Genomic DNA, 55039 nt, shown 5'->3' with positions numbered 1-55039 from the left:
GGCTGGGCCGGGGGGGGGGGGGGGGGGGGGGGGGGGGGGGGGGGGGGGGCGGGGGGGGGGGGGGGGGGGCGGCCCCCCCCCGGCCGCCCCCCCCCCCCCCCCCCCCCCCCCCCCCCCCCCCCCCCCCCCGCCCCGGCCTCGACAGGTTCATGTGACGGAGCGGATGGCAAAGGCAAGAGCGGTTTCTGATGTCGGAGAAAAATGTAGAGCCGAGCCCGTGCTCGGCTGGGTCTATCGCGAACAGCAGCCGAGCGTGGGCTCGGCTCTACAAAGAGCGCCCTGCCAAGCAGCTTTTGCTCTTCTTTTTTTCTTTCCGTGGGTGGACGCACACGGAAATTGTCAGAGGCCGGGCGGGGGGGGGGGGGGGGGGGGTGCGCGGGGGGGGGGGCGCGGCCCCCCCCCCCCCCGCGGGGGGGGGGGGGGGCCCCCCCCCCCCCCCCCACTCCCCCCCCCCCCCCCCCCCCCCCCCCCCCCCGGCCAAGCCCGGCTTTTGCTTTACGCGACCAACCGCCCACCCACGAGGGGCTGCGCCGTTCGCCGGAACCTACGCCGAAGGCGCCGGCTTCTGCCGAAGCAGGCTGACCGCCAGGCCGCCAACAACCAACACACCCAGCCCCAGCAGCGCCCACAGCAACCACGCCTTCCAATCGTGCTGCGGCTTCAGCGCCGCATCGCCGGCCAGCGGTTCCGGACTGCCTTCCAGACGCGCCAGCGTCGGCTGCCACGACGGATCATTGCGCTGCCGCAGCTCCTCGATCAGCACACCGATCGGCGCCTCCATCCGGCGCGCAGTCGAGCTGCCCACCGCCAGCGCATACGGCGCCGCGCCCTGGCTCAGGAACACCAGCACTTCCGGCTGATAACCCAGACGCAGGGTTGGAGCCGTCGCCGTTTCAGCCGGATTCGCTACCAGCTTCCAGTAACGATCCCGATGCACGCCGCCCAGCGGCTGCGCGGCCGATTGCTGACGCTGGCCCTGCGCGCCCTGCTGCAGCTGATAGGCAATCCACGGTGCACTACGACGCTGCCATTCCGCGCTCTCGTCATCGCGGCTGAACAATGTCCACTGCACCAGGCTGTTGTCGGTGCTGGCCACGTCAGCACGCGCCGCCGGGAAGCGGCCATCCATCTCGAAGGTGTATTCGCCCTTGCGCTTCGAGGTCGGTTCCAGCGACAGCCACTCCCACGGCAGTGTGGCCGGTGCCGGCGGCAACTCGGCCAGTACGCTGCGCAGCGTTGGCAGACGGGCATCGCCCTGCGCCAGCACACGCAGATAGCGCGCTTCACCATCCACCTGCAGACGGCGCTGCAGCAGGCGCTTGCCGGCGCGCTGCAGATCCACCAGCGGAATGTCGCGGCCAATCGCACGCCAGTGCTGCAGGTCGTCGCTGACGTCCAGCTGCACCTGTGCCTGCAACGGCTGGCCACTGTCCGCCCAATCCAGCACCAGTGCCGCCAATGGTTGCTGGCCGATCACGCTGGCATCGATCAGCCAACCGCCCTGCCCGTTCGCTACCGCACCACCACCCACACGCGCCTCGACCCGGCGTACGCGACCATCGGTATCGCGCTCGGTCAGCAACTGCAGGTCGTTGCGCTGCGCTTCGGCCAGCGGCGGCAACGCGAACCACGGCAGCTCACGCTGCACCGGCGGCTGTGCCAGCGGCTGGTCCGGCGCCAGCAATGCCGACGGCAACGATTGGCCGGCGGCATTGAACACCTGCACATCGCCCAGGTCCGCACTACCGGCGCGACGGTAGATCGCCGGTTCCAGCACGACACGGTAGGCACCCGATTGTGCGCTGGACAACGTAAGCGGCCACTGCTCGGCATACTGGGTACGGTAATCGGCGGCCTGTGCGGTGACGGCGGCCAGCATGCCGAACATCGCCGGCAGCAGCGCCCTGCTCCACGTCTTCATTGTTTTTCCTCCACGGTCGGCGCCGCGCTCGGCGGTGCCGGTGCCAGATAACCCACGACTGTGCACAGCAGGCCGTAGGCGATGAACGATGCGATGCCCAGCAGGTTGCCCAGGTGCTGGCGATCGACGATGACCAGCTTGGCCAGCACCACGCCCATCAGCACCGCACCCACCATCCACAACACGCGCTGGCCACGGCGCGAGCCCCACACCCAGGCAATCACGCCGAGCACGCTCCACAGCACGGTCAGGCTGGTCTGCGCCAGGCTGAAGCGCATCATCGACGCGTTCCAGGACAGGCCGCCCCACTGATGCACGCCATGCAGCACAACGCTGGTCAGCGCGACGAAGGTTGCCAGTGACAGCAGCGGCATGCGGATACCCAGCAGCGCCTGCGGCGCCTGATCGCTGTACAGCCAACGCGCCAGCAGCAGCAGGCTCAGCCACTGCCCGATCTCCGCCGGATTCAGCACCGGCAGCCACAGCAGTGGCGCAGCATCACCCGGCAGCAGCTGGCCGGACAGCCAGCCGATCGACAACAGGCCGAACAGCACACACTGCAGCGGCTGGCGCACGCGGTCGAACGCTGCACCCAGCGGCCAGCGCAGCGCATTCCAGCGCCACAGCGACAGCGCCGCCATCAGCAGCCACGGCAGCGTCACCAGCAACGTGGTCCAGCCCTGTGCCAGCCCGGCTTCACCACCGCCCCACAGGGCCAGCAGCGAAAGCAGCGACGGCCAAAGCAGCCACCACAGGAACTGCGCGATGCGTGCCACGGTATTGCCGCCCTGGCGCAGGCACAGCAGCGTGCGCACGCCCAGCACCGCGAACACCGCCCAGGCCAGCGCGCCGTAGCCGGCGAACGGCTGATGGTGCGCGTCGCTCTGTATCAGCGCCAGTGGGAAGCCCAGCGCCAGCATCGCGAGTGCGGTCATCCCCAGCGCACGCGCCGGCTGGCGCCGCTGTACTTCGGCGGCCAGCCATGCGGTAACGGCAGCCAGCACCAGCAATGCATCCACTTCGGTGCGGTACGGGAAGAACCGGGTGATCTCGTGAACCACGCCACCCAGCCACCACAGCAGGCCCCACAGGTAGTAGACCAGGGCAATCTCGTGGCGCTGCCTGCGCTGGTAGCTCCAGGCCGACGCGAAGCCGGCAACGGCCAGCAGCAGTGCACCGATCGCGGTCGGGTTGAGCAGGAAGCGCAGGTCCTCATGCCAGTGATCGCCACCGGCCACGAAAGCGAACGCCGCGCCCATCTGCAACAACGCACCGGACACCTGCGGCAGCCAGCGTTTCTGGCGCAGGCCCAGCCAGGCCAGGCCTGCACCTTCCAGCGCGAACACCGCGCCGGTGGCACGCGCCGACAAGGCCAGCGGCACCGCCAGCGTGGCGAAGCCCACCGCCAGCACCGCATGCGACTGCGCCAGCACGGTGTACGACGCGCGCGCAATCAGTGCCCGCGCCAGTACGGCGTAGATCGCCGCCAGGCCCAGTGCGCACAGCGCCAGCGTCATCGGCTGCTCGTGCAGCATGCCGGCCTGCAGCGAGAAGGCGACCAAGGGCGTACCGAACACCAGGCTGCCGTCGACCAGGTCACGCCGCCCGGCGGGCTGCCGGCGTGCGTACAGCAGCGGGATCAGCAGGTAGAAGGCGAAGAACAGCAGCAGGAACGGCTCGGTGCTGCTGAACTTGTCCGGCGCGTACTGCAGCACGCCCCAGAACGTACCGATGCCGAAGGTGAAGGCGAAGCCCAGCAGGTTCAGCGCGCGCCACGGCCGGAACCAGGCAATGGCGAAGATGCCGGCGTTGAGCACCGCGTAGTAGCTGAACAACCCCACGTGGTTGCCGCTGCCGGTGGACAGCCACAGCGGTGCCATGAAGCCTGCGAGGATGCCCAGCACCGCCAGCGTGCGCGAGTTCTGCACCACCGCCAGCACGCACAGCCCGGCCACCAGCGCGATCGAACTGGCGAAGGCAAACCCGGGGTTGAGCAGCTCGAACCGCTTGAACGCGGCGAAGATGGTCAGCAGCAGCACGCCGATGGCACCGCCCTGCAGCGCCAGTGCGAACAAGCGCCGGCGCTCGCGCTGATGCCAACCGAACGCCAGCAGGCCCAGCGCACCCACGGTGACACTGGCCAGGCGCAGCTCGATCGGCAGCACCAGCCAGCCCTGGTCACTGACGTACTTCAACAGCGCGGCAACACCGGCCAGCAGCACCAGCATGCCGATCTTGACCGGCACGTTGCCCTCGGTGAACCAGCGCTTGACCGCTCCGATGCCGCGCTCGATGAAGTTCGGCAGCGTCGGTTCGGAAGGCAACGGCGGCTGCACTGGCACGGGTGGCACCGGCGGTGGTGCGACCGGGCGCGGCGCCTCCACTGCCGCAGGCACCGGTTCGTGCACCGGCGGCGGCGTTGGCTGGGGGGGAGGCGGCGCGGCAGCCACCACCGGCCGCAGGAACGGCGGATCGGCGCCAGCCGCAGGCATGGGCGCAGCCCGTTCCGGCGCAGGCTCGGCTGCAGCCGGGCGGGCGGCCGGCGCGGCGGCCAAGGCACCTTCCAGCGCGGCCACTCGGCGGCGCAGGCCGGCAATCATCACCAGCGCCACCACCAGCAGCAGCGGGATGGCCAGCAGAACCAGTACCACCAGGGCTATCAATGCTTCCATTGCATGCTTCCATTGCAATCCCGCGCCCCAGCGGCAGCGGTCGACCGCCCCATGCTACGACAGGGCTGGCCCCATAAACGACGAACCCCGGCCAGGCCGGGGTCCGTGCGCGATCTTCGCCAGCCTTACTTGGCGGCGACGACCTTGGCCATTTCCAGGCACTTGTTCGAGTAGCCCCACTCGTTGTCGTACCAGGTGACCAGCTTGACGAAGGTGCCGTCCAGGGCGATACCGGCTTCGGCGTCGAACACCGAGGTGCAGGTCTCGCCGCGGAAATCGGTGGCCACGACCTTGTCTTCGGTGTAGCCCAGGATGCCCTTCAGCGGGCCTTCGCTCTGTGCCTTCACTTCCGCGCAGATCTCGGCGTAGGTGGCTTCCTTTTCCAGCTCGACGGTCAGATCGACCACCGACACGTCCGAGGTCGGGACACGGAAGCTCATGCCGGTCAGCTTCTTGTTCAGTTCCGGGATGACCACGCCGACGGCCTTGGCCGCACCGGTGGACGACGGAATGATGTTCTCCAGGATGCCGCGGCCACCACGCCAGTCCTTGTTGGACGGGCCATCGACGGTCTTCTGGGTAGCGGTAGCCGCATGCACGGTGGTCATCAGGCCGCGCTTGATGCCCCACTTGTCGTTGATGACCTTGGCCAGCGGGGCCAGGCAGTTGGTGGTGCACGACGCGTTGGAGACGATCGCCTGGCCGGCGTAGGTCTTGTCGTTCACGCCGTAGACGAACATCGGCGTGTCGTCCTTCGACGGGGCCGACATGATGACCTTCTTGGCGCCGGCATCGATGTGCTTCTGCGCGGTTTCCTTGGTCAGGAACAGGCCGGTGGATTCAATCACCACGTCCACGTCCACTTCGTTCCACTTGAGGTTGGCCGGGTCGCGTTCCTGGGTCAGGCGGATCTTCTTGCCGTTGACCAGCAGGTCGTTGCCCTGCACCGCCACGTCAGCCTTGAAACGGCCGTGCACGGAGTCGTACTTGAGCATGTACGCCAGATAGTCCGGCTCCAGCAGATCGTTGATGGCCACGATTTCGATGTCGTCGCCGAAGTTCAGCACCGCCGAGCGCAGGACGTTACGCCCGATGCGACCGAAACCGTTGATACCAACCTTGATTGCCATGTTCTCAAGCTCCTGCGGCCGCGACGGGTGCGGCGGGATGGATAGGGCCCACAAGTCTAGCAAACCGGGGCTGGCCACCGCCGGCCAGCCCCGGCAGGCAGCAGGCCGGCGGACAGGATTTGATCCGGATCAAAGCGTTAGCGCGATGTGAGGCCGAGACTGGCCGCATCCACCCAGCAACGAGATCACCCCCATGCGCAAGACCTCCCCCCTGATCGTGGCCAGCCTGGCCGCCGCCCTGTCCCTCGCCGCCGCCCCGGTCATGGCCCAGTCCAAGGGCGACTGGACCCTCTCCGCCGGCGTGCACCAGGTGGCCCCGAAGTCGAACAACGGCTGGCTGGCCAACCACACCCTGAAGGTCGACGTCGACAACGACGTCAAGCCGACCATCACCGGTGAGTACTTCATTGCCGACAACCTGGGCATCGAAGTGCTGGCCGCGCTGCCGTTCAAGCACGACATCAACATCAACGGCCTGGGCCGCGTGGGCAGCACCAAGCAGCTGCCGCCGGTGGTGACCGTGCAGTACCACTTCAACAGCAAGGGCAAGGTGTCGCCGTTCATCGGTGCGGGCGTGAACTACACGACCTTCTTCAGCGAAGACACCACCGGTGCGCTGAAGGACAGCCGCCTGAAGCTGCAGGATTCGTGGGGCCTGGCCGCGCATGCGGGCGTGGACTTCGCGATCGGCGAGAAGGGCGCACTGCGCGTGGACATGCGCTGGATCGACATCGACAGCAAGGTGAAGTTGAACGGCGAGAAGATCGGCACGGTCAACATCGATCCGCTGGTCTACGGCGCTTCGTACGTCTTCAAGTTCTAAGCGGTGTGTTGAGTGCGGGGGCTTCGGCCCCGATCCCCCCGCTACATGCAAAACCCTCGCAGCATGTTGCCCCGGTGATTGCCGGGGCTTTTTTGTTCTGAATTTCCCTACCCCGACCATGCCATGCTAAGAAACCACTAGCGCAGATACGACTAGAATCTTCAGGCCTCCACCGACAAGAGAAGGAGCTCAACCATGAAGTTGGCTTGGCTAACAATCGCGTTCCTTCTAGGAGCTCCGACGGCGCATGCCACTGACGTTGCAGATGGAACGTTCGCAATGATGTCTGGAGGATCCTGCGATGACTTTGCCCAGGACTGCTATCTGGACAATCCCGCCATCGCGGAGAAAGTAGTCGATCAACTTGCGGCAATCGGCGTCACGCGTTTTCTCGTACCATCGGCAACGTTGAGTCAGCTGCGTACCATTGCGACCCCGATCAGCACGCGAGGGCTTGAGTTCTTTACGTATGAACGTTGGACGTTCGAATCTGCAACCCAAGCCGGGAAGTTCAACTGCCAGACTTACACTCAGGAACGGATTGATCCAGTTCTAGTCAAACTCCGTGCCGAGTTTGGCAAGAGCTTTGCTGGTCTTCATTTCAAGGATGAACCACCAGAAAAAGACATTTCTCCACTCGCAGAGATGAACCGATGCGTCAAAGGCGACCACCGTCTCGCAGGCATGAAGGTGTTCATCAACCTGTTCCCATTGCATGCCAACGCGGGCTCCTATGCGGGCACTGAACATGCCGGCGCCATGTCACCCACTGACTATGGTGTGGATTGCATGGAGGCGAGTATTTCGCAACCTGAAAGAACCGCACAGATGGTGGCACGCTACTCGACGTTTGCGCGCCGGGTATCTGACGAGGTGCGCCCTGACTACCTCGCCTTCGACATTTATCCATTTACCCCGTCATTCAGGAAGTGTCCAACGGCGAAGGACCTTCTGATGTCCGAGAACATGTCGATCATTTCGAATCTCGCCAGATCCAGGGGGCAAACTGCCGTCGCTTACCTCCAGAATGTGCAATCCGCACATCCCTCGCTGGCCCAGGACCCTTTCGAGTACGCCAACTTCCATGATCTGCGTTGGTTCGCCGGATGGTCTTTTGCATTCGGCATCAACGGCTTCGCGAACTTCATTACCCACGATGTCAGCAATGCCGCCAGTGTTCCGAATGGGAATGACATGCTCGGACTGCTCGACAAACGCAACAACCTTCGCAATCTGGCTTCGGATCAGCAAAGCACTTTCGGTGTAACGAGACAGGTCCAGTCCGCACTGGCAAACGTCAACTATCTGGGTTTTGCCGACAACAATCTCGGCGTTCCATCGGCCCAGGTCTCAGGCTGGCTGTCGAATTCATCATTCCTTGTGGGCGAGTACGGCAGCGACGATCGTTCCCTGGTCTATCTCGTCGTTACTGCTCGTGCCCCCCGGCAATCGGCATCCGGGATCATTGGCCTCAACAAGTGGTGGCGGGAGGTGGAGAAACTGAACTTTGACACCGGCAAATGGCAGCGCGTTGGCAACGTGACCAACAAAGTCGACGTCGAAATAACCACAATACCTCTCGAGCTCTATCGACTAACGCACTGATCCCTCAACGTCGCCTTCCGCATGGTCAACTTTGCCATGTGGGAGCGCTCTCCCGGCTTACAGAGTGATGACCGTGCCAGTCTCAAATTCGACCAGACAGGCCACTGAGGACGTGACTGTCTCTCCATGGGTCGTCATGCCAGCCCCCTCCTCTTCGCGCCCCGCTAGAATGTGCGCATGAAAGCCCTGCACTCCCTGCTCCTCGCCGCCGCCCTGGCACCGGCCCTGTTGTCCGTCTCCGCCCCCGCCCATGCCTGGGGCGCGCAAGGCCACCGTCTGGTCGCCGAAGTCGCCGACGCCCGCCTCAACCCCACCGCCCGCGCCGAAGTGGACCGCCTGCTGGCCACCGAACCGGATGCCACCCTGGCCAGCATCGCGCCGTGGGCCGACCAGCTGCGCGCCAAAGACCCGGGCCTGGGCCGTCGCTCGGCCGGCTGGCACTACGTCAACATCTCCGAAGACAACTGCCACTACGAAGCACCGAAGCACTGCAAGAACGGCAACTGCATCGTCGAGGCCCTGAAGGCACAAAGCGCCATCCTCGGCGACCGCAGCCTGACCGACGGCGAGCGCCTGCAGGCGCTGAAGTTCGTCGTGCACCTGGTCGGCGATATCCACCAGCCGATGCACGCCGGTTACGCCCACGACAAGGGCGGCAACGACTTCCAGCTGCAGTTCGGCAACCGCGGTACCAACCTGCACTCGCTGTGGGACAGCGGCATGCTCAACACCCGCAAGCTGGACGACGCCGGCTATCTCCCGCTGCTGCAGAGCCAGCGCGCGCCGAAGCTGGCGCGCCAGTCCAACCCGCAGCGCGACCCGCAGACGTGGGCCGAAGCCAGCTGCCGCATTTCCATGCAAGCTGGCGTTTATCCGGCCACGCGTAAAATCGGTGACGAATACACCGAGCGCTACCGGCCGCTGGCCGAAGCGCAGCTGCGACTGGCCGGTGAGAACCTGGCGCAGTTGCTGAACCGCGTGCTCGGCACGCGCTGAGGAGAGTTCCGATGCCGGTCCAGGTGCAGTCGTTCTTCCACCGTGACAGCAACACCTTCAGCTATCTGGTCAGCGACCCGGCCAGCGGCGAGGCAGCGCTGATCGACCCGGTCCTGGACTACGACCCGGATACCGACGCCAGCAGTGAAGCGCCGCTGCATGCCGCGTTGCAGGCCATCGAACAACAGGGCCTGCAGCTGCGCTGGCTGCTGGAAACCCATGCCCACGCCGACCATGTGTCGGCTGGGCGCCGCCTGAAGGAGCGCTTCCCGCAGGCCACGCTGGCCATCGGCGAAGGCATCCGCGCGGTGCAGGCCACCTTCGCACCGCGCTACGGCCTGCAGCTTCCTGCGGCCGATGACATCTTCGATCACCTGTTCAGCGATGGCGAAACCTTTGCTCTGGGCGAACTGCGCTGTCAGGTGATCGCCGTGCCCGGCCATACCAGCGACAGCATCGCCTACCTGATCGACGATGCGCTGTTCACCGGTGACTCGCTGTTCATGCCCGACGGCGGTACCGCCCGCTGCGACTTCCCGGGTGGCGATGCCGCGCAGCTGTACCGTTCGATCCAGCGCCTGCTGGCGCTGCCCGATGCGACGCGCGTGTTCGTCTGCCACGACTACGGTCCGGGTGGTCGTGCATTCGCCAACGAAACCACCATCGGCGAACAGCGCGCACACAACATCCACGTGCATGACGGCGTGGCCGAGGCGGAGTTCGTCAGCGTGCGCCAGGCACGCGATGCGACGCTGGAAGAACCCAAGCTGATGCAGCCCGCGGTGAAGGCCAACATCCAGGGCGGGGCCTGACCCACGCCGCTGCGCTCGCCGGGCATGGCCCGGCGCTGCCCCGGTCATCGCAAGCGGTCATTTTCCCTGCGTACGCACCACGTGCTGTCCCTTCACGATCTCGAAGGTGAAGGCATACTGCAGGGTGACCGCCACCGGCTCGACGCGCTCGGCGCCGCGACAGTCGCCACGGTCGGCAGGCACCTTGCCAGCCGCGAAGTGGCAGACCGCTGCGGACGAGTACTTCCACATCGCCACGGCTTCCTGCGCCGCCTGCAGCAGGGGCGCATTCTCGCCTGCAGCACCTGCCGCGCACTCAGGGCGATCGGTCAGCGGCACGCTGCGTTCGACACTGCCCTGTGCATCAACCACCACCTGCAGGCAGATGGTGGTCGGTGCCAGCTCCGCACGCGGGTCACGATCACCGACCTCCGGATCCGGCGCCGCGTACAACTGCGGCATCCGGTAGCCCTCGCTCGCGCCCAGCGAATACGTCTGCACTTTCCCGCTGCCGCCACCGGCCTGCGGCTGCAGGCGCTGATGGCCGACATTCTCGCTGCGGGTATCAACGGTGGTCAGGCGATCCTGGGTCGCGCATCCTGCCAACAGCGCCGCCATCATCAACAGCGGCGCGGTCTTCACTGGGAGTCCTCGGTGTTGTCCATGGCATAGGTGATCGGAATCTTCACAGCCCCTGCAACGGGCTTTCCGTTCTTTATCGCCGGACGATAGGTCCAGCTCCGCGCAGCGGCGATCGACACCGCATCGAACACACCCGGATTGGTTGCGCTGAGCACCTGGACGTCAGTCGGATGGCCCTTGGCATCCACTTCCACGCGCAGGTTCACCACGCCCACCTGGCGCTGCTCGAAGGCGGACTTCGGATAGGACGGCGGCGGCATCTTGTCGACCTCTATCTCCCGATCCATGGCGGCCCCTGTCTGGCCGTCTGCGGCTGCACCGCCCTGGCTGGCCCACGCCACCGCGCCCATTCCCAGACACAACCCGACCACCAGCACCTGCCCCGACACCCACGGCAATGCCTTCCGCTTGGACTGCTTCAACATGGCGATACGCTCCTTCAACACGGGTTGGCTGCGCCAATGGCAGACCGCTGGCGCAACCGGATGGACCAGCTGCGCCTTCAGCAGCGTGCTGGCGTAGAGACCGCGCAGCGCATGCTGCGGGGCAATGGTGCGGGCATCGCAGGCCAGCTCCTGGTCACGCAGGAATCGGCGGGCGGCCCACGGCAGAAGCGGATGGAACCAGAACACCGCGCGTGCCATCAGCAGCGCCCCATTGGCCCAGTGATCGCCATTGCGGCGGTGGCTGCGCTCGTGCTGCAGGATCAGGCCCTGTTCCTGTGCGGTGAACTGCTGGTCGAAGTCCGGGCCTACCACGATGCGCGGCCGCCACAGGCCGACCAGCGCGGGCAGCCCGGGATCAGCGCTGGCCTGCCAGCTGCCATCGGCACGTGCACGCAGTTGGCCCATGCCACGTTCAAAGCGCCGCTGCGCACGCAGATCGCGTAGCAGACAAAGTACCGCCCCCAGCGTCCATGCCAGCAGCAACAGCCCGGCCCACGGCAACGACTGCCCTGCCATGCCTTCGACGGCGCCGGGTACCACTTTCAGCGGCAGCGTTGGCACATGCTCCAGAAGGGCCACCTGCGGCAGCGGCAGCAGCAACGATGCCCCCAGCATCGGCAGCAGCCACCAGCTGCGGTAGGCCAGACCAGCGCCCCCCAATCGCACCAGCAGCGGCCGCATCACCGCCAGCAGGACCGCGCCCACCGCCAGCCACAGGCTGGCCTGCCACACTCCGTTGAGCAGCTCAGTCATGGTCCAGCTCCTGGATCAGTTTCTTCAGTTCGGCGATGTCCTGCGCACTCAACTGGCCGCGTTCGCTGAAGTGCGCAACCAACGGCGCAACGCGCCCTTCGAAGACACGACCGATGAAGTCCTGGCTCTGCGCCTCCACCCAGGCCTGCCGCTGCAGCAGCGGCCGGTACAGGTAGCGCCGGCCATCGCGCTCGGCGGCGATCGCGCCCTTGGTCAGCAGGCGGTTGAGCAGGGTCTTGATGGTCGGCTCGGCCCAGTCGCGGTGGGCCAGTGCGGCGACCACGTCATCGGCGCTACGCGGTGCCTGCTGCCATAGCACCTCCATCACAACGGCTTCGGCTTCGCTGATCGGGGTCATGGTTTACATCCGTAATCGACGAACCGATTACGCGCGTAATCTAATCGTCTGTCAAGCCCCTCGACTCCAGGTTCATCCCGGCTGCGCCAGCATCGATACCTCCCGCCCCAGGCCCCGGATGAAAGCGCTGCCCAAGAAGGATTTCCCGGTCGAGCAGGCCCGCCGCTTCCTCGAGCCCGGCCCGATCGTGCTGGTCAGCACGGCGTGGCGCGGCCAGCGCAACCTGATGACGATGGGCTGGCACATGGTGATGGGCTTCTCGCCTTCGCTGGTCGCCACCTACCTGTGGGAAGCAAACCACAGCCACGCGCTGGCCCGTGGCAGCGGCGAATGCGTGATCAACGTGCCCGGCGTGGAGCTGCTCGATACCGTGGTGGACATCGGCAACTGCAGCGGCCGCGAGGTCGACAAGTTCGCCCGTTTCGAGCTTGATGCGCTGCCTGCGCGCGAGGTCGGTGCACCGCTGGTCGGGCAATGTCATTCGTGCTTCGAATGCCGCTTGTACGACGACAGCCAGGTGACGTCGAACAACCTGTTCATCTGGGAAATCGTGCGCGCCCATGTTGCGCCCCGGCCGAAACTGCCGCGCACGATGCATTACCGGGGCGATGGGCAGTTCATGGTGTCTGGCGCCGAAGTCTCGCGTCGACGGCGGTTCAAGCCCGACATGCTGTAATGCCCGCACTCCCCCACACGCAGGACCACCGCGCATGACCGAACACCTCACCGACCTGGACGCCGCTGTCGACTGGTTGTTTGCGCGCGTGGACGGGCCGCTGCGGATCGGGGCACCGCTGGCACTGGGCAAGCCGCATCGGCTGCTCAATGCCCTTTACGCACGCGTCGAGCACGATCCGTCGCGGCCACTGCGGCTGTATACCGCGCTGTCGCTGAACCCGCCGAAGGCGCGCGGCAACGGCTTGGAAGCGCGCTTCATGACGCCGTTCGCGCAGCGCCATTTCGGCGACGATTTCCCGCGCCTGGCCTATGCCGATGCGATCGCGCGCGACGCGTTGCCGGCACATGTGCAGGTGGAAGAGTTCTACATGCAGTCCGGCGCCCTGCTAGGCTCGCGGCAGGCGCAGTCCAGCTATACCAGCCTGAACTACACCCACGCCGCCGATGCGGTGGCGCAGCGCGCGCCGCAGGTGATCGTGCAGAAGGTGGCGATGCGGCCGAACGACCGCCGGCTCTCGCTGTCGTGCAACAACGACATCACCCAGGACACGCTGGATGCGATGACCGCTCGTGGGCTGCCTCGCCCGCTGCTGATCGCCGAGATCGACCCGCAGCTGCCCTATATGGGTGGCTCGGCTACAGTCGATGTGTCGTTCTTCGATCTGGTGATCACCCCCCCACCGCCGTACCCGGCGCTGTTCGGCCTGCCGCGGCAGCCGGTCGGCGATGCCGACTACGCCATTGGCCTGTATGCCAGCACGCTGGTGCGCGACGGCGGCACCCTGCAGATCGGCATCGGCACGCTGGCTGATGCACTCAGCCATGCGCTGGTGCTGCGCCACACCGACAACGCACGTTACCGCCGCGTGCTGCATGCGCTGGATCCGCAGCTGGCCAGCCACCCGCTGGTGCAGGAGATCGGCGGCCTCGACCCGTTCGAAGTGGGCCTGTACGGCTGCAGCGAGATGCTCAACGAGGGCTTCCGCCGGCTGGTACAGACCGGCGTGATCAAGCGCAAGGTGCACGACGATCTGGCGCTGATGCAGCGCATCGAGAACGGCAGCACCCTGTCCATCGACCACGCCACCCTGGCTGCCGAAGGCGAGTACCTGCATGGCGCCTTCTACCTGGGCTCGCCGGAGTTCTACGAATGGTTACGCACGCTGCCGGAAGACGAATGCCGTGCGATCGGCATGCGCCGCATCAGCGAAATCAACCAGCTCTACGGCGGCAACGAGACGCTGGAACGCCTGCAGCGCCGCCACGCGCGCTTCTTCAACTCCTGCATGATGGCCACCGCGCTGGGCGCAGCGGTGTCCGATGCGCTGGACGATGGGCGCGTGGTGTCCGGCGTGGGCGGCCAGTACAACTTCGTGGCGATGGCACATGCGCTGCCGGAGGCCCGCAGCGTGCTGATGTTCCGCGCCGCGCGCGATGACAAGGGCCAGCGCGAATCCAACGTGCGCTGGAACTACGGGCATACCACCATCCCGCGCCACCTGCGCGACATCTACCTCAACGAGTACGGCATCGCCGACCTGCGCGGCCTGACCGACGAGGACTGCGTGCATGCGATGACTGCAATCACCGAGGCCCCGTTCCAGGGTGGCCTGCTGCAGCAGGCACACGCCTCGCGCAAGCTGCTGGCGGCCACGCAACCGGATCCGGAGCGCCAGCAGCGCAACACGCCGCAGGCACTGGCCGCGGCACTGGCCCCATTCCGCGTCGATGGCAGCCTGCCCGACTATCCGTTGGGCAGCGACTTCAACGAGATCGAGCAGGTGCTGGTGAAAGCGCTGGGCTGGCTGAAGGCCAACACGCAGACCCGCGGCGACAAACTGCGTACCGTCTGGGCAGCGCTGCGGCAACCGGCTGGCGACGGCGATGCGGTGTACCTGCAGCGCATGGGCCTGCAGGCGCCGAAGGATTTCGCCGAGCGCCTGGACGCGCGACTACTGCGCCTCGCACTGGCACGCACCGCCTGAAAAAGGGGACGGAGGGGATCAAGTCGCTTGTGCACAAACGACTTGATCCCCTCCGCCCCCTTTTTCTCATCCATACGTGGCGCGGATCTACTGCCCGATTCTCACTGCATCCTCAAGATACAGTCGGGCAATCGGTGGATGTTCTCGATGCTCGACCTGCCACAGGTCATAGGCGGCCTGCATCGCCAGCCACATACGAGCGCTGCCCAGACCCGCAAGTTCAAGACGGTACGCGAGTTCCGCGGAGATGCCGGCGTGCCCATTGATGACGGTCGACAGCTGTCCGCGCGAATAGCCAAGATGCTGTGCCAGCGCACTGATCGACATGCTGATCGCCGGCAGGATGTCTTCGCGCAGCGACTCTCCGGGATGCGGTGGATCATGCAACGGCATCGAGCAGACTCCTAGTGGTAATCAAGGTAATCGACCAGTTCGACGTCCAGCCCACGAAAGCGGAACACCAATCGCCAACTCGCCGAGACACTTACAGCCCAGTAGCCGCTATAGCTCCCGCGCAGGGGTGCAGGCGATTTCCGGGCAGCCCCATGTCTCCAGGCAGCCGGGCTTGATCCAGCTGCAGAAGCAAACGCCGCAACCGAGCCACATGATCGGCACGGACTCCGGAAATGTCGCCCCGCTCATAGAGCGCCTTCAGGCCCTTGTGCCTGAAGCTGACGATCATGCGGCGCCAGTGTAAGGCATCACCTTACACCCCGCAAATCCACCATGGGTTTCTGCGCCGCTCTTCTTGTCCATGACTACTTCCGGGGGTACCTCGGCAGGCCCTCCTTTTCGCAAGGAATGCAGGCTAGATGAAGAGGCCAACGCGACACTGGTGCCGCAGGGCGCAACATGCCGGACGAAAAAAGGACGGAGGGGATTAAGTCGTTTGTGCAAAAACGACTTAATCCCCTCCGTCCCCTTTTCTCTCGAGCAAAGAGAAGGCCAGCTTGCGCCGGCCTTTCCCTTCCTGCTTTGCGAGGCTGCTTACAGCGCCTTGGCCGCTTCCACCACGTGGGCGGTGGTGATGCCGAAGTGCTTGTACAGCTGGTCGGCCGGGGCCGAGGCACCGAAGGTGTCGATACCGATCACCGCACCGTCCAGGCCAACGAACTGGCGCCAGAAACCGGTGACGCCGGCTTCCACCGCAACGCGCTTGCGCACGGCGTTCGGCAGCACCGATTCACGGTAGGCCGCATCCTGGCGCAGGAACACGTCGGTGGACGGCATCGAGACCACGCGGGTCTTCAGGCCGGCGGCATCCAACTGGGCCTTGGCTTCGGTGGCCAGCGACACTTCCGAACCGGTGGCGATCAGGATCACGTCCGGGGTGCCGGCGGCATCGGCCAGCACGTAACCACCGCGCTCGATCTGGGCGATCTGCTCGGCGTTGCGCGGCTGGTGCGGCAGGTTCTGGCGGCTGAACACCAGGCAGCTCGGACCATCCTGACGGGTGATCGCAGCCTTCCAGCTCACCGCCGACTCGACCGCATCGCACGGACGCCACACGTCGTTGTTCGGGATGTAGCGCAGCGAGGCCAGGTGCTCCACCGGCTGGTGGGTCGGGCCGTCTTCGCCCAGGCCGATCGAGTCGTGGGTGTAAACGTGGATGGCGTGGGCCGGGATCAGCGCGCTCATGCGCACGCCGTTGCGGGCGTAGTCGCTGAACACCAGGAAGGTGGCGTCGAACGGAATGAAACCACCGTGCAGGGCCAGGCCGTTGGCGATGGCGGTCATGCCGAACTCGCGCACGCCGTAGTACACGTAGTTGGCGTTGGCGTCGTCGCTGGCGACCGACTTGCTGCCCTTCCACAGGGTCAGGTTGGAGTGCGCCAGATCGGCCGAGCCGCCGACGATTTCCGGCAGCAGCGGCGCGTAGGCTTCGATGGCCAGCTGCGAGGCCTTGCGCGAGGCGATCGTCGGGCCTTCAGCGGCCACCTGGGCGATGTAGGCATCGGCCTTGGCAACGAAGTCGGCCGGCAGTTCGCCGTGCGAACGGCGGGTCAGCTCGGCGGCTTCGCTTGGGTACTGGCTGGCGTACTTGTCGAACAGCTGTTCCCACTCGGCCTGGCGCAGGGTGCCGGCGCCATTGGCGCGCCAGCCGTCGTAGATGGCCTGCGGGATCTCGAACGGGCCGTATTCCCAGCCCAGCTGCTTGCGGGTGGCTTCCAGCTCGTCCTTGCCCAGCGGTGCGCCGTGGCTGGATTCCTTGCCCGCCTTGTTCGGCGAACCAAAACCAATGGTGGTGCGGCAGCAGATCAGGGTCGGCTTGTCGCTCTGCGACAGCGCGGCCTCGATGCCGGCCTTGATGCTTTCCGGGTCGTGGCCGTCGACATCACGCACCACGTTCCAGCCATAGGCCTCGAAACGCTCCGGGGTGTTGTCGGTGAACCAGCCCTCGACGTTGCCGTCGATGGAGATGTGGTTGTTGTCCCAGAAGCAGACCAGCTTGTGCAGGCCCCAGGTACCGGCCAGCGACGCGGCTTCATGCGACACGCCTTCCATCAGGCAGCCATCGCCCATGAACACCCAGGTGCGGTGGTCGACCACTTCCAGCTCCGGGCGGTTGAAGCGCTGTGCCAGCAGCTTCTCGGCCAGGGCGAAGCCCACGGCATTGGCGAAACCCTGGCCCAGTGGGCCGGTGGTGGTTTCCACGCCCGGGGTCTCGTGGCGTTCCGGGTGACCGGCGGTGTGGCTGCCCAGCTGGCGGAACAGCTTCAGCTGCTCGATCGGCAGGTCGTAACCGCTCAGGTGCAGCAGCGCGTACTGCAGCATCGAACCGTGGCCGTTGGACAGCACGAAACGGTCGCGGTTGAACCAGTGCGGGTTGCTCGGGTTATGGCGGAGATAGTCGTTCCAGAGGACTTCGGCGATGTCGGCCATGCCCATGGGCATGCCGGGGTGGCCGGACTTTGCGGTTTCAACCGCATCGGCGGCAAGGAAGCGGATGGCGTTGGCCAACTGGCGACGGGTAGGCTGCGTCATGGTTCTGTCGGAATCGGGAGGCGGCCGCGGACGTGCGGGCGGCCTATTGTCCCATAGTCGCCGGGCGGGGGGTCAGTTCCACTTGCCCGGTAGAGCTGGCCGCTGGCCGGCAACTGCGCAGAATTCAACGAAGATCATGAGGGTGCCGGCCAGCGGCCGGCACTACCGCCCCCGGAGTCCGGGGGCGGCGCCATAGGCGCGGGGGCGTGGAGGCCGGTAAGGGGGCCCACGATTCGCATAGCGAAACGTGGGAGCGGCAGCGCGCATGCGATGACGCGTACCCGGCCAGCGGCCGGCAACCGCCCCCGGAGTCCGGGGGGCGGCGCCATAGGCGCGGGGGCGTGGAGGCCGGTGAGTGGGGCCCACGATTCGCATCGCGAAACGTGGGAGCGGCAGCGCGCATGCGATGACGCGTACCCGGCCAGCAGCCGGCACTACCGCCCCCGGAGTCCGCGGGCGGGACTCCGGTCTCAGTCCTGCTGCGGGCCCAGCGCCGGGCCGTCGTGGGACTCGCCCTTGGCCACCAGGGTGGTCAGGGCCAGGTCGCCGGTCACGTTCAGCGCGGTACGGCACATGTCCAGGAAGTGGTTCACGCCCAGGATCAGGCCGATGCCCAGCGGGTTCACGCCGACCATGGCGCAGATCATCGCCACCACCGGCAGCGAGCCCGACGGCACGCCGGCCGTGCCGATGCCACCGAGGATGCAGACCGCCATCACCATGATCTGCTGGCCGATGCTCAGGTCCACGCCGAAGAACTGGGCCAGGAAGATCACCGTCACGCCCTCGAACAGCGCGGTGCCGTTCTGGTTGGCGGTGGCGCCCACGGTCAGCACGAAGCGCGACACGCGCTGTGGCAGGCCCATCTGGTCGGCCACGCGCAGTGCGGTCGGCAGGGTGGCGTTGCTGGAGGCGGTGGAGAACGCCATCACCGTCGCTTCCTGGGTATCGCGGAAGAACGACAGCGGCGAACGCCCGGACAGCCACACCGCGGTACCGTAGGTCACGAACATGTGCAGGCCCAGCGCCAGCACCACCACGCCCACGTAGGCGCCCAGGCGGATGATCAGCTCGAAACCGAACAGCGCGGCCAGGTTGAACATGAAGCAGGCCACTGCATACGGGGCCAGGCGGATGACCAGGTTGATCAGGGTCATCGAAATTTCGAACACGCCTTCGATGGCGCGGCGCAGCGGGGCGACCTTCTCGTTGTCGGTCAGCACCATGCCGATGCCGAACATCAGCGCGAAGAACATCAGCGACAGGATCGCGCCGTTGTCAGACGCGGCCTGCAGCACGTTGCTCGGCACGATCGACAGCAGCATGTCCATGCCCTTTGGCGTGCCATGGATGCCCGCAACGATTTCCTTGCTGCGTTCGGCGTTCTCCGACAGCATCATCGCGGCGACCTGCGGGTCGACGCCGACACCCGGCTTGAGCAGGTTCACCAGCACCAGCCCGATGCCCACGGCAATGCCGGACAGCAGCACGGTATAGGCCAGGGTCTTCCAGCCGATGCGGCCAAGGGCGCGGATGTCGCCCATCTCCGACACACCCATGATCAGCGCCGAAAAGATCAGCGGCACGATCAGCATGAAGATCAGGTTGAGGAACAGGCCCGAAGCCGGGGTGGTGACGTAGTCCATTACCCACTTGGCACCGGCCTGCAGACCATCGACGCTGCCGCCCAGGGCGTGCACGATCAGTCCCAGGATCAGGCCGATCGCAAAGCCGATGCCCATCTTCCAATGCAGGGGCAACTTCTTCTTGTCGGCAGCAGCTGCTGTCATGCGCGGGTTTCCTCGAAAAATGAATGCACTCTAACAAAGCGCGCAAGCGGCGCCGGTTCAGGTTTGCCGCGGCGGATACAGCGGCGCCAGGCCAGTGTCAGCGGTCGTCACTGCCGCCGACCAGTGCGGTCCGTCACGGAAGACCTCGCGCAGGCGTGTGCGCAGCGGCGTCAGATCACCCTGCCCGCCCCATCGGGCCTGCTGCAGCTCCTGCAGCACCTGGCGCTGGGCCGGGTCATCGAGCCGCGTGATGACCTGCTCGATGCGTTCGACGCCGGCCATCGCGCACAGTTGTGCTTCCACCTGATCAATCCCTTCACCATCCAGCGCGCGGCGCAGTTCGGCCACGCCTGCACGTCCAGTCGCCACAGCCGGCACAGCGCCCTTGGCCGCCACGGGCGCCGCCACGCGCGGGCGACGGCCTCGCTGCCAGCCCCACAACAGCGTCAGCAGCCACAGCAACGCCAGGCCGATGGCGGCGCCCATCCACGGCCATGGCCGCTCGGACAAACCACTGGCGCGCGGATCGGTCGCCGCGATACGGCTGTCCTGGCCATCGCCACCCGGCAGCGCCGCATCGGTGTCGATCGGCGGCAGCGGTGCAGGTGACGCACTGCCTCCCCCGTTACCGGCCACCACGGCCAGCGTCAGGTCCGGCAGCTTCGCTTCCTGTGCCTTGCCATTGCGCACGTCCCACCACGGCAGGCGCGGCCCCGGCACCACCAGCGAACCCGGCTGGCGCGGCACGATCGAATAGCGGCGGGTGATCTTCAGCCGCGGCGTACTGCCATTGAAGGTCTCTTCGTACTGCGCAGGTTCGGCGAACACCTGCGCGGCGTTGCCGACGTCGGGCACCGGTAGATCGGTGAACTGCGCGCGGGTAGCGCCTTCGGCAATCGCCTCCACCACCACGTTGGCCGCCTCACCGGTACGGGCGCTGGTCGGTGCACTGGTGTAGCGCAGCTGCAGGCTCTGCAGCGGCAGCCATGGCTGCGGCGCCTGTGCCGGTTGCGCCTGCACCTGCAACGTGCGGTCCGCGCCAGTGGCATTCATGCGCCCGTCGCCGCCGCCGAAGAAATCGTCGAAGAAGCCACCGGCACTGCGCCCGCTGAAGCGCGCACCGGCCAGCCGAAGTGCACCGCTGCGCTCGGGGATCAGCAGGAAGCGCCGCTCGACCACGTTGTAGCGGCGGCCGTTGACCTGTCGCACATCGGTGCGGTCATCGCCCACCCGCTGCAACGACGCGCCGGCCGGTGTATCCAGCACCAGTTCGCCGGAGGCCAGCTGCGAGGCGAAATACAACCGCACCACCACGCCTACGCTCTGCTGCACATACGGTGTCTCGTCATCGACAGCGGTTTCGATGAACGCCACCGCATTGCTGTCCGGACCGGCCACGGCAGCGGCATCCACCTGCAGGGTCAACGGTGCGGTTCGTACGCTGCCCACCTGCAGGCCCGGCACCACCAGTGCACCGCTACGCCGTGGCGTGAGTGCCACGCCATACAGATTGCGCTGCTGCATGCTGCCGTTGCTCCACGCTACCTGGCGGCTGCTGGTCTGCCCACTGAGGTCGAAGTCGGTGCGCAACGGTGTGAAGTCAGGGGCGCCCTGGTCGCTCTCGACATTGAGCGTGACCGTGTCGCCCATCGCGATGCGGTCGCGGTCCAGCCACGCACGCGGCTGCGCCCAGGCCAGCAGCGGCAGCCACAGCAGCAGCGCCGCCAGTACCTGTCGGGGCCAGTGCCCGTGCATGTTGATCGCCCGCGTCATCGCCCTTCCCTCTTCCTGCGTTCGTTTTCCAGCTGGAACTTGGCCCGCAGCAATGCGCCCGGATCATCCGGCACGCGCCGCATCCACGCCTCCACCGCCTGCTGCTCTTCGCGTTGGCGTGGGGTGGTGCCGTCGCTGCCTGGCACGGGCTTGCCATCCTGATCGCCCTTGCCCTCACGTGCCTGCTGCATGGCCTGCTGCATGCGCTGGCGCTGCTGCTCATCAGCCTGGGCCTGCGCCTTGGCATCCTCCACCTGTGGTGGCGCCTGCTGTCCATCGCGGCCGCGCTCGCCGGGCTGCGGGCTCGACTGGTTCTTGTCGTCACCGGGATTGGGCTGGCCCTGCTGGCCCGACTGCGGCTGGCCCTGGCCGGGATTCTGCTGGCCCTGCTGCGGCTGCTGGCCCTGCGGATTCTGTTTGCCCTGCGAATCGTCCTGCTGCTTCTGCTGGCCGCTCTGCTGTGGCTTCTGCTGGGCCTGGCCTTTGCCACCACCGGACTGCTTGCGCTTGCGCGCGGCATCGACCACCGCACGGTTGGCCACCGCATCGGCCATGCCGGGATTCAGTGCCAGCGCGCGGTCGTAGGCGGCAATGGCTTCGTCGTAGTTGCCCTGGCGGGCCAGCGTATTGGCCAGGTTGTACCAGCCCGCATCGCTGTCGATGCCCTCGAACTGCTTGCGGGCACTGGCGAAATCACCGTTTCGGTAAGCCTGCGCACCTTCGGCCAGACGCTGGTGCTGCACCTGGTCGGCGCGCTTCCACAGCGTGCCCTGCGCCGGCGGTGCAGCAGGCACCGCGGGCGCCTGCGCCTGCACATCACTCATCCATGGCAGCAGGCCCACCGCCAGCACCGCCGCCAGCAGCGCGCGGCGACGGAAAGCGAGCAGCGCCAGCAGCATCACCGGTGGCAGCAGCCAGAACCCTTCATCACGCCATTGCTTGCCCTCGCCGGGCCGCTGCGCTGCAGTACCTTCGCGTGCATCAAGTACGCCCAGCGCACGCAGGTCACTGTCATCGGTGGCAATGCGGGCATAGCGGCCTCCGCCTGCGGTCGCCACCGCACGCAGGCTGCCTTCATCCAACGCGGCCTGGCGGATCTGTCCGCTGCCATCGCGATAGGCCGCACCGGTGGGCGTACCCAGCCCCAGTACCGACACCTGCAGGCCGAGGCTGCGCGCCTGCGCTGCGGCCAGTGCCGCTTCATCGTCCGCCTGATCACTGACCAGCAGGATCTGCCCCCGCAATGCCCCGATCTGGCGCATCAACCGCGTCGCCCAGTCGATGCCGCGGTCGGCGCGTTGTCCGTCACGTGGCATCACATCCGGCGACAGCGCGTCCAGATACAGCGCGACGTTGCTGCCGTCGTCGGTCAGCGGTGCCACGGTGTAGGCATCCTCGGCATAGACCACCAGGCCCACCTGCCCCCCCTGGCGGGCACGCAGCAGCTCGCCCACTTTCGCCCGAGCCTGCAGCAGGCGCGACGGCGGCAGATCGGTGGCATTGATCCGGCTGGACAGATCCAGCACGACCAGCAGCGGTGCGCTGGCCTGCAACATCGGTTGTGCCTGCTGCCGCCAACTCGGCCCGGCCATGGCCAGCGCTGCCAGGGTCCAGCCCAGCAGCACGGCCCACGGCAGGCGTGCACGACGGCGCGTGCCAGCCGCCAGCAGATGCGGCAGCAGGTGCGCATCCACCGCTGTTCGCCACACATCGCTGCGCCGCTGTCGGTACAACGCCACCGCGATGATCAGCGGCAGCGCCAGCAACGCCCACAGCCATTCCGGGCGCAGGAAGTGCAGCGCGTTCCAGTCAGGAAGATTCGAAGCAAGCGCGATCATCGGCGACGCTCCGGCCACAGCCAGGCCAATGCGCCCAGCAGCAAGGCCAGGCCCAGCGGCCATGCATAGCGTTCCTCTCGAGGTCGCAGGCTTGGCCCCTTCGCAGCGATCGGCTCCAGCCGGTCCAGTTCGGCATAGATGCCGGCCAGCTGCGCGGTATCGCGGGCGCGGAAGAACTGGCCGCCGGTCATGCTCGCGATCTTCTTCAAGGTAGCCTCGTCGACCGGATCCTGGTCGGCGGAAATGGGAATGCCGAACAGGCGCATGCTGCCATCACCGCCAAAGGCGACGGTGTGGATACGCACGCCTTCGGCACGCGCGACTTCGGCGGCACGCAGCGGTTCCAGCACGCCGGCATTGCTGACGCCGTCGGTCAGCAGAATCAGCACGCGCTGGCCTTCGGGCTGGCTGCGCAGGCGCTTCACCGCCAGGCCGATGGCATCACCGATGGCGGTCTCGCGCCCGGCCAGGCCGACCACGCTGTCGCGCAGCTGGTCGCGCACGCTGGCCAGATCGGCCGTAAGCGGCGTCAGCGTGTAGGCGCGGTCGCCGAAGATCAGCAGGCCGATGCGATCACCGGCGCGGCGATCGAGGAAGTCGGCCAGCACCGCCTTCGCGGCAGTAAGGCGATCCACCGCCTGCCCGCCCAGCACCATGTCGCCCTCGCCCATGCTGCCGGACACGTCCATCGCCAGCATCATCTGCCGGCCCTCCTGCGGAGGCATGATCGCTTCACCCAGCTGTTGCGGGCGAGCCAATGCGACGCACAGCGCGCACCAACCCAGCCACAACAGCAGCGTGCGCAGCCACGACACATCAACGCGGCCGCCACCGGCCAGCGCTTGCAGTTCCGTCGCCGCATAGGGCACCCGCAGCGCAGCGCCTGGATCGGCACGACGCTTCCACCAGCGCATCAGCAACGGCAGCGGCAGCGCCAGCAACGCCAGCGGCCACGCCAGCTGCAGGTCCGGCCATGGCCAGTAACTTGCCAGCAGGTTCATCGGCGCCGCTCCAGCAGCATGGTCAGGTAGCGCTCGCGCGCCCAGCTGCGCAGCGCCGCCACATCGTTGGCGTCCACCCGTGGGCGATAGGCGCCTTCCGCCAGCAGACTGCGGCGTGCCGCGGGCAGCGTGCCTTTCGGATCCACGCGCTGCCACCAGGCATCATCGCGCAGGGATTCACTGCCGGGCTGTGACTGGCGTGCGGCGCGACGCAGCAGTCCGGCGATCGCTGCCAGTTCCGCAGCAGCATCGGCGGTGGATGCCAGCTCCTGATCGAACAGCTGCAACCAGCGTTGGCGGCGACGGCGACGCTGCCACCAGAAGAAGGCCGCCACCACCAGCAACAGCAGCACCACGCCGCCGATCATCAGATAGCCCGGTGCCGGTGGCCACCACGATGGAGCGGGTGGCACCTGCACATCGCGCAGCGGCAGGTTCGCGCTCATGCCGGCACCTCGGTCGGTGATGGCGCCAGCCAGGCATCACTGGGCGCGTCGGTGGAGAGCACCTGCACATCGACGCGGCGCGCTCCCAGCTGGCGCCGCAGGTCCTGCAGCGGTTCGACGAAGTGGGCCTGCCAATGGGCCTGGACCTCGCTGCGTCGCAGGTCGAGGCCGATGCGCTGCTGCAGGGTCTGGAACTGCAGCGCGGCTGACGGAGGCTGCAGTTCCAATGGATCCACCAGCAGCACCAGGCTGAGGTCGTGGTGCTGGGCCAGCGCACTCCAGCGCGCCGGCGGAATACGGATGGCCTGCTGCGGATCGGCCAGCACCAGCACACGTGCACCTGGGCGCAGGACGCGACCTGCATGGTCCAGCGCACGTTCCAGGCCAAGGTCATCGGCCGGGGGCTGCGCATACCAGCGGGTGAGCGCGTCCAGCACGCGCAATACGCCGCGCGGGCCGCCTGCCGGTGCAATCGGTGGTTCACGGTCGCTGCCACGCAGGGCTCCGATGCGATCGCCACGACGCTGCGCCGACCACGCGGCGACGGCGCCCGCGCGTGCAGCCTGCACTGATTTGAAGCGCACGCGGGTACCGAAGTACAGGGCCGGTGAGGTATCGGCCACGATCAGGCTGACCCGCTCGCGTTCGGCCTGGAACAGCTTGGTGTGGGCACGTCCGGTACGCGCGGTCACCCGCCAGTCGATATGCCGTGCATCATCACCGGCCACGTACTCGCGTGACTCGGCATATTCCATGCCACGCCCGCGCAGTGGCGACGGCGCCTGCCCGGCGTTGCCGGCGCGGCCACGGCGTGGCGGCGGCGGTCGCTGTGCAAGGCGGCGCAGGGCCACCAGTTCGGACAGTTGCGGGCGCAGCCCGTCACCGTCACTGACGGTGGAGGCGTGGTGCAGGGATGGATCGGTCATGCGCAGGCTCAGGGTGCCGGCACCCGGGCCAGCAGCTCCTGCACCAGGCGCTCACCATCCCAGCCTTCGGCAGTGGCCTCGTAGCTGGGCAGCACGCGATGGCGCAGCACGTCGGCAGCAACCGCACGCACGTCATCAGGGGTGACGAAGTCGCGGCCGGCCAGCCAGGCGCGCGCGCGCGCGCAGCGTTCGAGCGCGATGGAACCGCGCGGGCTGGCGCCCCATGCAATGCGGCGGCCAAGGCCACCGTCATAGCGCGATGGATCACGTGAGGCCAGCACCAGCTCGATCAGGTAGCGTTCCAGCGCCGGCGCCATGTGCAGGTCCAGCACTTCGCGGCGGGCATCGAACACATCCTGCATCGGCAGCTTTTCCGGCGCTTGTGCGGCTTCGCCCAACGCACCACGGGCGCGCTCGCGAGCCAGGCGCAGGATCTCCGATTCGGCGGCCTGGTCCGGGTAGCCGATGCGTACATGCATGAGGAAACGGTCCAACTGCGCTTCTGGCAGCGGGAAGGTGCCTTCCTGCTCGATCGGGTTCTGCGTGGCCATCACCAGGAACAGCGGCGGCAGCGCGTAGGTGTGGCGGCCCACGGTGACCTGGCGCTCGCCCATCGCTTCCAGCAGTGCCGACTGCACCTTGGCTGGCGCGCGGTTGATTTCATCGGCCAGCAGGATCGGATGGAAGATCGGGCCGGGTACGAATTCGAAGCGGCCTTCCTGCGGGCGCCAGATCTCGGTGCCGGTCAGGTCGGCCGGCAGCAGGTCCGGGGTGAACTGCACGCGGGCGAAGTCGGCCTCCAGGCGCGAGGCCAGCGCGCGGATCGCCGTGGTCTTGGCCAGGCCCGGAGCGCCCTCCACCAGCAGGTGGCCATCGGCCAGCAGCGCGATCAGCAGGCGTTCGACCAGCGCGGCCTGGCCGACGATCTCGGCCGACAATGCGTCGCGCAGCTGGCTGAAAGCGGCATGCAGGCGGGAGGTGGCCGGCGCGGGCGGCGGCGAGACGGTTTCGGGCATCGGCGGTGGCAGGTTCATGGGGGCCTTTGACCGGCGCGGGACGGCACGGGTTCCCGACATCATCGCAGGGTGCCCTGCGAATGGCATCAAGAACGGCTGAACGGCCCATCCACGCATGGCGTGGATCGACTGGCGGAAACGCAGAAGGGCCGCGCAGGGCGGCCCTTCTGCATTTCGCGGAGGCGCGGGCTCAGTTCTGCTTGGCCACGCGCAGCACCTTCGGGGTCACGAACACCAGCAGCTCGGCCTTGTCCTTGTTGCGGCCGCGCTTCTTGAACAGGTTGCCCAGGAACGGCACGTCGCCCAGGAACGGCACCTTGCTGATGCTGCTGCGGTCGGTGAACTCGTACACACCACCGATGACCACGGTCTGCCCATCCTCGACCAGCACCGCGGTGTTGACCTCACGGCGGTTGATCGACGGTACCGTGCCGTAGCCCTGCAGTTCGATCAGCCGGTCGACTTCGTCCTTCTTCACCTGCATGTTGAGGAACACGCGGTTGTCATTGGTGATGGTCGGAGTCACCCGCAGTTCCAGCACCACTTCCTTGAACTGCACGTTCGGGGTGGAACCGGCGCCACCGGCAGCACCGGTGCCGCTGATGGTGACGTAGCCGATTTCCTTGCCCTGCTTGATCATCGCCTCGCGCTGGTTGGTGGTGACCACGCGCGGGTTGGAGATCACCTCACCCCGCGACTCTTCCTGCATGGCCGACAGCTCCACGTCCAGCAGGTAGCCTGCGTTGAGGATCGACAGCGCCAGCGAACCCGGATTGCTGGCCGTAGCCACCGGCAGGTTCCAGTTCAGGCCACGCTTGATGGTCGGGCCGCTGGGAATCGGCGCCGGGCCGACGCTGCCACCGGCCTGCCACTCACGGACCGCCTTGGCGTTGGCCAGTGCGGTATCGACCTGCGACTTGCGCGTTTCCTCGTTGGCAGCGAGGCTGCCGCTGAAGTACACGTTGTCGCGGCTGCCGCTGATGCCAAACTTCGCACCCAGCTCGCGGGCGAAGGTGTCGGTCGCAATGACGATGCGGCTTTCGATCAGCACCTGGTCGACCGGGCGGTCGATCACACTGATCAGCTCACGCATGCGCGCGATCTTCTTCGGAATGTCGCTGATCATCAGCGTGTTGGTGCGCTCGTCGGCGACGATGCGGCCCCGCCCGGACAGGAAGCCACTCTCCTCCTGCGACGAGCCGCCACCACCGCCATTGCCGCCACCACTGCCGCCACCGATGCCCTTGGCCTCGGTCAGCGCTTTGAAGATCTGCGTGGCGCTGTGGTAGTTGATCTGGACGTAATCGGTGACCAGGTCTTCGCGGTTCTCGATGGCGATGCGCGCGTCTTCCTTCTCCTGCTCGAACTTGGCCAGCTCAGCCTGCGGAGCGACCCAGATCACGCTGCCATCGCGACGCTTGTCCAGGCCCTTGGCACGCAGCACGATGTCCAGTGCCTGGTCCCACGGCACGTTGACCAGGCGCAGGGTCACGTTGCCCTGCACCGAATCGGAGGCCACCACGTTGAGATTGGATTCCTCGGCGATCAACTGCAGCACGGTGCGCACCGGCACGTCCTGGAAGTTGAAGGTCACCGGCTTGCCGGTGAAACCGCGCTGGCCGACGGCCTTGGCGGCCTGGGTCACGCTGCCGGCGGTGACTGCACCGACAGCGGCCGGCGCCTGCCGCGGGCTGATCTCCACCACGTATTCGTTGCCACTCTGGTAGGCCAGCGACTCCACCGCGCCACCGGTGCTCAGCACCAGCTGGGTACCGGCACCGGACGGCTTGGCGTCAATGCGCTGCACCGGCGTGGCGAAGTCGATGACGTTCATCGGCTTCTGCAGGTTGGCCGGCAGTCGGGCGTTACCGACATCGACCACGACGCTGTTGCCCTGCGTACGCAGGTCCGGAACCGCGCCCTGGCCGTCGAACTGGACGATCAGGCGCCCGGCGCCATCATCGCCGCGCTTGAAATCGATCTTGGCCACCGACAGGCCGGCCGGCGCTGCGGCCGGTGCCACGGTGGCGCCCACCGGCTTTTCCGCCGGTGCGGCGGCCAGCGCCGGAGCGCAGGCCAGCATCAGCGCGACTCCCAACGCGCTGACACGGTTCAAGGTAAAGCGCCGGATGGGACGCAGCCCCTTGGCTTGGTGAAAGGTCATCGTGCTATCCCCAGTAAACGATCATTGATCTTCAAGCGAGAGCGTTGCCGGCCGTTCCAGCCAGCCGCCCGCGCCATCCGGCACCAGTTCGATCAGCTCCACGTGGTCTTCGAAGACCGCCGTGACCCGCCCGTCGCTCTGCCCCAGGTAGCCGCCCGGGCGTACCCGGTAGGTCACCTTGTCCGGCCCCATCACCAGCGCCACGGTGGCGGCTCCGGTGCCGATGGTGCCGACCATGTCCAGTGCGTCCAGCGGGAAGCCTTCCAGCGGCTCCTTGCGCCGGTTCGGATCCGGACGCAATCCGCCATTCCCCTGCTGCGGATTGGTCCAGGCATCGGTGAACGGGTCGCGCAGACCCTGTGCGGAGTATTCAAAGGTTTCGAACTGCTGCATCACCGGCAGCGGCTCCAGCGGCTGCGCCGGTCGCGCACGCTCGCCTTCCACCCACTTTTCAAGATTCGGCGCATCACCCGGCGTGCTGGTCACATCGCGGCCGCACGCGGCCAGCATCAGCACGACGGCAGCCATCCCACAACGCGCAAAGAGGGAACGGATCACTTCTTCTCCTCCTTGCCGGCGTCAGCCGCCTGCTGTGCCTGCACCTCGGTCTCATCCAGATAGCGATAGGTCTTGACCGTGCCGGACAGCTCCAGCGCACCGCTGCGGGCGTTGCCGCTGGTCTTGTCCTTGGGCTTGAGGTTGATGTCGTGCATGGTCAGGATGACCACGCGCGGCAGCGACGCCACGCCACTGACGAAAGCACCGAACTGGTGGTAACTGCCCACCATGCGCAGCTTGATCGGCTTCTCGGCGTAGAACTCCTTGACCTGCTCCTGCTCCGGCTCGAACAGCTCGTTGGTCAGACCGCTGGACAGCGCAGTCTGCGAGATGTCGATGATCAGGTCCGGCATTTCGGTCTTGCTGGGCAGCTGCCGCAGCATCTGCTGCAGCACCTGTTCCATCTGTGCCAGCTGCTGCTTCAGCGGCGCCAGGTTCACCGCACGCTCCTGCTGCTTGGTGAACTCCGAACGCAGCTCGACTTCCTTCGATTCCAGGCCGGCCAGTTCCTCGCGCTTGCCACTGATCAGCAGCATCCACGCCACGAACATGATCACCAGCGCCAACAGCGAGCAGAAGACGATCTTGGCCTTCTGCGGCCAGTTGCCGATGTCGTTGAAATCCAGGTTCTTCAGATCGATTTTCTGGCTCATGCGCGATCCCCCTGCAGCGGGGCGTTGAAGGCCTGCGGCGGCTGCGCCAGGCGGCTGCCCTCGGGCTTCGGCGCAGGCTTTGCAGCCGGGGCTGCCGGCTGGTTCGGCGTGGCCGGGGTGGCAGCAGGTGCGTTGACCGGCGCGGCGGCGGGTGCGGGTGCAGCCGGTGCAGCAGCGGGCTGGCCGGCGACCGGTGCCGCAGGTGCCGCTGCATCCGGGCCGGCTGCAAGCGGTGCCACTGTGGGCGGAGCCGGCGTTGCCACCGAACCATCGGCGTTGAGGCCTGGCGTACCGGCCACTTCCTCACTCTGTGCCGGCAGCTTCACCTTGACCACAAACACATAGGGCAGCGCCTTGATGTCGGCCAGCGGGCCCACCTTTCCGTCCTTGTCCTTCTCGGGATCACGCGCTTCGATGATCGACAGTTCCGGGTTGGTCATCCAACCGGAGGTCTCCAGGTTGCGCATGTACGCCGAAACACGGGCATTGGACTGGGTGCGGCCTTCCAGGGTCAACACGTCGCCTTCCTGCTTCAGCGCGGTCAGCACCAGGCCATCGGGAATCGTGCGCACCAGCGCATCGAACAGGTGCACCATCTGCGAGCGCTTGGCCTGCAGTTCCTCGATCACCTTCTTGCGGGCCAGCAGGCGTTCCTTCTGCGCGTCGAGGCGGTCGATCTCCTTGTTCTGTTCCTTGACCTTCTCGATCTCGGCTTCCAGATAGGCGTTGCGGTCCATCTGGCCGCTCACCTGGCGGTCGTAGTAGAACCAGATCACCAGCGACAGCAGCAGGCCACCGATCGCGGCCATGCCCAGCATTGCGTAGAACTCGCGCTGGCGTTGCTTGCGCCGCTCGGCGCGCCAGGGCAATAGATTGATGCGTGCCATCAGTCGAAGCTCCTCAGCGCCAGACCGGTTGCGATCATCAGCGCGGGGGCGTCCTGGGCCAGCGCATGCGCGTTCACCTTCGGCCCCAGGGTCATCTGCGCCAGCGGGTTGGCGACCACGGTCGGCACGCCCAGCTGTTCCTCGACCATTTCCGGCAGCCCGCCCAGCACGGCGCAGCCGCCGGCCAGCACGATGTGATCAACGCGGTTGAACTCGCTGCCTGCGTAGAAGAACTGCAGCAGGCGGCTGATCTGCTGGACCGTGGCTTCCTTGAACGGCTCCAGCACTTCCATCTCGTAGCTTTCCGGCAGCCCGCCCTGGCGCTTGGCCAGGCCGGCTTCCTCGTAGCTCAGGCCGTAGCGGCGCATGATCTCGTCGGTCAGCTGCTTGCCACCGAACACCTGTTCGCGGCTGTACAGGCTGCGGCCGCCGCGCAGGACATTGAGGGTGGTCATGGTGGCACCGATGTCGACCAGCGCGACCACACCCTCGATGGATACCGGCAGCTCGCTGGCGACCAGGGCATAGGCGTTCTCGACCGCGAAGGCCTCCACGTCCATCACCTTGGCCTGCAGGCCACCCAGCTCCAGCGCCGACTGGCGCAGTTCCACGTTCTCCGAACGCGACGCGGCCAGCAGCACCTGGACCATCTCCGGGTTGTTCGGGATTGCCCCGATCACCTCGAAGTCCAGGTTCACTTCCTCGATCGGGTACGGAATGTAGTTGACCGCTTCCAGCTCGATCTGGGCTTCCATGTCGTTCTCGTCGAGCTCGGCCGGCATCGGGATCACTTTGGTGATCACCGCCGAACCGGCGACGGCGGCAGCGGCCAGCTTGGCCTTGCTCCCCGAGCGGTTCATCGCACGGCGGATGGCCTCACCCACGGCCTCCACTTCCACGATGTTCTTCTCCACCACCGCATTCGGCGGCAGAGGTTCCACAGCGTAATGTTCCACACGAAAACGGTTGCCACTGCGGGACAGCTGCAAAAGCTTTACCGCAGTCGAACTGATGTCGACGCCTACAAGCGGCGACTGACTTTTTGGGATGAGCCCCACGGTTTCTCCCCTGCCGACGGGCACTTGGGCGCAAGACCTGCGCCCGAGCATTAATAACGTATTCTTAGCAAATGGCAACGGCCCTGCTGTGAAGTCCCTCACGGATTCACCATGCAGCCCCTGACTGTTCCCTTTGCGCTCCCCGGCGGCGACCCCAGCCGCCACCTTGCGTAATCTATACTCTGCGACCACGAAATTCGCAATCGGAATCTGAACCCGATGACTCGACTCCGCCGCTGGCTGCGCTGGATCTTCCTGATTGTCCTGGTCCTGGCGCTGATCGGCGCGGCCGCCGTAGGCGGTCTGTATTACGCCGTGTCCTCCAAGCTTCCCGACGTGCAGACCCTGCGCGACGTGGAAATGCAGGAGCCGATGTACGTCTACGCTGCCGACGGCAAGCTGATGGCGGTGTTCGGCGAGACCCGGCGTACCCCGATCACCATGAAGGACGTGCCCGAGCGCCTGAAGCAGGCCTTCCTGGCCACCGAGGACGCCCGCTTCTACGAGCACGGCGGCGTGGACTACATGGGCATCGGCCGTGCGGTGTGGCTGCTGGCCACCACCAACGACAAGCGCGTGCCGGGTGGCTCCACCATCACCCAGCAGGTGGCCCGCCAGTTCTTCCTCAGCTCCGAGTACAGCTACACCCGCAAGCTGGCCGAGATCCTGCTGGCGCGGAAGATCGAGTCCGAGCTGAGCAAGGACGAGATCTTCGAGCTGTACCTGAACAAAAGTTTCTTCGGCAACCGCGCCTACGGCGTCGCCGCCGCCGCCGAGTTCTATTACGGCAAGAAGCTGAACGAGCTGGACCTGGACGAGATGGCCTCGCTGGCCGGCATCCCCAAGTTCCCCTCCTCCGGCAACCCGATCTCCAACCCGGAACGTGCCCGCCAGCGCCGCGACAACTACGTGCTGCAGCGCATGGCCGACCTGAAGTTCGTCAGCCAGGCCGAGGCCGATGCGGCCAAGGCCGTGCCGATGCACGCCACCCCGCATGAGCCGCCGGTTGAGGTGTACGCCCCGTACGTGGCCGAGCTGGTGCGCCAGGAAATGATCGCCCGCTTCGGCGGTGACGTGGTCAACAAGGGTTACCACGTCACCACCACCATCGATGCCACCCTGCAGGAGTCGGCCAACTTGGCCGTGCGTGACGGCCTGCTGCTGTACGACCACCGCCACGGCTGGCACGGCGTGGAGAAGCAGGTGCAGCTGGGCGCCGGCGATGACGCCGCTGCCTTGGCCGAGCACCTGCGCGGCATGTTCGGCCAGGCCGGCCTGCTGCCGGCCATCGTCGCCAGCACCGGCGCCGATGGCAGCGCCACCGTGGTGCTGGCCAACCGCACCGAGATCGTGCTGCCGGCTGGCGCCGCCAAGTGGACCAACAAGACCCCGGGCAAGCTGGTGCAGCGCGGCGACATCGTGCGCGTGCGCGCCGGTGCCAAGGAAGGCGAGTGGCTGCTGGACCAGATCCCGCGCGGCCAGTCAGCACTGGTCTCGCTGGATGCCCATAACGGCGCGTTGAAGGCGCTGGTCGGTGGCTTCAGCTTCTCCGGCAACAAGTTCAACCGCGCCACCCAGGCCCGTCGCCAGCCGGGTTCGAGCTTCAAGCCGTTCGTCTATGCGGCCGCGTTCGACAAGGGCTACAACCCGGCCTCGATCGTGCTCGACGCCCCGGTCGTGTTCCGCGACCGCCGTGGCAAGACCTGGGCCCCGCAGAACGACGGCGGCGGCTTCCGCGGCCCGATGCGCCTGCGTGAAGCACTGGTGCAGTCACGCAACCTGGTCTCGGTGCGCCTGCTCGATGGCATGGGCGTGGACTACGCGCGCAAGTACATCAGCGAGTTTGGCTTTGCCGAATCCGAGCTGCCGCCGAACCTGTCGATGTCGCTGGGCACCGCTTCGCTGACCCCGCTGTCGGTGGCTCGCGGCTACGCCGTGTTCGCCAATGGCGGCTCGCGCGTGGACACCTGGCTGATCGACCAGGTCAATGACCGCGACGGCAACCTGGTGTTCAAGGAAAACCCGGCGCTGGCCTGCCGCGACTGCGCCGGCAGCAGCGGCCAGCCGGTCAACCAGGTGGTGGACGGCTTCAACTTCGGCGCCCCGACCCCGAAGGTGGATCCGGCTGCTGCCGCCACGGCCGAAGCCAAGACCGAAACCCCGGCCGCGCCGGTCAACCCCGATGCCCGCACCGCCCCGCGCGCGATCGACGCCCGCACCGCCTACCAGCTGGTGTCGATGATGCGCGACGTGGTCCAGCGCGGTACCGGTGCCCAGGCCAAGGTGCTCGGCCGCGAGGACGTGGGCGGCAAGACCGGCTCCACCAACGACCACCGCGACGCCTGGTTCTCCGGCTTCGGCGGCCCGTACGTGACCACCGTGTGGGTGGGCCGCGACGACTTCCGCTCGCTGGGTTACCGCGAATACGGTGGCAAGGCCGCCCTGCCGATCTGGATCGACTACATGCGCACCGCGCTGAAGGACACCCCGATCGCGCAGAACGAGCCGCCCAGCGGCATGGTCCAGGCCACCCTCAACGGTGCGACCGAGTGGGTGAAGGTGGAAGACATGGACCGCCTGACCGACTACGACCTGAACCTCAATACGCCGCAGGCCGACGCCGCCGCGTTCGATATCTTCTGAGGAAGGGTGCAGCGGGTGCCGCTCTGGTAGATGCCAACCTTGGTTGGCACCGATGCGGCTCTGGTAGCTGCCAACCTTGGTTGGCGCCTCGTGCCGACCAAGGTCGGCATCTACCAAAGCGTGGGTGGGGCCAACCTTGGGCACCGATGCTGCCCTGGTAGCCGCCAACCTCGGTTGGCGCCCCGTGCCGACCAAGGTCGGCACCCACCAAAGCAGTTGCATCCGCCATACCCACGCAGATGTCACATCCGTGCGCTAGTCTGTAGCCAGGTCGCAACAGGGAGTCATCGCATGCATCGCGCCCGTCAGCATGCTGCCAGCCAGACCCGCGAGCGGCGCCACCGCCTCGCCCACGAAGCCGCCCGCCTGATGGCCGAAGGCGGCATCCGCGACTACCACCAGGCCAAGTTGAAGGCCGCCAGCCGGCTCGGCATCCACGACGATGCCTCCCTGCCCCGCAATACCGAGATCGAAGACGCCCTGCGCGAGTACCAGCGGCTGTTCTCTGGGCCCCAGCACGGCAACGAACTGCAGCGCCGCCGTGAAGCCGCGATGCGTGCCCTGGAGTTCCTGCACGGCTTCTCCCCGCGCCTGGCCGGTCCCGTACTGGACGGCACCGCCGACGCCAACAGCCCCGTGCAGCTGCACCTCCACAGTGACGACCCGGAAGCCGTGCACCGCTTCCTGGACGAACACGGCATCCCCGCCGAATCGCGCACACGCCGCCTGCGCATGGACCGCGAGCGCTGCCTGGACGTGCCGGTGTGGGTGTTCAGTGCCGAAGAGCTGACCTTCGACCTGGCGGTGTTGCCGTATGACGCCCTGCGTCAGGCACCGCTGTCACCGGTGGATGAGAAGCCGATGCGACGCGCGTCGGTGGCACAGCTGCGGCAGGTGCTGGCCGAAGCGGAGATCACCGCGTATATCGGCAGGTGACGGTAGCGCCGGCCCATGGCCGGCGAGCGCAGCGGTGCCTGCCTTGGGTGGGTGCGGACCGTTGGTCCGCACTGCGCTTCAGGCATTTCGATGGCTGACCGGAGAGCAGTCGAGCATGGCTCGACTCTACAGGGGCGCTGCACCCGTGTTTGGTAGGTGCGGACCGCTGGTCCGCACTGTGCTTCGTGCATTTCGATGACTGAGCGGAGAGCAGTCGAGCGTGGCTCGACTCTACAGGGGCGCTGCACCCGTGTTTGGTAGGTGCGGACCGCTGGTCCGCACTGTGCTTCGGGCATTTCGATGGCTGAGCGGAGAGCAGTCGAGCAAGCTCGACTCTACAAAAGCGGTGTTACCTGCTCTGGCAGGTGATGCCCATCATGCGCGCTACCAGACAAAACGGGTATCGCGCAGCGGGTCGCTGAGCAGCCGCGGCAACCACGGTGCGGGGGCACGCTGCGGATATTCCCGCATCATCTGTGCGTGCATGGCCTGCAGCTCCCGCAACACCCAGGACTGGTAGTAGATGTCGTTGAACCCATCCGACCAACCACTCTTCACCCGCTCATGCTCGTCTGCCTCCAACGGCGGCATCTGGTCCAGCGGCACCTCCAGGATCGTCGCCAGCGCAGCGTTGATCTGCGCATTCTCAACACCCGCCTGGCGCACGTAGTCCAACCGATCCAGCACCCGCCGGCAATCGTAGGGAAAGCACCCACCTGTGGCCATGATGTAGTCAGCGATGTCCGCCAGCATGTCGGCTTTCAGCCGCCACACCACTTCGCTGTCCATCACCTGCCGTACCCGCATCGTGCGCAGCGTGCTTGCCCGTACCTCCTCCGGCGTAGTGAACGGGGCACCCGGCGTGCTGCCCGCGTGGCGCACCAGCACGATGCGATGGATCGCCTCCCTGGTGACACCCTCGATGCGCAGCGCCGCTGTCTCCGGGTGCACGCGCGGCGTCGGCACGCTCAACATCCGCCACATGTACCACAGCACCAGCAACAGACCGGCGATGCACAGCCCGCTCATCAGCGTCCACAGATCCAGGTTCCGCGTGTAGTAGCGATAGCGCGCCCGCCAGATATAGAACGTGCGATAGCTGATGATTCCCTTTACCCATCTGTACATCGCCATCTCCTGGGCGAGGACCCCGGCGCGGCGGGGTGGATTACGCGCGTCACGCCGGGGCTCCATGGCTTACCAGCCGATGCCCACACCCACGCCCATGCTGCGCTCACCGCTGTTGGTGAACGCACCATTGAGGCTGAAGGTGGCCGAGCCCTTTTCGTTGAGGACACACTGGTAGCCCACCGCCATGGCCGATTCGCCCTCGCTGTAGCCCACGCCCGCGCCGAGGCGGTTGTAGGTGTTCAGGCCGGCGGTGTTCATGGCCATCGCACTCTGCGCGCTGCTCATCGCCGCCATGCGGTTGAAGCGCTTGTCCATCTTGTCCAGGCGACGATCCACCTCGCGCGAGATGCCATCGCTGTACTCGTTGGCACGGGCCAGCATCTTTTCCAGATCGGCGGTGTCGACCTGCGGGGTCGGCTCCTTCGGGGTTTCCGGCGTGGCGTTGGGTGCCTTGCCGGCATCGGCCACGGTCGGCGTTTCGGCCGGCGGCGTGGGTGCCTCGGGTGCACCGGCGGCGTTGGCGGCAACGCGCGCCTGCGGCTGGCCGTCGATGCGCTGTTCCAGCCCGTCCATGCGGCCGTTGAGCTGCTGCTGTACGTCGTGCAGCTGGCCACCATTGACCGCATCGCGGCTGCCGGCAGCCACCAGACCGTTGGCCACGTTGGAGATGACCATGCCCTGTGCACCGGCCAGGGTGAGCTGGTTCAGGCCGTCGCTGCGGGTGGTGGTGTCCTGGAAGACGGAGCGGAGCTGGGTTTCGACCTTGTCCACGCGCGAGCCCTGGCTGGTGACAGCGCCGTCGAGCGACTGCAGGGCATCGTTGAGGGTGGACTGCTGCTGGCCCTGGACAGTGAAGTGCGGGCCGATGATGTTGCCGTTGCTGTCGAGGTGAGCGCCGCCGCCGAGGGTGGCGAGGGTGGCGTTGAGCTGGGTGACGGTCGTGGCGTCTTGGGCGTTGCGACCGTTGGCTACGTTGGTTAGACGGCGCTTCGTGCCGTCACTCCCGAACGAGACCGTGTGTGATTCCGTCGCAACTGATCCATAGCCAATGGCCACGCTATTAACTGCCCCTGTCGCCACACGGCTTTCTGTTCCCAATGCGATTCCATTCTCTTGAAGAACTGAAGATCCAGTGCCCAAAGCAAAAGCGTTGCTTGCGGCCTGATCGACGAAAGCAGCGCGTCCAAGTGCAACACTGTTCTTTCCAAGCGATCGAGCGTAGCTGCCGACCGCAACACCGCCTTCGCTGTTCGGCGATGCCTCAGCAGAATCACCGATGGCGACACCGACAAGACCAGCTTTAGCCGCTGCGGCCGCACCACCTCTGCCTATCGCGAGGAACCGCGCACTTCCCTCTACACCGTCAAGTCGCTCACTAATCGCAAACAGTTGTCCACCATTAACGACGTCCTTGCTCAGAGCAGAAAGCTCGCCATCCGCCACACCAGTCAGTGTCGCGCCGCCGAAGTCAATTACGCTCCCCGTCTCAGCCGCAGACAAGCGTGCAAGATCGTTGCCCGTTACCTGAGAGTCGCGCAGCGCATCCAGATCGCTGCGATTGCGGGCGATCTCCTGCTTGGCATCGTGCAACTGGCTACCCGTCACTGCATCGCGACTGCCCGCTGCGATTCGACCATCAGCCAGGTTGGTCAGCACCGCGCCCTGTGCGCCGGACAGCGTGAGTTGGTTCAAACCATCAGCGCGGATCGTGGTGTCCTGGAATGCCGAGCGCAGCTTGCCTTCCAGCGAGCCGACGCGTGCATCGGTCACGACCACCGCGCCATCCAGCGCGGTCAGCGCATCGCCGACGGTGTTGTGGTTGCCACCTTGTATCGCATACGTGGGCGCGATGATGTTGCCATTGGCGTCAAGTCCCGCACCACCGCCGAGGGTGGCAACAGATTCCTTCAATTGCAAGACGGCTGCGGCATCGCCATCGCCACGGCCACGTGCGAGGTTAACAATCCTTCTGGACATCGTTGTGTTGCCGACCGATACCACATCCGACTCAACAGCAACAGATTCAGCGCCAAGCGCTACCGAGTTGAGCGCAGCGCTCTCAACTTGACTGTAGCTACCCAAGGCAACGCCGTTGCTGGCATACACATTCGCACCAGTTCCGAGCGCAAACCCACTGGTTGCCAAGCCATCAACAAATGATCCCCTACCCAATGCAACTGATCCCCTCCCGCGTGCTCTGGCATATGCACCGATTGCAGTGGCCCCCTCGCTGCCGACAGCAGCCTCGGCCGAGTCACCAATAGCCACTCCCATCTGCCCAGCCCGTGCCGATGAACTCTCTTCATTTGATGAAACGCTTATATAGGAGCTGGTCAACTCAAGATCGCCAACTCGAGAGTTCGTCGCGAAAAGCTGCCCACCGTTCACCGCATCGGTACTGGCAGCCGAGCTGATGTCCCCTGGACCAACACCCTTCACCACAGCACCTTCGAGGTCCACGAGGGTCCGGTCAGCATTGAACTTCACCACGTCTTCCAGATCCGGTTCGAAGCCATCGAAGTCGGCGCGCAGGCGGTCCAGATCCACACGATGGTCGGCCAGACGATCAGCGTGATCCACCAACTGCAGTTCCTGGGCCTCGTTCCGCGCCTCAGCTGCGCCTACGCGCTCGTTGGTGGCAAACAGCTGCTGACCGGTTACTGCATCGGTGCTCGATGCGCCCAGGATGCCGTTGGCGATGTTCTGGATGCGGCGGCGCGCGCCATTCTTGTTGGACACGTCCAGTACCGTGCCGGTGTTCGCTGCGCCCAGGCGAACCTGCCCGCTGGCCGACACCTGACCGATCAGACCAGACACGGTCCCCACCTGGCTGATGGCGCTGTCAGCCGCCGTCTTCGCGGCGGTCGCGGTGGACTGGGCAGTGTTCACCGCCGTGTTGGTGGCGTGCAGCTGCTGGCCGGTCACGGCATCGCTGCTCGATGCACTGAGCGTGGCGTTGGCTACGTTGCTGATACGGCGGGCAGCACCGTTCCTGTTGGCTACATCCAGCACGGTGCCGGTGTTCTGCGCACCCAGGCGCACACTACCGCTGGCGGAGACCTGCCCGACCAGACCGGCCACCGTGGTGACCTGACCAAGGGCATTGTCTGCGGTCGACTTCGCCGCGGTAGCGGTGCTACTCACGCTGGCCAGTGTGGTGTTGGTCGCATACAGCTGCTTGCCGGTAACGGCATCGCTGCTGGTTGCGCTGAGCGTGCCATCGTTGACATTGACGATACGGCGCTTGACCGCAGCGTTGCCGACTGAAACCTGATTCACATCCGTGGTACGCGATCCGCTGCCCAGTGCGAGACTGCCGGCGAAGCTGGACACCGCGTCGTCACCCAGTGCAACCGCGTTCGGTGCAGAGGCCGTGGCGTCCATACCCATGGCAATGGAGCGATTGCCCACTGCCCTGGCCCGATAGCCAATGGCCGTGGCCGCATTCGCGCTCCAGCTGCCGGAGCCGATCGATGTGGCGCCCACCCCATTGTTCTTCTCACCATCCTCGCCCACGCCTGCCCGTGCCTTCGGCCCCACAGCAACACTGTCACGGCTGTAGGCCGCGGCCGTGCTACCCAATGCAACACTGGCCGAATCTCCGCTGCCACCGGCCACCGCTGAACGCCCCAATGCCAGTGCCTGCGCGTCCACACGCGCCGACACCGTATCTGCCACGCTCTTCGCTGCCGTTGCGGTCGTCCGCGCCGTAGCCACGGCAGTGTTTGTGGCATGCAGTTGCTTGCCGGCTACGGCTTCGGTGCTGGTGGTGCTGAGCGTGGCATCGGCCACGCCGGTCAACTTGCGGTTGGCGTTGGACCTGTTGCGGATGTCCAGTTGGGTCCCGGTGTTGTCACCGCCCACGCGTACGGCACTGCTGGCCGAGGTCTGGGTGACCAGTCGCGTGTTGACCAGTGCCTGGTCGGCAGCGGTCTTCGCGGCATTGGCCGTATTGGTCGCGGTGGTGACGTTCTGGTTGGTGGCATGGAGCTGCTTGCCGGTTACTGCATCGGAACTGGTGGTGGACAGACGGGCGTCTGCCACGTTGACGACTCTGCGCTTGGTGCTGCTGCTACCCACAGATACCGAGTTGGATTCGGTCGCCTCCGAATTCAGCCCCAGTGCAACACTTCCCACCGCCAACGCCTTGGCGTGATGACCAACTGCGACGCCGTTGTATTCAGCGCGCGCATTCCCGCCGAGCGCGACCGCACCCGAGTATCCGGCTGATCCTGCAAAGGCATTGCCGCCGATGGCTATCCGTGCAACACCCGCATGGCTCTCTACCGTGCGCGAGCCACTCCCAATGGCGATGGAGTTCTGCGAATAGGCCCTTGCGTCGTTGCCAAGCGCAGTGGTTCCAATCCCGCTGGCAATGGCACGGGCGCCGACACCGGTTGCGTAGCCGCCTCGCGTGATATCAACACCGTAGCCAATGGCGGTATTGTCGTCGCCATTTGCGGTGATCAAGCTGCCGTATGCAACCGATCGGTTTCCAGTCATGGAAGACCGCGATCCCAGCATCAGCAACAGGTCACCGTTGATGGTGGAATTCCTGTAGTAGTGGTCTGATGTCAGTGCCACCTGCGTGTAGATCGGCGCAGCCGCAATTCCCATTGCGTCATCCCTTCGCACCCCAATTCCGAACGGAATCGCGCCGAAGCTATTGAATCCTTTCGGCGAAAGATACGCCGCAGTCTCGACACTCTCATCCTCTTCGACGGGCATGTTTTCGGCCGTAGCGGAGAATGCCATCAAGGTCGATGCGACAACCGGCAGCACGATTGCGCCGGATGAGGCGGCACGCTTGCCGCGTGCCGTAGCCAGCTCACTGGCCACGACCCAGCACTGCCGCGCAGTGCACCAGATACGACGATAGATTCTGTTCATGGTTTTTCCTTAACAGCCAAGGGAAAAGAAGCCCGTCGCTGCGCGCCGCCGCGACGGATCGAGCGCTTCAGAGCGCGAGGGCCTGCACGTGTTCGCGATAGCCATCGCGGGTCAACCGATAGCGCAGCTGCAGGCGATGGCCGGGCTTCGGGGTAAAAGGCAATTGCAGGGATGCACCGGGGTAGAGGCTGCGAGAGACGTCATGGGCGGTGCAGGCGCCCGCCGCATCGCAGTCGGCCACGCTGGTCAGGCCCACGCGCAGGGTTCCGGCATTGACCAGGCTGTTGCCCTGCACGCGCACGTCCACGTGCCCGTTGGCCGGCACCACGTTCACCAGCGCCCCCCAGATCAGGCTCATGCCCACGGCGGCGCGGGTAGCCGGATCGTCCGGCACGGCGTCATCCGGACCGCGCACACCTTCGAAGTACACGCGGTAGGCGGTCTCCTTCTCCACCGGCTGCAGCGGGATGACCCGGATCAGGCGATTGCCGCCACCGGCCAGGGCGAACTTGCCCGGGGTGATGGCAATGGCCGCGTCGGCCGGCTCGATCTCGATTTCCTGCTCGTCGTTGCTGGCTGGATCGTCGATGCGGCGAACGGTGGCCTGCACGTACTGCGCCGTGGTGGATTGCGAGTACACGCGGATCTGCGCGCCCTTCCGGGCCTCGACCGAGGTACGCATCGGATGCACGGTGAGGTTGGCGTGGGCGGGCGCGACTGCAAGCAACAGCGCGCAGGTGAACAGGCAGGACAAGGCGGGATGCATAGTGGGCTCCATCGACTTCACGGGCGGGAGGTAGGCAGGCGCAGTTCGACCTTCAGATCGCCCTGGTAGGCACCCGAGCGTTTCTCGTCGATGGGTACGCGCGGGGTATCGAGGGTGAGCGGCGTGGGTACGCAGAACACCGGCTGCGACATCCCGGGCAGCATCACCAGGCGCAGGCGCGCCGTGTCGATGTTGCGCAGTTGTTCTTCCACCCCGTTGCGCAATGCAATGCGCGCGCCGTTGTGGTCGAGGGTGACGGTGTAGTCCATGCGTTGGCTGTCACCGCCGGCACCGTCGATGTGCCAGACCGAATAGCCGGTGGGACCGGGAGGCCGCGTGCCGCTGTCGCGCACGGTGACCCCCAGGTACTCGCTCTGCGAACCGAGGCCGTCGTACAGGCACATGTCCAGGTGCGCGCGCCCACCGACCGTTCTGGCAATGGGGTCGTAGCTGAGATTGAGGCCTATGGTGGGGGCGGCTTCCTGGAACTCGGGCAGGTAGATGGAGACCGCGTCGTAGTCGGTGATCTCAAAGTCCAGGTCAAACCTAAAACCTGCGAGCCTCACACCTAATGGATCGGCGAACAGGCTTATCTGTAGCGTTCCCTTCCACCTACCAGCAACGAGTCTTGTCAATTCACTCGAGGGGATTTTAAGTTGAGCTCTGGTACCTACTGCAGGTTCACCAGCGCAAGCCTCCTGACGCGACGTCCAGATTGGCCGTTCCGTATCAAGCCAGTACTGCGGTCCACACGCAGCTGTGCCAATCGCCCTATTGAGGCCACCAACGACCGAAATCTCTGTTGTAAGCCCACTGCGTTGCTCGGTGAGGCGCAATCCGATTAGGGATGCTCCAGAACCCAAGTCGTCCACTCCAGACGTTGGGCATTTTCCTGTAGATGCGTCCAGCGCCGAGTGACAGACGAGATGAAGGCGTCCGTAGAGAAGGGCAGCATCTTGACTGTATCCAGTAATTTCCCTGTATATATCCAGATCCCCCGGCATCGCAGACCGATCCCAACTCATCACGATGTCGCGATGCTCATCGGTCGGATGCGTTTCCGGCGGCCGCTGTGCCATCGCCTGCGGCACCATCAGCACCAGCGCACTGAACAGCACCAGCCACCACCACAGCCGCCGGCTCATCGCGCACCTCCCGCGGCAGCCTGCTGGCTGCTGGCGATCAGCGCCTTTTCCTGCAGCAACCGCGTCACCCGCGCCTGCTGGCGGATGTCCGCTGGCAGCTGCGCCACGTTCAGCGGTTCGCACTGCACGGCCCCCACCAGCAGCACCACCTGGCGGCGTTCGCGCACCTGCAGCGGGCATTGCAGCAGACGGTCGTCCTGCAGCAGGTACAGCACCGCTTCACGGCGCGGGAAGTCGGCCACGAAGCCGCCGTTGCTGCCGGTGCCCGGCACCGGCGCGTTGAGGATGCGGGCACCGCGCAGCGGCGTGCCGGCCAGATCCTGCGCGTTGCCGATGAAGGTGTAGGTCACTTCAATCGGCACCGGCATGCGCAGCAGCTTTCCGGGCGGCAGGAACAGCGGGCGCGCGCCGCCCACGCCGGTCACGCGGATGGAGGCGATGCTGTCCAGCGCGCTGGCATCCTGCACTTCGGCACGATGCGACTGATACGCCGACACCGGCAGCAAGCGGCGGTCGCCCAGCTTCAGGCGCTGGCGGCGCAGGCCGCCCACCTGCAGTTCGGCGGCCACGCCGGTCAGTTCCAGGTCGTCGGTGCCATCCACCTGTACGGCCAGGCCTGCGTCGGCGCCCAGGCCGCCGCCCCAGTACAGACCGCGCGACCCCAGCGCCACGCCGGAACTGTGGGTGGCGCTGTAGGCCACTTCATCGCGCCCGCGCTGCTGGTAGTGCGACACGGTGGCGCCGGTGTGGCCGATGCGGTTCTGCAGCTGCCCGCTGAGGGTGGCGCTGTAGCGGTCATTGTTGCTGCCGCGCAGTTCGGCGGACAGTTCGCGGAACTGATCGTCGCGATCCTGGCGCAGGCTCTGCGCCACGTTGTAGGTCACATCCGGGCGCTGGTGCTGCGGCTGGCGCAGATCCAGCCCGTAGCGGCGCTGCGCGCTGCCGCGCTCGCCCTGCTGCAGGCGGGTGAGGGTGAGGGTGAGAAACATGCCGCGGTCGCGGCTGCTGCGCAGGCTTCCGTCGCTGTGCTGCTGCCACACGCCCACGCGCGTGGAGGCGCTGAAGTCGCCCCAGCGCTCACTGCGGTTGTAGCTGGCCTGCCAGGTACGGCTGAGCTGCGGTTCGCGGCTGGGACGCGGTGCCCACGGCGGCAGCAACGGATCCAGGCCGTACAGCGGATCGTCGATATCGCCCGGTACGCCCACGCCCTGCCGCCAGGTCTGGCGCCGGGTATAGGCCAGGTACGCATGGCCACCGGCTACCGGCAGCGCCACCGAAGCGCTGAGCGAGTCGGCACAGCCGAGCTGGTCGCGGGCATCGTCGCGGAACTCGCAGGCCTTGCCGCGCATGCGCTGCTGGTACAGGTTCCATGAGGCGCGGCGGCGGTATGACAGCTGGTGCTGCTGGCCGCGGCTGCCATCGCTGCCCTGCATGCCGCTGAAGCTGGCGCGGATCTCCTGCGTGGCGAACACCCGGCGCAGGTCCACGCGCAGTTCGCCATAGCTGAAGCCCGCCAGGTCGGCCACGCCAGCGGTGACGGTGGCGCCGCGGCCCAGCGGCACGCGTACACCGGCCATGGCGGCCATCTCGCCATCGAACTGGTCGCTGCGGCGCTCGCTGCGGCGGCCGCCCTGCATGAACCACTGCACGCTGCTGTCGGCCCAGTCGCCGCCCTTGTCGAAGGGCGCTTCCTCGCTGCGTACCAGCACACCGTCTTCGTAGATGCGCAGGGTGACGGTGTAGTTGCCAAACGGGAACCGGCGCGTATCGATCTGGTTGATGCCGGCCTGCAGGTAATAGGTCTGCAGCAGGCGCTGGCCATCGAAGGCATCGACGCGGGCATCGCGCGCCAGCAGCACGGTCAGCGGCGTGGCCTGCACGGCCGCTTCGCTGTCCACGTAGGCCTGGGTGGTGCCGATGCGCAGGCCCTGGAAGCGGTCCAGCGGCAGCATGCTGAAACTGAAGGTGCCGCCCTGTGGGCTGGACAGGTTGCGGCGGTCCATGCGCCCGGCCTGCAGGTAGTGTTCCGGCCCGATGTCGTGCCGGTAGTACGCGTTGTCCAACTGGAAGTCGTGCCGCGTACGCTGGTTGCGGTAGCGCTGGTGGCTGAAGGTCCAGTTGGCCGAGACATGACCGCGCTCGAACAGACCCAGCACGCCGGCACCCTGCGCCGCCAGCGACTGGTAATCACGGCCGCCGCTGAGGTTGACCGTCTGCTGGTGCAGGAAGGCGTTTTCGGCGTTGGCGCTGACCTGGTGGTGGCGCTGCGCGGCCGGTTCGCCGGGAATCCATTGGCGGGCGACGAACAGGCGCACGGCGCCCTCGCCCTCGTCATACAGTGCGCGCACGGCGGTGGGGTCCTCCGGAGGATCGAGATAGCCGCAACCGGCGGCGGCGCCGCCGTAGCGGCAGGCCAGGTGGCTGTTGCGCGGCAGTGGCTGCGACAACGCCGGCAGCAACGCCGCCTGCGCTTCGGCCGGCAGCTGCAGCGCCTGCAGCGCTTCGGCGGGCGCCTCCAGCTGCACGTGGTCCAAGGTGACGCGCACGGGCATCAGCCCGGTCGAGCGCCCGAACAGGCGCACTTCCAGCTGCTCGGTCTGGCCTTCGACCAGATCCTCGAAACCGGCAGGAACGCCGCGTGCCGCGACCAGCGGTGCGGACAACGACAGGGCGAGCGCGAGCGCCAGCCGGGTGACGGCGGGGGCAGAAGCTTTCATGGGGGCGACCAGAAGCGGCCGGCCCGACACGCGGGCCGGCGCGGGGGGACTTACGGGCTGGTGGTCTTCTGCTTCATGGCGATGCTGACCATGCCCTGGAAGCTGTCAGCCACGTCGATGGCACCCGGGGTCTTCTGCGCGATCTGCAGCGGCATGGCGACCGAAGCGCCCGGCAGTGCGCCGTCGAACAGGTCGGCGGCCAGGTAATCGGTGGCGGCCAGGCCCAGCTCGCGACTGTTGAGGCTGACCGACAACGGTACCGACGGCGTGCCCGGGGCGTTACCGATCAGCACCGGCTCGTTGATCAGACGGACTTCGATGTCCTTGTCGATGTCGTTGGAATAGATGCGCACCTGCTGCGACCACGGAATCAGGCCACGGCCCGGGGCGTGGTCCAGCTTGATCGCGTCCGGCAGCGCGCTGCCATCGGCCTGCAGCAGGGCCAGGGTCGGGTCGACGTCGGCCAGGACGGTGATGTGGGTTTCGGCGGCATTCGCGGACAGCGAAGCAGTGACCAGCGCTGCAGCCAGCGCGGCCTTCTTGAGCATGTGCATGGGTGTCTCTCTCGGACAGGGGGAATAATCGAAAGCCTCCCTTCCGGCATGGCCGGAAGGGAGGCGCCGCCTGCAGAGGTGGTTGCCGGCGACGGAGAGAATGTTAGAAACCCATTGCCCTGCAGGCCATGCAAGTATTCCTAAAACGTTGAACGTTAAGAAGAATCTTTGAATTAGTTCAACGTTCCAGGCTTATGCAATTTCCCTCATTCGGTAAATGCAAAAAATCTCATTGCTTCACCTTTGTAGACACAGCTTCTCCGGTCATTTCCACGTGATCCACGCATGGCGTGGCTCTACTGTAGAGCCGAGCCCATGCTCGGCTGCCGTTCGCTTCAACCGGCAGGCACCACGGTCACGCGGTCAACATCGATGTCGGTCGGCTTGAACCGATGCGTGTCGACCTTGCCATGCAGTTCCACCACGGTGTCCGCACCAATGGTCTGCGGCGGCAGGTCGTCGTCATCGATCTCCACTTCGATCTGGCCACTGGCGTCGCGGAACTGGTAACGCTCGTGGCCAAGCTTGGCGACCAAGGTGCCACGCAGCACCACCGGGCGGTCATCGCGTTGGGCACGCGCATCGGCCACGGTGCTGGCAGCGGTTCCTGCGCCTGGGCCGGTGTACTGCGCGAACCCCTGCGGGCTCAACAGGGCGAGCGGCGTGGCGATGAGGGCAATGGCAAGCAGTCGGTTCATGGGATCTCCGTGGCTTAGTAAGTGCCCTCAGGTTCTATCGCCCCCGATGTGATGCCTATGCAATAGATCCGAAAAGATGTGAAAGCGACACTCAGTGTCAGAAGCCGTTCAGTTCCTGAAACGAGGTTTTGTAGAGTCGAGCACGGCTCGACTCTACAAACGCCCATCCACGCATGCGTGGACCTCGCATTGGCGCGCGATCAGAAGAAGATCGCGTACAGGATCAGCAGCGGAATCGGCACGCCCAACAGCCAGAGCAGAATCATTTTCATGGCAGGTCTCCTTGCATGGAACGGGGGTTACAGGTCGCGGCGGCGGCCGCCCCAGGTCGCGCTGAGGCTGGCGAAGAACGCGCCGATCAGCAGGGTGATGAACAGCCACAGCGCGGCATACGCTGCTGCCTTGCGGGCGTCGTCGGCCGCCTGCTTGGCAGTGTTCTTGGCCTTCTCCAGCGCAGCACGCATGCGCGTCTGCACATCGGTCACGCGCGCCTGCGCTTCGGCCTGACTCATGCCGGTCTCGCGCGCGATCAACTGGGACAGGTACTGGGTGTCGGCCGGATCCAGGCCATCTCCCTGCAGACTGTTGACGATGATGCGATTCACCTCGGCACGCACTTCACGGCGATCACCCATCGGGCCATTGCCGGGCGTCGGGCGCGGCGGAGGGGCCATGCCAATCTCGCGCGGGCCCGCGTTCGGTGTCGGCGGCGGCGCCACATTCGAATCCATCGGCGCACCCGGCGGAGGCGGCGCTGCAGGATCAGACGGCCCTGCGCTGGTGGCGCTGCGGAAAAGCGAGTCCACCCAGTAGTTGAGGTCGCCTTCCGGCGCAGCCGCGGCGGCGCTACCGGCGCCCGCTGCGGCAACGCCGGCGGTGGATACTGCGGCACCAGCCGTGGCACCCGCCACCTTCGCGCCCGTGCCGAGCACGCCGCCGATGGCCGAGGTGAGTAGTCCGGCGGTGAGCAGCGTGGCCACCGCCCACGACACGAAGCCATGTGCGGTATCGCGGAAGTAGGTTTCATCGCCGTGGATCTGCGTCCACTTGGTACGCAGGCGTCCGGCCAGATAGCCACCCAGACCCGAAGCCGCCAGCGCGGTGAAGGTGAGCCAGGCGATGCTGGACCAGCCGAAGGTTTCCTTGCTGACGCCTTCGAACGACCACGGCGACACCGAGGACAGCCCCAGGCCCACGCCGAGAATCAGCAGGATGAGGGAGAGAGCAGCGGCAGCAGCGGCACCGGCGAAGATCGCGCCCCAGGACACGGCGCTTTCGCTTGGCGGGGCGACAATGGGGGCGGTGACGACAGTGGCGACGTCAGGGCCGAGCGGGCCGCGCTCGGGCGGGTCGAATCGGGTACTCATGGGACGGACGCTCCGGATCAGATGCTGCGGATGCAGCTGGCGTCCTGAGGCTGCGCGAGCGCTTGTGAAGCTGGCGAGACCCTTGAATCACGCGGTCTTGGCGCGGTGAAGCGCGTGCCAACCAAGGTTGGCACCTACCGAAGGCGGATGCGGCGGTAGATCCACGCCATGCGTGGATGATTTTTCACGAGTGTCGAAAGCGTGCCAACCAAGGTTGGCAGCTACCAGAGCCGAAGCAAAAAAAAACGCCCCGCGGATGCGGGGCGTCTTCGGCACAACCTACGCGGGCGATCAGCCCTGGTAGTCGCGCACGTCGCTGCCGGTGTAGACCTGGCGCGGACGGCCGATCTTCATTTCCGGATCAACCTGCTGTTCCAGCCAATGCGAGACCCAGCCGGAAGTACGGCCCAGGGCGAACATGACGGTGAACATTTCGGTCGGGATCTGCAGCGCCTTGTAGATGATGCCGCTGTAGAAATCGACGTTCGGGTACAGCTTGCGGGCGACGAAGTACTCGTCCTGCAGCGCGGCCTGTTCCAGCTTCACGGCCACGTCCAGCAGCGGATCCTGCACGCCCAGCTGCTTGAGCACCTTGCTGGTCATCTCGCCGATGACCTTGGCGCGCGGGTCGAAGTTCTTGTAGACGCGGTGGCCGAAGCCCATCAGGCGGAAGCCGGAGGTCTTGTCCTTGGCCTTGACCACGGCGGACTCGACGTTGTCAGCGCTGCCGATCTCTTCCAGCATCTTCAGCACGGCTTCGTTGGCACCGCCGTGGGCCGGACCCCACAGCGCGGTGACGCCAGCGGCGACCGACGCGTACGGGTTGGCACCGGTCGAGCCGACCAGGCGCACGGTCGAGGTCGAGGCGTTCTGCTCGTGGTCGGCGTGCAGGATGAACAGCAGGTCCAGCGCCTTGACCACGTCCGGGTTCAGATCGTACTGGCCATCAGCCGACTCGAAGGTCTGCTTCAGGAAGCGGCTGACGTAGTCCAGCGAGGTGTCCGGCTTGTTGGCCGGCAGGCCCTTGCCGTGGCGGTAGATCAGCGCCGACAGGGTCGGCACCTTGGCGATCAGGCGCACAGCGGCCTGGCGGCGCTGTTCGGCGTCGGACAGGTCCAGCGAGGCGTGATAGATGCCCGACAGCTGCGCGATGGCGGCGGTCAGGATGGCCATCGGATGAGCATCCTTGGCGAAGCTGCCGATCAGGGTGTTGATCGACGGATCGACGTTGGCTTCGGCCGCCAGCTCGTCGGTGAAGGCCTTCAGCTGCTCGGCGCTCGGGCGCTCGCCGTTGATCAGCAGGTAGGCCACTTCGACGTAGCTCGACTTTTCCGACAACTGTTCGATCGGGTAGCCGCGGTACAGCAGCACGCCCTTGTCGCCGTCGATGTAGGTGATGGCGGACTTGCAGCTGGCCGTCGCGGTGAAGCCGGAATCGTAGGTGAAATACCCCGTTTCCTTGGTCAGCTTCGCGATGTCGACGCAGTCGTTGCCAAGGGTGGGTTTGATGACGGGCAGAACGACCGACTTATCGCCGGCGTTGAGCGTGACCTGATCAAGATCGGACACTGTGTGCGCTCCTTCATGGGAAGGCGCCTGCCCAAGCGCATTGGTCAGGCACGTGAATGACGTCCTCGGCCTGTGCCGGGGATCAGGTCATTATCGCACAGCAGCATTTGCCCGGCGCTAGACAGAAGTCGTATACGACAGGCGGCCAGACGCCGGCCGTTGAGCGGCCCGGATCGGCAAAAGCGTTGTCACACGAACGCAGTGTTCCGTCCATCCAAACGCCCGTTGGGTTGGCGTTGGGGAAAAACAAACGGCCGCGCAGAGCGCGGCCGTCGGTTCGAAGCTGGATCGACAGATCAGCGCGCGTAGCGCTTCTGGAACTTGTCGATACGGCCCGAGGTGTCGATGACCTTGTGCTTGCCCGTGTAGAACGGGTGCGAAGCAGAGGAAATTTCAACCTTGACCAGCGGGTATTCGTTGCCGTCTTCCCACTGGATGGTTTCCTTCGTGCCCATGGTCGAGCGGGTCAGGAACTTGAAATCGGAGGTGACGTCATGGAAGACGACGTCGCGGTAGTTCGGATGGATATCGGCCTTCATGGGCTCACACCGTAAATGGGCTGGTGGTCAAGAGCGGCATTATAAGCACCGGTTGCCGCTCGGGGCAACCGGTGCGGGTCAACAGACTTCAGTCCGCGCCCAGGGCCTGGCGCACCAGGGCCTCGAAACGCTGCTGGTCGTAGGCCATCAGCAGATCGCAGTTGTCCGGCTGACCGGTCTGGCGGTTCCAGTCGACGATGGTGGCGCCGCGGCTGAACGTACCGTTCAGCTCCACGTTCAGCGGCCGCGATTCGACCTGCAGCTGCCCTTCCGGGTTCAGCGCCCAGGCCATGGCGACCGCATCGGCGGTATACCAGCGGCCACCCTTGCTGTCCTCGGACAGGCCACGGGTCTTGCGCGAGATCAGCTCGTAGAAACGGGCGCGATCGGAATCAGCCTGCAGCCACTTTTCAGCATCCTGCAGCGGCAGGCCATGGGCGACGGTGGCCTCCCAGTCCGACACCAGTAGGTGCTTGAACGAAGTGAACACCACGTGCGCCGCTTCCGGATCGAACGCGATGTTGAATTCGGCCGCCGGGGTGATGTTGCCGTGGCAGGTGACCGCACCGCCCATCACCACGATGCGCTTGATGCGCTCGGGAAGGGTCGGGTCCAGCTTCAGTGCCAGGGCCAAGTTGGTCAGCGGGCCAAGCATCACCAGCATCAGTTCACCGGCGTGCTCGTGCGACAGGCGCAGGATGGCCAGTGCGGCGTGCTCGGCTTCAGCCTGGCGGCTCGGCGGCGGCAGGTCCACGTCGCCGTAGCCGTCACGGCCATGCACGTGGGCGGCGTCAACGGAGGGATGCAGCAGCGGATCCGGGCTACCGGCAAACACCGGTACGTCGGCGCGGCCGACGATGTCGCAGAGCTTGAGGGCGTTGCGGACGGTGTACTGCAGGCCGACATTGCCGGCGGCGATGGTCAGGGCGACCACGTCATGCCGTTCATCGGCAAAGGCCATCAGCAGGGCCAGGGCGTCGTCCACACCGGGGTCGGTGTCGATCAACAGGGGGATCTTGTGGGTCATCGTTGCCGTCTTCAGATCGGCAACGAAGTGTGGACCGGGATGATGACCGTTGCAAGTATGTGGGTTCGGGTTCGGCAGGGCGGCGCCCCGCACCCGCCGAATCAACGGCAAACGCCAGAGCAAAGGCAAAAGCGGGTTTCCTGGGGGATGGCGGGGTGGGTCCGGTTGCGGGGGGACGCTGCAAGTCCCCCTCCGGGGCCCGGCCAGCCGCTGGCGGCTGTGCGTTCGGGCGCTTGCGAAGCAGTGCTTCGCAAGCAAAGCGCCCTCACCCATGTAAGCTCGGTCGCGCTTGCTCGTGTGCGCTGTCCTGCGCACACGGCAAGACCGGGGTTGGGCGTCCTGCCCAACCCGCCCGAGGCATGCCTCGGGCCCATGCGGCTCACGCCCCCGCAACCGGCCCCACCCCGCCTTCGACAGTTTCCCGCGCTCTGTCGCAACGACGTTTTGCTCTGGTAGGTGTCGACCTTGGTCGACATATCCACGCAATGCGTCATTACGCCGAGGCGTAACGCACGGCGGTTCCGATCCAGCGTTGCACCACGCGATCGGCCAGCGCGGGTTGCTGGGCCAGCAGGCGTTCGGCCAGGTCATGCACGCCGGGCAGCAGGCCGGCATCACGCGCGAGATCAGCAATGCGGAAACCGGCCAGGCCGGTCTGGCGGGTACCGAGCAGTTCGCCCGGGCCACGCAGTTCCAGATCCTTTTCGGCGATGACGAAACCATCGTTGGTTTCGCGCATGGTCTGCAAACGCTCGCGCGCCATCTGCGAAAGCGGCGCCTGGTACAGCAGCACGCAACGCGATACCGCCGAACCACGACCCACGCGGCCGCGCAACTGGTGCAGCTGGGCCAGGCCGAGGCGCTCGGCGTTCTCGATCACCATCAGCGAGGCATTGGGCACGTCCACGCCCACTTCGATCACGGTGGTGGCAACCAGCAGATCAATCTCGCCGGCCTTGAACGCCACCATCGTCGCCAGCTTTTCCGCGGCCTTCAGCCGCCCATGCACCAGCCCCACACGCACGCCCGGCAGCAGCGCCTGCAGCGATTCGTAGGTGGCCTGCGCCGGCGTGGCATCCAGCTCTTCGCTTTCCTCGATGAGCGTGCACACCCAGTACACCTGCCGACCTTCCTGGCAAGCCAGGGCGATGCGCTCGATCAGTTCCGGACGGCGGTCGTTGTTCAGTGCCACCGTCTGCACCGGGGTGCGGCCGGGCGGCAGTTCGTCAATGGCCGACACATCCAGGTCTGCGTACTCGGACATCGCCAGCGTGCGTGGAATCGGGGTTGCGGTCATCACCAGCTGGTGCGGCACGCTGTTGCCACCTGCGCCCTTGTCGCGCAGGGCCAGCCGCTGATGCACGCCAAAGCGGTGCTGCTCATCGACGATGGCCAGGGCCAGGTCCTGGAACACCACCGCCTCCTGCATCAGCGCATGGGTACCGACCACCACCTGCGCTTCGCCGCTGGCGACCTGTTCCATCACCTTGGCGCGCGCCTTGCCGGTGACCTTGCCGGCCAGCCACGCGATGCGCACGCCGAGTGGTTCCAGCCAGCCGCGCAGGTTGTTGAGGTGCTGTTCGGCCAGCAGCTCGGTGGGCGCGGCCAACGCGACCTGCTTGCCCTGCTCCACCGCCAGCATCGCCGCCAGCGCGGCGACCACGGTCTTGCCCGAACCGACATCACCCTGCACCAGCCGCAGCATCGGACTGGGCCGTGCGAGGTCTTCGCGGATCTGCTTGAACACATGCGCCTGCGCACCGGTCAGCGCGAACGGCAACTGTTTCAGCAGCGCCTTGGCCAGCTTGCCCGGACCGGCCAGCGGCGGCGCGTGGTGCGCCTGCAACGCAATGCGCTGGCGACGCAGGCTGAGGTGGTGGGCCAGCAGTTCTTCCATCGCCAGGCGGCGCTGCGCGGGGTGCGTGCCGGCGGCCAGCGCGGCCAGATCGGCATCCGGTGGCGGCCGGTGCACGGTCAGCAGCGCGCTGCGCAGCGACGGCAGGCCGAGGCCATCAAGCCAGCCGCTGGGCAGCAGTTCCAGCGTGCTTTCCTCGGGCAGCCGGTCCAGCGCCTGGCTGATCAGTTTGCGCATGGTCATCGGGCCAACGCCTTCCACGGTGGGATACACCGGGTCGAGGCGGTCGCCGAGTTCGGGATCGTCATTGCGGCCCAGCACCTGGTAGCTGGGGTGGACGATTTCCAGGCCGAGGTGGCCCGGCTTGGGCGTGCCGAAGCAGCGCAGCCGGTTGCCGACCGCGAACTGGCCGACCTGCTGCTGGCGGAAGTGGAAGAAGCGCAGCACCAGGGTGCCCTGCCCTTCGTCTTCCACCGCCACTTTCAGCATCGGCCGGTAGCGCATGCCGCGCTCGACCGCGACCACCCGCCCTTCCACCTGCGCCGGTACGCCGTTGCGCAGGTCTTCGATGCGGGTCAGCCGGGTGCGGTCTTCATAGCGCAGCGGCAGATGAAGCCAGAGATCCTGCAGGGTGGCGAGGCCACGCGCCTGCAGTTTGGCGGCCACGGCCGGACCGACGCCGGCGAGCATCGCCAGGGATGCTTCGCCGGACGGTGACAGGACCGGGGTGACCGCCGCCTTGCGTGCCACGTGGCGGTCAGTCGATGACCATCACCGCGTCAACCTCGAAGTTGGCGCCCTTCGGCAGGCCAGAGACTTCGATGGTGGAACGGGCCGGGTACGGGGCCTGGAAGTAGTCCTGCATGACGGCGTTGACCTTGGCGAACTCGCCCAGGTCGGTCAGGTACAGGCCCAGGCGCACGACCTTGTCCAGCGAGCCGCCAGCGGCTTCGGCCACGGCCTTGAGGTTGTCGAAGGCGCGGCGGGCCTGCGCTTCGACATCACCGGCGCCGACGATGTCGCCGGTAGCCGGGTCGAGCGGGATCTGGCCGGAGAAATACACGGTGTTGCCGGCGCGCACGGCCTGCGAGTACGGGCCGATGGCGGCAGGAGCCTTTTCGGTATTGATGATCTGGCGGGACATGGGTCGCTCCGATGCTTGGGGGAAAACAGAGCGGTGATTGTACCGGGTGGGGGCGCATCCACGCATGGCGTGGATCTACCGCGCCGCTTCGGTAGTGCCGGGCGCGGGGCGGCCCCCCCCAGTAACAGCGGAACAACCGCCCCGTGGGCGCCCCCCGCCCGCC

Annotated in this window: 41 protein-coding genes; 8 read left to right on the top strand and 33 right to left on the bottom strand. The window is 66.3% G+C overall.

Translation table 11 applies throughout. The annotated features are described in order from the left end of the window. Nucleotides 1–544: 544 nt before the first annotated feature. The 3 genes from V3B46_RS20700 to gap form a co-directional block, all read right to left on the bottom strand. On the bottom strand, nucleotides 545–1921 hold the full coding sequence (locus V3B46_RS20700) for a DUF3999 domain-containing protein (RefSeq protein ID WP_329892781.1): 1377 nt from the start codon (nucleotides 1919–1921) through the stop codon (nucleotides 545–547). Next, nucleotides 1918–4593 carry a DUF2339 domain-containing protein gene (locus tag V3B46_RS20695; RefSeq protein ID WP_329892780.1) on the bottom strand — a complete coding sequence of 892 codons (2676 nt, stop codon included), beginning with the start codon at nucleotides 4591–4593 and terminating at the stop codon, nucleotides 1918–1920. The genes V3B46_RS20700 and V3B46_RS20695 overlap by 4 nt, the downstream gene beginning before the upstream one ends. Before the next feature lie 125 nt (nucleotides 4594–4718). Further along, the gene (gene gap, locus V3B46_RS20690; protein WP_032127866.1) at nucleotides 4719–5723 is read right to left on the bottom strand and encodes a type I glyceraldehyde-3-phosphate dehydrogenase; all 1005 of its coding nucleotides are present in this window, start codon (nucleotides 5721–5723) and stop codon (nucleotides 4719–4721) included. 193 nt (nucleotides 5724–5916) lie between these two features. Here gap and V3B46_RS20685 point away from each other — a divergent pair, with 193 nt between their 5' ends. The 4 genes from V3B46_RS20685 to V3B46_RS20670 all read left to right on the top strand — a co-directional run bounded on the left by V3B46_RS20685 (nucleotide 5917) and on the right by V3B46_RS20670 (nucleotide 9959). Beyond that, nucleotides 5917–6546, top strand: a complete 630-nt coding sequence (locus V3B46_RS20685) for an OmpW/AlkL family protein (RefSeq protein WP_329892779.1) — start codon at nucleotides 5917–5919, stop codon at nucleotides 6544–6546. A 195-nt stretch (nucleotides 6547–6741) separates the two neighbouring features. Continuing rightward, a complete protein-coding gene (locus tag V3B46_RS20680; protein WP_132810698.1) occupies nucleotides 6742–8151 on the top strand; it encodes a hypothetical protein in 1410 nt (469 codons plus the stop codon). A 177-nt stretch (nucleotides 8152–8328) separates the two neighbouring features. Then, nucleotides 8329–9147: a S1/P1 nuclease gene (locus tag V3B46_RS20675; protein ID WP_329892778.1), complete on the top strand. Its 819-nt coding sequence runs from the start codon at nucleotides 8329–8331 to the stop codon at nucleotides 9145–9147. Between the two features lie 11 nt (nucleotides 9148–9158). Next, a complete protein-coding gene (locus V3B46_RS20670; RefSeq protein WP_329892777.1) occupies nucleotides 9159–9959 on the top strand; it encodes an MBL fold metallo-hydrolase in 801 nt (266 codons plus the stop codon). A gap of 57 nt (nucleotides 9960–10016) precedes the next feature. Here V3B46_RS20670 and V3B46_RS20665 read toward each other — a convergent pair whose 3' ends face one another. Genes V3B46_RS20665 through V3B46_RS20655 form a run of 3 tightly spaced genes read right to left on the bottom strand, consistent with a single transcriptional unit; the run spans nucleotide 10017 to nucleotide 12137 of the window. Beyond that, nucleotides 10017–10580: a hypothetical protein gene (locus V3B46_RS20665; protein ID WP_329892776.1), complete on the bottom strand. Its 564-nt coding sequence runs from the start codon at nucleotides 10578–10580 to the stop codon at nucleotides 10017–10019. Next, nucleotides 10577–11779, bottom strand: a complete 1203-nt coding sequence (locus V3B46_RS20660; RefSeq protein ID WP_329892775.1) for a M56 family metallopeptidase — start codon at nucleotides 11777–11779, stop codon at nucleotides 10577–10579. The genes V3B46_RS20665 and V3B46_RS20660 overlap by 4 nt, the downstream gene beginning before the upstream one ends. Beyond that, nucleotides 11772–12137, bottom strand: coding sequence for a BlaI/MecI/CopY family transcriptional regulator (locus tag V3B46_RS20655; RefSeq protein ID WP_010484077.1), 366 nt, complete (start codon nucleotides 12135–12137; stop codon nucleotides 11772–11774). The genes V3B46_RS20660 and V3B46_RS20655 overlap by 8 nt, the downstream gene beginning before the upstream one ends. 118 nt (nucleotides 12138–12255) lie before the next feature. Between V3B46_RS20655 and V3B46_RS20650 the strand changes: the two genes are divergently transcribed. Together V3B46_RS20650 and V3B46_RS20645 are read left to right on the top strand one after the other, a co-directional pair. Further along, nucleotides 12256–12813 (top strand): flavin reductase family protein, encoded by a 558-nt coding sequence (locus V3B46_RS20650; protein ID WP_329892774.1) that lies wholly within the window; start codon nucleotides 12256–12258, stop codon nucleotides 12811–12813. Between the two features lie 34 nt (nucleotides 12814–12847). Beyond that, on the top strand, nucleotides 12848–14800 hold the full coding sequence (locus tag V3B46_RS20645) for an acetyl-CoA hydrolase/transferase C-terminal domain-containing protein (protein ID WP_154353280.1): 1953 nt from the start codon (nucleotides 12848–12850) through the stop codon (nucleotides 14798–14800). 87 nt (nucleotides 14801–14887) lie between these two features. Here the strand turns inward: V3B46_RS20645 and V3B46_RS20640 are convergent, their stop codons facing one another. From V3B46_RS20640 to V3B46_RS20570, 14 genes are all read right to left on the bottom strand, one after another. Further along, nucleotides 14888–15193 (bottom strand): HigA family addiction module antitoxin, encoded by a 306-nt coding sequence (locus tag V3B46_RS20640; protein ID WP_329892773.1) that lies wholly within the window; start codon nucleotides 15191–15193, stop codon nucleotides 14888–14890. A 594-nt stretch (nucleotides 15194–15787) separates the two neighbouring features. Beyond that, nucleotides 15788–17785, bottom strand: a complete 1998-nt coding sequence (gene tkt, locus V3B46_RS20630; RefSeq protein WP_329892771.1) for a transketolase — start codon at nucleotides 17783–17785, stop codon at nucleotides 15788–15790. A 470-nt stretch (nucleotides 17786–18255) separates the two neighbouring features. Further along, nucleotides 18256–19575: a dicarboxylate/amino acid:cation symporter gene (locus V3B46_RS20625; RefSeq protein ID WP_329892770.1), complete on the bottom strand. Its 1320-nt coding sequence runs from the start codon at nucleotides 19573–19575 to the stop codon at nucleotides 18256–18258. Between the two features lie 57 nt (nucleotides 19576–19632). After that, nucleotides 19633–21348 carry a BatD family protein gene (locus tag V3B46_RS20620; RefSeq protein WP_329892769.1) on the bottom strand — a complete coding sequence of 572 codons (1716 nt, stop codon included), beginning with the start codon at nucleotides 21346–21348 and terminating at the stop codon, nucleotides 19633–19635. After that, entirely contained in the window at nucleotides 21345–23186 is a 1842-nt protein-coding gene (locus tag V3B46_RS20615) for a tetratricopeptide repeat protein (RefSeq protein ID WP_329892768.1), read from the bottom strand. The genes V3B46_RS20620 and V3B46_RS20615 overlap by 4 nt, the downstream gene beginning before the upstream one ends. Next, nucleotides 23183–24187 (bottom strand): vWA domain-containing protein, encoded by a 1005-nt coding sequence (locus V3B46_RS20610; protein ID WP_329892767.1) that lies wholly within the window; start codon nucleotides 24185–24187, stop codon nucleotides 23183–23185. The genes V3B46_RS20615 and V3B46_RS20610 overlap by 4 nt, the downstream gene beginning before the upstream one ends. Next, nucleotides 24184–24633 (bottom strand): DUF4381 family protein, encoded by a 450-nt coding sequence (locus V3B46_RS20605; protein ID WP_154353287.1) that lies wholly within the window; start codon nucleotides 24631–24633, stop codon nucleotides 24184–24186. The genes V3B46_RS20610 and V3B46_RS20605 overlap by 4 nt, the downstream gene beginning before the upstream one ends. Next, on the bottom strand, nucleotides 24630–25559 hold the full coding sequence (locus V3B46_RS20600; protein WP_329892766.1) for a DUF58 domain-containing protein: 930 nt from the start codon (nucleotides 25557–25559) through the stop codon (nucleotides 24630–24632). The genes V3B46_RS20605 and V3B46_RS20600 overlap by 4 nt, the downstream gene beginning before the upstream one ends. Before the next feature lie 8 nt (nucleotides 25560–25567). Further along, a complete protein-coding gene (locus V3B46_RS20595) occupies nucleotides 25568–26593 on the bottom strand; it encodes an AAA family ATPase (protein ID WP_154353288.1) in 1026 nt (341 codons plus the stop codon). A gap of 172 nt (nucleotides 26594–26765) precedes the next feature. Further along, entirely contained in the window at nucleotides 26766–28739 is a 1974-nt protein-coding gene (locus tag V3B46_RS20590; RefSeq protein ID WP_049422631.1) for a type IV pilus secretin PilQ, read from the bottom strand. 21 nt (nucleotides 28740–28760) lie between these two features. After that, nucleotides 28761–29267, bottom strand: coding sequence for a pilus assembly protein PilP (locus V3B46_RS20585; protein ID WP_010484064.1), 507 nt, complete (start codon nucleotides 29265–29267; stop codon nucleotides 28761–28763). Between the two features lie 26 nt (nucleotides 29268–29293). After that, entirely contained in the window at nucleotides 29294–29950 is a 657-nt protein-coding gene (locus tag V3B46_RS20580; RefSeq protein WP_049400744.1) for a type IV pilus inner membrane component PilO, read from the bottom strand. Continuing rightward, on the bottom strand, nucleotides 29947–30837 hold the full coding sequence (locus V3B46_RS20575) for a PilN domain-containing protein (protein ID WP_164171653.1): 891 nt from the start codon (nucleotides 30835–30837) through the stop codon (nucleotides 29947–29949). Before V3B46_RS20575 ends, V3B46_RS20580 begins: the two co-directional genes overlap by 4 nt. Then, nucleotides 30837–31895 carry a pilus assembly protein PilM gene (locus V3B46_RS20570; RefSeq protein WP_010484061.1) on the bottom strand — a complete coding sequence of 353 codons (1059 nt, stop codon included), beginning with the start codon at nucleotides 31893–31895 and terminating at the stop codon, nucleotides 30837–30839. Before V3B46_RS20570 ends, V3B46_RS20575 begins: the two co-directional genes overlap by 1 nt. A gap of 219 nt (nucleotides 31896–32114) precedes the next feature. Between V3B46_RS20570 and V3B46_RS20565 the strand changes: the two genes are divergently transcribed. Both V3B46_RS20565 and V3B46_RS20560 read left to right on the top strand, forming a co-directional pair. Beyond that, entirely contained in the window at nucleotides 32115–34538 is a 2424-nt protein-coding gene (locus tag V3B46_RS20565; RefSeq protein WP_329892765.1) for a penicillin-binding protein 1A, read from the top strand. A gap of 291 nt (nucleotides 34539–34829) precedes the next feature. Next, entirely contained in the window at nucleotides 34830–35474 is a 645-nt protein-coding gene (locus tag V3B46_RS20560) for a hypothetical protein (RefSeq protein WP_329892764.1), read from the top strand. Between the two features lie 384 nt (nucleotides 35475–35858). Here V3B46_RS20560 and V3B46_RS20555 read toward each other — a convergent pair whose 3' ends face one another. The 13 genes from V3B46_RS20555 to V3B46_RS20495 form a co-directional block, all read right to left on the bottom strand. Further along, nucleotides 35859–36602, bottom strand: a complete 744-nt coding sequence (locus tag V3B46_RS20555; RefSeq protein ID WP_329892763.1) for a hypothetical protein — start codon at nucleotides 36600–36602, stop codon at nucleotides 35859–35861. Between the two features lie 69 nt (nucleotides 36603–36671). Then, on the bottom strand, nucleotides 36672–41495 hold the full coding sequence (locus V3B46_RS20550; protein WP_329892762.1) for an ESPR-type extended signal peptide-containing protein: 4824 nt from the start codon (nucleotides 41493–41495) through the stop codon (nucleotides 36672–36674). A 67-nt stretch (nucleotides 41496–41562) separates the two neighbouring features. Then, nucleotides 41563–42261, bottom strand: coding sequence for a pilus assembly protein (locus V3B46_RS20545; protein WP_329892761.1), 699 nt, complete (start codon nucleotides 42259–42261; stop codon nucleotides 41563–41565). Between the two features lie 17 nt (nucleotides 42262–42278). Further along, the gene (locus tag V3B46_RS20540) at nucleotides 42279–43406 is read right to left on the bottom strand and encodes a CblD like pilus biogenesis initiator family protein (RefSeq protein ID WP_329892760.1); all 1128 of its coding nucleotides are present in this window, start codon (nucleotides 43404–43406) and stop codon (nucleotides 42279–42281) included. Next, the gene (locus tag V3B46_RS20535; protein WP_329892759.1) at nucleotides 43403–46123 is read right to left on the bottom strand and encodes a TcfC E-set like domain-containing protein; all 2721 of its coding nucleotides are present in this window, start codon (nucleotides 46121–46123) and stop codon (nucleotides 43403–43405) included. Before V3B46_RS20535 ends, V3B46_RS20540 begins: the two co-directional genes overlap by 4 nt. Nucleotides 46124–46173: 50 nt before the next feature. Then, complete coding sequence (locus V3B46_RS20530) at nucleotides 46174–46677, bottom strand: CS1 type fimbrial major subunit (protein ID WP_329892758.1); 504 nt, start codon at nucleotides 46675–46677, stop codon at nucleotides 46174–46176. Nucleotides 46678–47012: 335 nt separating this feature from the next. Then, nucleotides 47013–47375, bottom strand: a complete 363-nt coding sequence (locus tag V3B46_RS20525; RefSeq protein WP_329892757.1) for a NirD/YgiW/YdeI family stress tolerance protein — start codon at nucleotides 47373–47375, stop codon at nucleotides 47013–47015. A gap of 299 nt (nucleotides 47376–47674) precedes the next feature. Then, nucleotides 47675–48742: a hypothetical protein gene (locus V3B46_RS20520; protein ID WP_329892756.1), complete on the bottom strand. Its 1068-nt coding sequence runs from the start codon at nucleotides 48740–48742 to the stop codon at nucleotides 47675–47677. Between the two features lie 291 nt (nucleotides 48743–49033). Then, a complete protein-coding gene (locus V3B46_RS20515; protein WP_071229179.1) occupies nucleotides 49034–50311 on the bottom strand; it encodes a citrate synthase in 1278 nt (425 codons plus the stop codon). A 296-nt stretch (nucleotides 50312–50607) separates the two neighbouring features. Beyond that, the gene (locus V3B46_RS20510; RefSeq protein ID WP_005418951.1) at nucleotides 50608–50850 is read right to left on the bottom strand and encodes a type B 50S ribosomal protein L31; all 243 of its coding nucleotides are present in this window, start codon (nucleotides 50848–50850) and stop codon (nucleotides 50608–50610) included. Between the two features lie 88 nt (nucleotides 50851–50938). After that, the gene (locus V3B46_RS20505) at nucleotides 50939–51877 is read right to left on the bottom strand and encodes a nucleoside hydrolase (RefSeq protein WP_032127836.1); all 939 of its coding nucleotides are present in this window, start codon (nucleotides 51875–51877) and stop codon (nucleotides 50939–50941) included. 493 nt (nucleotides 51878–52370) lie between these two features. Continuing rightward, nucleotides 52371–54482: an ATP-dependent DNA helicase RecG gene (gene recG / locus V3B46_RS20500; protein ID WP_329892755.1), complete on the bottom strand. Its 2112-nt coding sequence runs from the start codon at nucleotides 54480–54482 to the stop codon at nucleotides 52371–52373. A gap of 7 nt (nucleotides 54483–54489) precedes the next feature. Beyond that, nucleotides 54490–54876, bottom strand: coding sequence for a RidA family protein (locus V3B46_RS20495; RefSeq protein ID WP_005410875.1), 387 nt, complete (start codon nucleotides 54874–54876; stop codon nucleotides 54490–54492). Between the last annotated feature and the right edge of the window lie 163 nt (nucleotides 54877–55039).

This window comes from Stenotrophomonas sp. SMYL11 (genome assembly GCF_036320005.1).
Classification (GTDB): Bacteria; Pseudomonadota; Gammaproteobacteria; order Xanthomonadales; family Xanthomonadaceae; genus Stenotrophomonas; species Stenotrophomonas maltophilia_A.
The sequence above is the reverse complement of the archived record's forward strand: the minus strand, read 5'-3'. Positions and strand labels throughout refer to the sequence as shown.

Excerpts from the sequence above, each read along its gene's own strand:
- V3B46_RS20700 (WP_329892781.1), bottom strand. The coding sequence starts at position 1,921 with ATGAAGACGTGGAGCAGGGCGCTGCTGCCGGCGATGTTCGGCATGCTG.
- V3B46_RS20695 (WP_329892780.1), bottom strand. The coding sequence starts at position 4,593 with ATGGAAGCATTGATAGCCCTGGTGGTACTGGTTCTGCTGGCCATCCCG.
- gap (WP_032127866.1), bottom strand. The coding sequence starts at position 5,723 with ATGGCAATCAAGGTTGGTATCAACGGTTTCGGTCGCATCGGGCGTAAC.
- V3B46_RS20685 (WP_329892779.1), top strand. The coding sequence starts at position 5,917 with ATGCGCAAGACCTCCCCCCTGATCGTGGCCAGCCTGGCCGCCGCCCTG.
- V3B46_RS20680 (WP_132810698.1), top strand. The coding sequence starts at position 6,742 with ATGAAGTTGGCTTGGCTAACAATCGCGTTCCTTCTAGGAGCTCCGACG.
- V3B46_RS20675 (WP_329892778.1), top strand. The coding sequence starts at position 8,329 with ATGAAAGCCCTGCACTCCCTGCTCCTCGCCGCCGCCCTGGCACCGGCC.
- V3B46_RS20670 (WP_329892777.1), top strand. The coding sequence starts at position 9,159 with ATGCCGGTCCAGGTGCAGTCGTTCTTCCACCGTGACAGCAACACCTTC.
- V3B46_RS20660 (WP_329892775.1), bottom strand. The coding sequence starts at position 11,779 with ATGACTGAGCTGCTCAACGGAGTGTGGCAGGCCAGCCTGTGGCTGGCG.
- V3B46_RS20655 (WP_010484077.1), bottom strand. The coding sequence starts at position 12,137 with ATGACCCCGATCAGCGAAGCCGAAGCCGTTGTGATGGAGGTGCTATGG.
- V3B46_RS20650 (WP_329892774.1), top strand. The coding sequence starts at position 12,256 with ATGAAAGCGCTGCCCAAGAAGGATTTCCCGGTCGAGCAGGCCCGCCGC.
- V3B46_RS20645 (WP_154353280.1), top strand. The coding sequence starts at position 12,848 with ATGACCGAACACCTCACCGACCTGGACGCCGCTGTCGACTGGTTGTTT.
- V3B46_RS20640 (WP_329892773.1), bottom strand. The coding sequence starts at position 15,193 with ATGCCGTTGCATGATCCACCGCATCCCGGAGAGTCGCTGCGCGAAGAC.
- tkt (WP_329892771.1), bottom strand. The coding sequence starts at position 17,785 with ATGACGCAGCCTACCCGTCGCCAGTTGGCCAACGCCATCCGCTTCCTT.
- V3B46_RS20625 (WP_329892770.1), bottom strand. The coding sequence starts at position 19,575 with ATGACAGCAGCTGCTGCCGACAAGAAGAAGTTGCCCCTGCATTGGAAG.
- V3B46_RS20620 (WP_329892769.1), bottom strand. The coding sequence starts at position 21,348 with ATGACGCGGGCGATCAACATGCACGGGCACTGGCCCCGACAGGTACTG.
- V3B46_RS20615 (WP_329892768.1), bottom strand. The coding sequence starts at position 23,186 with ATGATCGCGCTTGCTTCGAATCTTCCTGACTGGAACGCGCTGCACTTC.
- V3B46_RS20610 (WP_329892767.1), bottom strand. The coding sequence starts at position 24,187 with ATGAACCTGCTGGCAAGTTACTGGCCATGGCCGGACCTGCAGCTGGCG.
- V3B46_RS20605 (WP_154353287.1), bottom strand. The coding sequence starts at position 24,633 with ATGAGCGCGAACCTGCCGCTGCGCGATGTGCAGGTGCCACCCGCTCCA.
- V3B46_RS20600 (WP_329892766.1), bottom strand. The coding sequence starts at position 25,559 with ATGACCGATCCATCCCTGCACCACGCCTCCACCGTCAGTGACGGTGAC.
- V3B46_RS20595 (WP_154353288.1), bottom strand. The coding sequence starts at position 26,593 with ATGAACCTGCCACCGCCGATGCCCGAAACCGTCTCGCCGCCGCCCGCG.
- V3B46_RS20590 (WP_049422631.1), bottom strand. The coding sequence starts at position 28,739 with ATGACCTTTCACCAAGCCAAGGGGCTGCGTCCCATCCGGCGCTTTACC.
- V3B46_RS20585 (WP_010484064.1), bottom strand. The coding sequence starts at position 29,267 with ATGGCTGCCGTCGTGCTGATGCTGGCCGCGTGCGGCCGCGATGTGACC.
- V3B46_RS20580 (WP_049400744.1), bottom strand. The coding sequence starts at position 29,950 with ATGAGCCAGAAAATCGATCTGAAGAACCTGGATTTCAACGACATCGGC.
- V3B46_RS20575 (WP_164171653.1), bottom strand. The coding sequence starts at position 30,837 with ATGGCACGCATCAATCTATTGCCCTGGCGCGCCGAGCGGCGCAAGCAA.
- V3B46_RS20565 (WP_329892765.1), top strand. The coding sequence starts at position 32,115 with ATGACTCGACTCCGCCGCTGGCTGCGCTGGATCTTCCTGATTGTCCTG.
- V3B46_RS20560 (WP_329892764.1), top strand. The coding sequence starts at position 34,830 with ATGCATCGCGCCCGTCAGCATGCTGCCAGCCAGACCCGCGAGCGGCGC.
- V3B46_RS20555 (WP_329892763.1), bottom strand. The coding sequence starts at position 36,602 with ATGTACAGATGGGTAAAGGGAATCATCAGCTATCGCACGTTCTATATC.
- V3B46_RS20550 (WP_329892762.1), bottom strand. The coding sequence starts at position 41,495 with ATGAACAGAATCTATCGTCGTATCTGGTGCACTGCGCGGCAGTGCTGG.
- V3B46_RS20545 (WP_329892761.1), bottom strand. The coding sequence starts at position 42,261 with ATGCATCCCGCCTTGTCCTGCCTGTTCACCTGCGCGCTGTTGCTTGCA.
- V3B46_RS20540 (WP_329892760.1), bottom strand. The coding sequence starts at position 43,406 with ATGAGCCGGCGGCTGTGGTGGTGGCTGGTGCTGTTCAGTGCGCTGGTG.
- V3B46_RS20535 (WP_329892759.1), bottom strand. The coding sequence starts at position 46,123 with ATGAAAGCTTCTGCCCCCGCCGTCACCCGGCTGGCGCTCGCGCTCGCC.
- V3B46_RS20530 (WP_329892758.1), bottom strand. The coding sequence starts at position 46,677 with ATGCACATGCTCAAGAAGGCCGCGCTGGCTGCAGCGCTGGTCACTGCT.
- V3B46_RS20525 (WP_329892757.1), bottom strand. The coding sequence starts at position 47,375 with ATGAACCGACTGCTTGCCATTGCCCTCATCGCCACGCCGCTCGCCCTG.
- V3B46_RS20520 (WP_329892756.1), bottom strand. The coding sequence starts at position 48,742 with ATGAGTACCCGATTCGACCCGCCCGAGCGCGGCCCGCTCGGCCCTGAC.
- V3B46_RS20510 (WP_005418951.1), bottom strand. The coding sequence starts at position 50,850 with ATGAAGGCCGATATCCATCCGAACTACCGCGACGTCGTCTTCCATGAC.
- V3B46_RS20505 (WP_032127836.1), bottom strand. The coding sequence starts at position 51,877 with ATGACCCACAAGATCCCCCTGTTGATCGACACCGACCCCGGTGTGGAC.
- V3B46_RS20495 (WP_005410875.1), bottom strand. The coding sequence starts at position 54,876 with ATGTCCCGCCAGATCATCAATACCGAAAAGGCTCCTGCCGCCATCGGC.